Below are 40783 nucleotides of genomic sequence, written 5' to 3'. Positions count from 1 at the left end.
GTAAAGCCCGGCAGCGATGAGGGAATGAAAAGCAGACCGTTATTCGATTCATTGGAAACTTGAAAAGCAGCTGAAGAGTTAGTAGAGTACATACGGGATCTCCTGTATCTGGTAGTCTTGATCGACTCTTCCAGCTTACGGAAGATCCTTTTTATTTTCTATATGAAGACATTGGCTCGGAGGATCCCACAAATATTTTCATAGAGCCAAAATTTCTTTTGCAAAATACGGCTTTCTCGATTAATTTTTCCTGCGGGCGCTGCTGCCGGTTGTGGATGGAATTATCTGCATTAGATAGAAAAATGAATCTTGCTGACATATTAGACGACATCCTTTCCTTCTCTTTCTACAATAAAAGCAAAGATCAGAAGCAAAGATCAAAAGCAAAGATCCGACAGTCGCCTTTGCGCGAAGAGTAAGTGTTCTTCAAAGCGAAATGCGCTGACTGGATCTGTATAAAAAATCGGATCGTCTTTGGACGATCCGCCAGAATACAGGGAAAGGAAGCACGAAATGAAACGACAAACGATGACCATTCTTGCCTGTGCGCTTTTGCTTGCCGGATGCAGCGCACCAAAAGAGGACAGCGCTTCAAGCCGTTCGAACCCATCGACTTCGATTTCCTCCAGCGCCGAAAGCCGTACCGCTTCCAGCGCGTCTTCCATGCATGAGACAAGTCAGGGCGCCAGTCATGACTCGGAAAATGAGGATTCCTCAAAATCCAGCGGATCCGAAAATACCAGTACGCCGTCTCATGAAGAGAATCAGACTCCAGCGCCGGAGGCGGCTTCCAGCGAACCGACCGCTTTTCAGTCTGAAATCGAAGGCAAGCTGTATCAGGCACTCAGCGATAACGGCTTCACCAATATCGTCTCCAGGTGGCAGATGGCGGACACCGGCAATCGGGAATGCATTCTGACTTTTAACGGAATGAACGATCCAGGCGCGATCTGGCTGACGTTCTTTACGCCATCGACTTCGCCCAGACAGACGTTTGAAAGCAATACGACACTCGATCGGACCAGAAACATGGACGTTCAAAACGAATGGACGGACAACGGAAATACCGTGCGCGTAATTCATAACAACCGCGCGGAAGCCAATTTCATCGAAGTGCTCGATGAAAAACAGGAGCTCACGCTTCACTGCTCCAATACCGTTTCCGATCAGCTGCAGCCCATGCTCAAGGTGCTTCAGGCGCTGGGCTTTCCCGTACAGTACGACCAGTAGTTGCTGCAGGCAAGGGACAATACACCTTTTGAATACGAAACAGCCAGAACAGAAAAACTGGCAAAAAATAAAAGCCGGGAAGGTCAGTCCATGCGGTTGGACTGACCTTCCTGAATTTTTGAAAAGGCCTGGCCGTCCGAGGCTGTAAAATGTTCCTGAAATAGTCCCGTATACTAAAGAAGACGATGCATCGAAACCGGCGAAGAAAAGAAGGCGATCCGGGATGCAGCGACGAAAATTGCCTGGAATTTCTGGCAGATGGATCCAGAGACCGGAAGGGTTCCGTATGGTCATCCAGAATCTCGCATCGAGCAGCTTTCCCTGTTTGAAAATGCGATTTTGCCAGCAGGCGCGGCACCCAAATGCCGGATTCACTATGGAAAATCCAGAACGCCCATTTTGTTTGAAGAGATGGGAAAAGGCGATGAAAAGAAGTGGAGCAAGCGCAAGTGGGATGTCGTTCTCAATTCCAGAGATCTGCCAGAATGCAGAAAACCAGAATCGTCTGTAACCAGAACATTCTGGTTTTTCTTTGCGCTTTACCGCTCAGCCAAAGCGAAGAGAAGAGACCGGTGTAAACAAAAGGTGTTTTGCCTCAAACTAAACCAGATCCTCTCGAAATAGCCCCAACGTTGAGCAGGTATACAAAGGCCCAAAACCGGCAAGTTCAAAAATCTGTTTTAAAATACAGAAGAACCTGTAGAAAATAAAAAAATACGCAGCCAGATCCCGGCACAAATTTGGTGAAGGCGATCGTGGCTGCTGGATGACAGTTCAGAGCGGAGGCAGAAAATGAAAAGTATTTACGATATGAGCTATGCGCAGATGGAAGACTGGTGTCTGTCCAAGGGCTGGAAAAAGTTTCGTACCCAGCAGATTTTTGCATGGCTTTACAAAGAGCGCGTTACGGATTTTGATGCGATGAGCAACCTGTCCAAGGAAACGCGCGAAGAGCTGAAAAAAGATTTTTACTTTAATCCGCTGACGCTCGTTCGAAAGCAGGAATCCAAAGACGGAACGACCAAATTCCTGTTTAAAACCGAAGACGGCGCTCTGCTCGAAAGTGTCATGATGGTTTTTGATTACGGCAATTCGATCTGCGTCTCCAGCCAGGTCGGCTGCAATATGGGATGTGCCTTCTGCGCGTCGGGTCTGACGAAAAAGCAGCGCGATCTGACGAGTGCGGAAATGACCGCCCAGGTTATGCACGTCCAGAAAGAGCTCGATAAAAAAGGCGAACGCCTTTCGCACATTGTCGTCATGGGGACCGGTGAACCGTTTGATAACTACGACCGGGTCATGAACTTTATTAAGACCGTCAACCATGACCGGGGACTGGCGATCGGCAGCCGTCACATCACCATTTCGACATCCGGCATTGTCGATAAGATCCGCAAGTTCGCCGAAGGTCATTACCAGTACAATCTCGCGATTTCGCTGCATGCACCTGACGACACTCTGCGCTCGAAGCTGATGCCGGTCAACCGCGCATTTGGTCTTGACCAGCTGATGAGTGCGGTCGAATACTACACATCCCTGAACAATCGCCGCCTGACGTTTGAATACATTCTTCTTAAAGGCGTGAATGATTCTCCAGAACAGGCCAGAGAACTGGCGCGTCTTCTGCGTCCGTACTGCTGCTATGTCAATCTGATTCCTTATAATGCCGTCGACGAACACGGCTTTAAGACGACGACCCGCGAAGAAGCGATGAAATTTTACGATATTCTCAAAAAGGAAGGCATTGCCGTTACGATTCGTAAAGAACACGGTTCGGATATCGATGCTGCATGCGGCCAGCTTCGCATTAAGGAAATGAAGCGTGAAAAAGCTGCGAAGCAAAATCAGGAACTGAGCCGTAAACAGCAGCAGGAAGCCGACAGCGGTCTGGTGGAAAATGTCTACGACGAGATTGCTGAAAAAGACGAAGACGCGCTGGCTTAAAAAATACATTTAAAAAAAGGGAAATCCGCCGATCTGGTCTGGTCCAGACGACGGATTTTTGCCTGCTGGTATTTGGATTTATGCGAGTCGAGCATCCCGCCACAGACTATAGCGATGCGCTTCAGGCAGAAGGGGCGTCTCTTGCTAACCTTGCGCAGGCAGCGTCTTCATCCATTTGCGCGAAACAAGAACGGCCAGACTGATCAGAAGACGAACGACTTCCTCTGAAGAAAGAATCAGATAAATCCAGAGAATGGAAAAGCCCTGATGGAGCGCAAAGAAAGCCAGCGGTACGCCAAAGCCCCAGGTCCCGATCAGATCGATGGCCATGACAATACTCGTTTGCCCGCCGCTTCGTAAAATCCCGCCGGCAATAACCATGTTCTGCACTTTGACGATCGACATCAGCGCAAAGGCGGCAATGAGCTGCAGAGTCATCTGCCGTACATTCCCGTCGACCGAAAAAAGCGAAACATACAGCGGGGAAAGCAGAACGAGCAAAGTCGCAAAAAGCAGGGATGCAAAAAACGAATAGCGAATCAGCGACAGGGAATCGTTCCAGGCATTTTCGTACTGGCCTTTTCCCAGTCGCTGACCGATCAGAATGCCGGCAGCCTGCGAAAAGCCGCCAAGAATTCCCATCAGCAGGCTTTGTAAAGGAATCGTCATCGTCATGGCCGCCGACTGGACGGTAGAGGTATGACCATATACCATCGCGTAGACGTTTTCGCCAAGCGACCACAACCCTTCGCAGATCAGCAGAGGCAGAAGGATGCGGATGATCATGCCCAGATGCGATTTTGAAAAATGAAGATGTACCCAGGGAAGATGCTTTCGAACCATCTTCCAGGCGAGTCCCGCCATCAGCGCCTGCGAGAACAGCGAAGCCCAGGCTGCGCCGACTTCCTGTCCGCCCAGACCAAAAATGAACAGCGCATTGAGTGCGGTGTTGGCGACGATACCTGCCAGGGACGCATGTAACGGGTGCGATGGATAGCCGCAGCAGCGAAGCAGAACCGCATACAGCGTGGTGACGCTCGAAAAAGGGAGCGTCCACACATAAATCGTCAAATAGCGCGAAGCGGCTGCCACTGCATCTGGATCTGGACTGTACAAGCCCATGACGGGGACGGAAGCCGTCAGCGAAAGCAAAATGAAAAGCGCGCTGATCGCCATGGAAAACAGAAAAATCTGTGAGAAGCTTTCTATCATGGCCTGTCGGTTATTCTGCCCTTCGTACTGCGCGCAGAGAATACCGGCTCCAGCGGCAGCTCCGGACAGGATCGCAAGGGCCAGCGACACGAATTTGGCGCCGAATCCGACACCTGCAATGACGGTCTCTCCGGACTGGCCGATCATGATCTGATCGGCGATGGAAAAGCAGCTGACCGCCATCGACTGCAAAGCCGCGGGAACCGCGATTTTCAAAACGGTTCTGAAAAAGTCCTTACGCATACGCCACACTTTTTCGTTCGCAAAGAAAGACGTCGCTCACTTTACGGGAAGGATTTTCGTCCAGAGCTGCAACGGCCAGATGCGCTTTCTGTTCCAGATCCTGCGCAACGGTCGTCAGCGGCGGACACGCATACGCACCCGCATCGATTCCGTCAAACCCAAGAATCGACACGTCCTGCGGGACACGGAGGTTTCGCTGATACAAAAGGGAAGAGAGTTCTAAAGCCTGCCGGTCGCTGACGCAAAAGACTGCTCTGGTGCGGGAAAAGTCATAGTTTCGCAAAAGTTCGTTTCGCGCGTTGTGCGTTGGGGGAATCATCAGAATTTCTGTGTCGATTCCGGTGCTTCGCAGACCGTCGATTCGGTTTTTGTCGTTGCATTCCAGATTGGTTGTCAAAACGAGCACGTGCGAATGACCCATCGCTTTTAAATACTCGCCCGCCAGAACGCCCCCTTTAAAATCATCGGCGCAGACCGAAGAAATTCCCGGCGCAGGAGAAGAGACGTCCATGGCGGTCATCGGAATGTGAAGCATATCCTGCAAAGAGCGGTAATCGCCATCGCAGAAGCCGGCGACAATCAGGCCTTGCATATTCCACATCGAGGCGAATTCCGCCGCTTCCTTCCAGCCTTTGGCGGTTTTGATCAGAAGATCGCAGCCGGCTTTGACGACTTCTTTTTGAAGAAAGGAAATAAACCGGGCATAATACGGGTTCTCAAGGGGAGCCCCTTCGTATTCGGGATGATCGTGAACGATCAGTCCGATCATTTTTGAAGGATTGCGTCCGAGCAGAACTTCCGCACGTTCCGGAAGGTAACCGCTTTTTTTGACCATCTCCAGAACGCGCGCACGGGTTCTGGCCGAGACTTTTCCTTCTTTTCCATTGAGTACATAGGAGACGGCCGCTACAGAAAGCCCGAGAGATTCTGCAATATCCGCCAGTCGAATTTTTTCCATAGCTTCAGTTTAGAAAGTCAAAAAATCAAACTCAAATGTTAAATTGTTAACCTTGCTAATCGAAAAAATTATCGATGTTTTCCTGGCGGTCTGCAGGATCCGTCTGCATTTCCTGCTGGAAATCCGGACCGGCTCAGACGCCGGCGCCAGGGAATGATACACTGAACCTGCAGGCCGTTTTGAAATCCTGAAAAAACGGCTGAACAAATCGTGTTCAAATCGGCTTTCAGCCGATCAGAGAAGAATTCAAGGAGGGGCGTATGATTCGTCACGAAACCTGCGATTATGTATCGAATCTTGGCGGCGGAAAAGGCGTCGCAAAAGTTTTCCATATTCAGACAAAAGAAGATCTCAAAAAAGCCGGACGGCTGTATGCCCGCGTCGTTCTGGATCCGGGCTGCTCCATCGGCTGGCACCAGCACGCTGGGGAAACCGAGCCCTACTATATTTTGAGCGGAGAAGGCACGTTCATCGATAATGATCAGTCCAGAACGCTCGTTCATGCCGGCGACATCTGCTCGATTAAAGACAACCATTTTCATTCGATTGAAAACAACAGCGACAAACCGCTCGAGTTCATGGCGCTGATTTACAATCTTTAAATTATTCAGGTTTTCCCTTTACCTTGCAAAGGTGTGAATTTGTGCGCTGCTGCAATATTGGATTGCGAAGACGATCCTCTCCAGAAACCGGCACCAGGTCAGGACAGCTGCAAGCCAAACAGACAGGCCGGCGGATTTGCAAATTGAGCCTGTCTGCAAAAAAGAAAATCAAAAACCAGGAAAGTATTCACAGTACGTTTTAAGAAAGGAATGAGGCCATGACTGAAGTATATGGACTGACCGATATTGGCAAATCCAGAGATCTGAACGAAGACAGTTTTCTCATCGCCCGCAACCGGCACGGGGCTTTGCTGCTGATGGTCTGCGACGGCATCGGCGGCGCGGTCAGCGGCGAAGTGGCCAGCGCCATGGCCTGCCAGATCGCAAAAGAGCAGTTTAAAAGCGCCCCGCTTTTTGAAAAGGACTATCAGGTCAATGACTGGATTCATAAGACGATGACCAAAGCCAATGACTCGATTTATTCCAAGTCCATGTGGAGCCGCAAAAACCGGGGCATGGGAACCACGGCGTGCGGCGCCATTCTCTGCTCTCAGGGCACGTATATTTTTAACGCGGGCGATTCGCGCATCTATGCGCTGTATGACGACGGCCTGATTCAGATGAGTGAAGACCATTCCTATGTGCAGCGTCTGATCAACGAGCATAAGATCACGCAGCAGGAAGCGATGGAGCACGAAAAGCGAAGCGCGCTGACAAATGCTCTTGGCGTATGGCGCACGTTCCGTCTGGACGTAAACAAAATCGCTTCCGATTACGCGGCCCTTCTTCTTTGTACCGACGGACTGCACGGATACGTTCCGGAAGCCAAAATTTTGCGCACGATGGAATCGCCGCTTTCTCTGGAGCAGAAGGCGAAGCTTCTGATCGGTTTTGCGGATGAAGCCGGCGGATCGGACAACTGTACGGTGATTGTGACCGGACCGGGGGGGCGCTATGCAGGATAAAATCGCAAACCGCTACCGGATCATTCGTCTGATCGGCGAAGGCGGCATGGCGCTGGTTTACCTGGCGTACGACGAAGTGCTCGGCCGGGAAGTGGCAGTGAAAGTTCTTCGTCCGGAACTGGCTGAAGATTCGCAGACGCTGCTGCGCTTTATTCGCGAAGCCTATGCCGCCAGACGTCTCGATCATCTCAATGTGGTGGAAATTTATGACGTTGGCGAAAGCGGCGATCTTCATTATATTGTCATGGAGTACATTCAGGGTTCCACGTTAAAGGAAGTCATCGCTTCGTCCGGAGCCATGCCGGCCAGACGGGCGATTTCCATTATGAAAAAGCTGCTGAGCGCGATTGCGCAGGCGCATCAGCGCAATATCATTCACCGGGATATCAAACCGCAGAACATTCTGGTCAGCCGGGACGGCGAACTGAAAATTTCCGACTTTGGCATTGCCATTTCGGCGGATTCCAAGGATACGCTCTCTTCGCAAAACGCGGTTATGGGTTCGGCGCATTATATTGCTCCCGAAAGCGCGGCCGGCAAAGATGCCGACAAGCGTGTCGATCTGTATTCGTTAGGCATCGTCTTTTTTGAACTGCTCTGCGGAAGCGTCCCCTTTACCGGAACATCCTCCCCAGAAATTGCCCTCAAGCATCTGCAGGATCCGCTTCCGCCGATTCAGCCGTACAATCCAACCGTTACGCAGGCTATTGAAAACATCGTGATCAAGGCGACGGCCAAATCCCCGGACGAACGGTTTCAGAGTGCAGAAGAGTTTCTTTACGCCCTCGATCACTGTTATGATCCGAAAATGCGAAACGTCGCGCCGCTCGTATTAAAGACGAAGTCGCTCGAACTGCCCAAAGCACTGCTTCCAGGCGGTTCATCCAAAGCGGCGCCGGCAAAAGGCGAGCGTGTCGAAATGACACCGAAAACCGGCCGTTCCTCTTTGGCATCGTCAGTCTCTTCTAAATCGGTGCGCAAACCGGTCCGTAAGAAGAAACGAAAACAGATGCTCCGAAAAGCCGGACTGGGCGTTCTAGGCCTGGTCGGGACGATTGCGCTCATTGTGGTCATCTTGATGGCCGTTGGCGTTATGCCGGTGGACGGATGGTTTGGCTGGCACCAGATTCCCAATATTTCGGGTCTGTCCTACGAGGAAGCCATCGCCCTTCTGCATGAGAAAGGGATCAGCGACTCGATGATTACGATCGAAGAAGTCGTCAGCGACAGCTACGAAAAAGGAACAGCGCAGTCGACAAGCCTTCCGGCTGGCTGCTACATTCGCGAACGCGATCATTTAACACTCAGCGTAGTCAAGGGACCGACGTATCTGATTTCGGATTACACGGGTCTGTATCTGGACGACGTCAAGGCGATGTTCGCGCAGGATGGCGTGACGATTCCGATCGAAGTCGAAGAAGTTCCTGCAGCCCAGACCAATCCGGGCATCATTCTTTCACAGTCCGGCTTTGGCGCGGGCGAGCGTATCGATCCGCAGGGAACGGATCCCATTCGCTTTACCGTATCGACGTATCCATCGGTTGTCATCCGCTCCGACTGGATCGGCCGGGATGTCAACGAAATCAAGGATGAGCTCAACGAACTGGGCATTGCGGTCATTCTGAAAAATGTCTACGGATCCTCTGTCGTCAAAAATGTGGATCCGCCGATCGGTTCTACCTATACCCAGGAAGGAAGCAACAGCGTCATTACGCTGTATCACTAACGAGGCCTATGAAACAGGGAAGAATTATTAAAGTCATTTCCAATCAGTACACGATTTACTCGCCCGAGGAAGCGGTTGTCGCCACACCGCGCGGCCGCATGCGCAAAGGCGAAAAGCCGCTGGCCGGCGATATCGTAAATTACGAAACGATCGAAGGATCCGAGCGTATTGACTCCATTTTGCCTAGACGCAACCGTCTGCTTCGCCCGGCGGTTTGCAACGTCGATCAGGCGCTGATTGTCACGAGTCTGAAAGATCCCGATTTTTCGTCCAGACTGCTCAACCGCCTCATTTTTCTCGTTGTCCTCTGCGATATCGAACCGGTCATCTGCATTACCAAGTCCGATCTTTTAACTCCGCAGGAAAAGGAAAAAATCGATCAGGAACTCGAATGGTATCGAAAAGCCGGCTATCGCGTGTTCGTCTCCAATCCGGGCAGCGATGATGAAGAACTCAAGGAACTGCTCAAAGGCCGGATCAGTGTGCTGTGCGGCCAGTCGGGTGCGGGAAAAAGCTCGCTGTTAAACCGTCTGGATCCCACGTTCCATCTGCAGACGCAGGAAATTTCCAAGGCGCTCGGACGCGGCAAGCATACGACCCGCCATTGCGAACTGCATCCGGTTGCCGGCGGCCTCGTCGCGGATACGCCGGGCTTTTCTTCGCTCGACTTCACGCGCATGGATGTTTCCTCGCTGGCCAGCCGTCTGATCGACTTTGCGCCGTATCTGGAAGAAGGCTGCCGCTTTGCGGACTGCATTCATGTGGATGAACCGGACTGCATCATTAAGGAAAATGTCAAAAACGGAAACATCAATCCGACGCTGTATGAAGATTACGCGCTGATCATGAAAGAATTCAAAAACCGAAAGCAGTACTGATTCTCTGGCCAAAACGCATGGAACAGCTGCCTCCGGCTGCACCAGAGAAAACAAAAGCTGGCAGACTTCCTGAAAAGGGAAAATGCCAGCTTTATTTCTGTCTATGCGGTATCCGATCCTTTTCATCGAAACACTTCTACAGGTTCGAGTCTGCCCCTGCAAAACTCCACGCATATGGACAGATCCGCCGCGTATGCAGGAAGAATTGCACATGGACAGAACGATCAGTCTGGCTAGAAAACGAGCAGGCCGTGCTCACTTTTGGATGGGAAAAATCGCTCCATGTGGCGATTGAATCGTTTTTTGTTAATCTAATGGTGCCGGATTCTGTGCTTTGTCTTACAAAAGCCGGAAAAGGGAATCTGGCCAGCTGTTCACAGGGGACAGAGTAAAGGACAAAATTAATGATAAAAGGCTGTATGAACAGCCCGGCATCGGTTTTGTCGGACAGATTAGATAAGGAAGTAAGAAAAATGGCTGAGTTAATTATCGCTCCATCGGTTCTTTCGATGGACTACACAAAAATGCTGGAGCAGGTTCGCGCGCTCGAACGCTCCAGGGCAAAATGGATTCATTACGATGTCATGGACGGACATTTCGTACCGAATCTCTCCTTTGGTCCGGATATTCTCAAGCAGTTTCGCAAATCGACGGATCTCTTTCTTGATGTCCATCTGATGGTCAGCGATCCCGCGTATTTTGCCCGCGTCTTTAAGGACGCCGGGGCGGATCTGATCGTTTTCCATGTCGAAGCACTCGATAACGATCCGAAAAAAGTGTCGGCTCTGCTCAAAGAAATCCACGATATGGGCATCCAGGCCGGCTTTTCGCTCAAGCCGGATACCGATCCCGCCCCTTTCCTGAACCTGGTCAAAGAGGCGGATCTCGTTCTGATCATGTCCGTTTATCCAGGTTATGGAGGCCAGAGCTTTATTCCGGATGTGCTGGAAAAAGTCCGCGCCTTTGACAAAGCGAGAAAAGAACTCAACCCGGCCTGCCGTATTGAAATTGACGGCGGAATCAATGCCGAAACTGCTAAAGAAGCCAAAGCGGCCGGCGTAGATACGCTCGTTGCCGGAAGCTACGTTTTCAAAAACGATATCGAAAGCGCGGTTGAATCCCTGTGTTAAGAAAACACGACACAGCCATTCTGGTGACGCCGCTTGTGCGCATACTTCCGGATTTTCAGAACTGCGACTGGATCGGCATCGATTCCGGCTATCACATCCTCGTCGAAAAAGGCATCACGCCGCTGTTTGCGATCGGGGATTTTGACAGTGAAGAAGATCTGACGGATGCCAGGACCCAAAAAGCCGCAAATACAGAAGGCTATACGTTTCCTTTCCTGCGCTATCCGGTCGCAAAAAACGAAACCGATTCGGAAATCGCGTTATTAAAAGCCGCAGAAATGGGCTATACGACAATCATTTTGTACGGCGGACTGGAAGGAAGGCTCGATCATACGATCGCCAATCTGCGCTGCATGTGCTGGAAAGTTCCGCAGGCGATCTCTATGGATGCCTGGCATAAAGTCTCTGTACTTTTGCCTGGGGAATATACGATCGATGCAGCCTATCCGCACATTTCCTTTTTTGCGATGGAACCTTCGGTAATCACACTCGACGGTTTTGACTATCCGCTTTCGCACAGGGCGATTGACCAGACCGAATTTTATACGTGCTCCAACTCCATCAGCCATCAGGATTCGGCGCTTGCGATCGTCGAGAAAGGACGGGTTCTCTGTGTCCAGTCAAGAAAACCGTAAGCATCTGCGCCGTCCCAATCCGTCGGAAATCGAAAAAGGATCGCAGGTCGGCGGGTGGCTGCTCGCTCTTGGCCTTTTGGTCATCGGTATTCTCTGCCTGTTCATGCCGGCTTTTCTGTATGAAGCGGTGCTGAACATTTCGATCGTTACGCTGATCGTGTACGGTCTGTTCAATATCGTTCTTTTTCTGATCAGCGGTCGAGCGGGACGAGCCAAAATTGTGTACGGACTGCTGGCTCTGGTCTTTGGCGTACTGATGATGTTTGGTGATCTTCGCCCGGAAAAAATCATGCAGCTCGTCTTTGGCTTTTACTGCGTCGGCATCAGCGTCTGCCTGCTCATTCAGACGTTCATCAATCGGGCCAACGGTTCCCGCGTGCGCTTTTCCATGATTCTGTTTACGATCGCGTATGCGATTCTGGGCTTCTCGCTGATCTTTACCCGCCTGTTTTCCACGCAGGATCTCATTCGAGTTTTCGGCGTCTATTTCTGCCTGCTTTCTGTACGCTTCGCGATCGACCTGTATGACCGCACCAGCGCCACATACCAGTGGAAGCGACGGCTTCACCTTTCATTGCCGACCGTTTTAGCCGCCATTATGCCGGATTTCGCCTTGCGTCAGATCAACACCCGTCTTCAGAGCGGAAAATCCGATCCCGTGCAGCCGGCCAAAAAAGAGGGCCCAGTCAAACTGAAAGCCATGGTCCACATCGGACCGGAAGGCCTGCAGAAAGTCGGCCATTTCAGCTTTTCCTGGAAAGGCATCGTGTATTCCTACGGCAACTACGACAAGGAAAGCGAACGCTTCTTTTCCATGCTGGGAGATGGCGTTTATTTTACCGTTCCGTTTGAACTGTATCTCCCCAACATCATCACGCATGAAAACAATACGATTTTCGAATATTCGATTGAGACAACGCCTGAAGAAGACGAACTGATCGAGCGGGAACTCGAAGATCTCAAAAAGCGCTCCTATCGCTGGTATTCGCCGATCGAACGGCGAGGAAGCCGTCAGCTGGAAGGTCTGGAAGATAACTATCCGTCCCGGCTTCATTTCCACACCGGCGCCAAGTTTTTCAAGATCAAGAACGGCTGCTTCAAAACGTACTGGGTCGCCGGCGAAAACTGTGTTCAGTTTGCGGATGTCATTCTAGGACGGATCGGTTCCGATGTTCTTTCAATGCGCGGAATCGTTACGCCGGGAACGTATTACGACTATCTGGAAAGCGAATATTCCAAGGAACATTCGCCGATCGTCGAGCGAAAAGTCTATTCGCCAAAAGTCGGCGAGCCCGGAATCTGAGTACGTCTTGCGTCGCACGAAGATTCAGATCCGTATCGCCGCTTTATACGTCCGAATGAATCGGCTGTTCTGGCTCAAATCCGCCAGAGCTTTCTTCTTTTCTGAAACAAAAACCGCCCGTTCTGCGCAGCGTTTATGCAGGACGGGCGGTTTTGTATTGTCTGGCTGGAATGAACTGTTTTTTAGCGATAGTCAGCAGCTCAGGTATTCATCGCGCCGTCAACAGGAAGGATGGCGCCGGTGATGTAGCTGGCCTGATCACTGGCAAGGAAGACGAACGCTTTGGCAATGTCTTCGGGTTCGCCGATCCGGCGAATCGGAATGGAGCTGATCAATGGATTGATCATGTTTTCCGGCAGGGCCTTGACCATGTCGGTCATGGTGATGCCAGGAGCGACGGCATTGACGCGAATGTTGTATTTGCCGAGTTCACGCGCCAGAGAAATGGTCATGCCGTTTACCGCAAACTTGGAAACCGGATACGCCACACCGGAAGGCTGGCCGTATTTGGAGACCATGGATGAGGTCGTCAGAATGACGCCGTGACCCTGCTCTTTCATGATCAGAGCAGCAGCATGGGAGCATACGTAAGGAGCGACGACATTCAGATCAATAATTTTCTTAAATTTTTCTTCCGTATAGGAAAGGAAAGGCGTGGAGTCGGAAACGCCGGCATTGTTGACGAGAACATCCAGCGAGCCGAATTCCTCCTTGATTTCCTGGAAATCTTTCGCGATGGCGTCTTCATCTACGAGAGATGACCAGCGGCCGGAAACGTTTGGATTATGGTTTAGCTCTTCGAGAGCTTTGTCGACCGTTTCCTTACGGGATCCGTACAGGACGACGGTATAGCCTTCCGCAAGGAAAGCTTCCACGGTCGCAAAACCGATCCCGCGGGTTCCGCCCGTGATAACAGCGACTTTTTGGGACATAAGAGACCTCCTGAATTTGTTTCTATTTTAACCGCTGGGATTCATTTGACAAACTAAAATGGATAAGATAATAAATTCACGATTTATGAAGGGAAAAGTACTCAAAAAGTGACTTTTATCAGGTGAAATCGATCTGCTTCACAGCTTTTGAAAGAGGAGAAAGCGCTGTACGCGAAACGGTTTCCAGAAGAAGCATCCAAAATCCGGAATTTGCGCAAGAGAGAAGCGACAGAACAGAACAATCGGGAAACCGATCAAAATATAACAGTTATCGTTAAAAATAATTATTGTTTATTAATAAGATATGATTTGTATATTTCAATAAAAATGAACGAATTGAATCATAAAACGCAAAGAGAGCAAAAAGATATTGTGCGTTGGGATTGCGCAGCTTGGCATACTGATTCTGACTGATCGTTTGAAATAGAGAACGATCCAGGAGAGAACATAATGAATAAACGTGATCGTCTTGCCCGATTTTTAACCTGCCTTCTTCCGTGCTCGCTGATTCTGACCGCTCTGCCTGTACAGGCACAGGATCCTGTCGAATCCAGCACGGAACCGGCTCCCGCTCATTCCGATTTTGCAACCCCGGAAGCGGCCCCATCCCAGCCGGCGGTAAAGTCTGTTGCTTTTCAGGAAGCAGACGCTTCGGTTCCTGCAGAAAAACCTAGTACGCCAGCCCCAACCCCATCCGGTGAAGCGGAGAGCGGCGCTGATACTGTCGATTCGGGATTGCACTTGCCAACACAGACCTATCCTGCTGTTTCGGACGAAGCCGTCCGGATCGATCTGAATACGCTGCTTTCTTCTCTTACGGATCCGGAGCCCGGCGCCTTGTTTAGCCGTTCGCTTACAGCCGTAGAGGGTGTGACCAGTGCCGTGATTCGCTGGTCGGATTTTTCCGGAACACAGCTTGCGGAAACTGCCCGGGCCGGATACAGCAGCATCTATACAGCCCAGGTCATCCTTGAAATTCAGGATGGCAGCTTATGGAAGAAAGTGAAAACACCGTAACCCTGACAAAAGTCTTTTCGCCTACGCGAAAAGAAAAGCTGACCATTGTTCCGGTTCCGGAAGATATTCATCTTGCCAGCGACTGCCGAACATTCAGCGCTCTGATGAAGTCCACCTACGCGCCGAATCCTGTCGGCAAAGGCCGACGCGAAAGCAACGGTCAGGAAGTAACCATTTACTATACATATTCGTGTCCGGACTACAGTCCGACGCGCGGCGTCGTCAATACGCTGACCTGGACGGCGGAAATTGCGGATCCAGAAGGACTGAATCTGGACGATTTTGAGTGCAATGTCCGCTCATCCGGAACGATCCTCGCCTATAATCCCGAGCTGAAAAATCCAAATCTGGATGCCTATGACAGCTGGCGCGACTACACGATTATTCCTGTCGACATTCGCTCAAGTTTCGTCAATCCTTATAAACTGCCGGTTCAATATTACTGGATCCAGGACGATCAGAACGAAGTCGAACTGAAACGCGGTCTGTTAAGCCTGCAGGGCATCGGCGACTATACGATCGAAATGCGCTTTGCGGGCAACGATACGTACCGTGCCCAGTCTATAAGAAAGACACTGAAAATCTCGCCGCGGGATGTGTCCCAGCTGGTTACGCCTTCCCGACAGAGCTGGTCGTATGGACAGGAGCCGCAGGCGCTGAATCTGGATATCGCTTACGACCATGACGTCGCCTTTTTAAGCGCCGATGATTTTGCGGAAGGCGCAATTCGCAATAAGAAAACCGGCGAGATTGTCACGCTTTCTTCTTCGCTTCCAGCCGGTGACTACGAACAGGAAATCGTCCTCAAAGACGGAATCGACTGCTATACGCTCGATACCCCGATTACGTATTCTTTTACCGTGACCAAAGCCAGCCCCGTCTGGAGTCAGCCTTCGAGTCATCACATCGCCCTGAACAACCGGTATCCGATCGATGTCAGGTGTAATGGCGACGGAGAATATACCTATTCGAGTTCCAATCCCGAAGTGATCCGACTCGAAAGCGATGCCGGAAAGACGTACATGGTCGGGCAGAAATACGGATCCTCCGCCATTACCGTATCGGTCAGTGAAACGGAAAACTATCTGGCCGGATCCGTTTCTTTCGACATGAAGGCAGGCTATATCGAACCGGCATGGCCGTATTTGCCGGATTCGATTTCCGTTACGTATGGAGACGGCAGTTATCTGCTCAATCCGTACTGTACCTCCTCAGGAAAAACGAGCTGGCGGGTTCTTCCCAGTGACAGCAGCGCGGTTTCCATTGATGAAACGGGCCGCGTGTCGATTCATCATGCCGGAAAGGCGGTCCTGGAATTTACAAGCGAAGCGAGCGGCGATTATTCGGCATCCAGAGTTCTTGTCGAAATCGAAGTGAAGCCGAAATCTATTGCGGTAGCCGCTGAGGATAAAACGAAAACGTATGGAGATCCCAATCCGGAACTGACCTGGACTGCTTCGGATCTGGTGGAAGGCGATACGCTGAGCGGCATAACCGTCTCCGCAAACACCGATCCGGATGCCGGCATGACGGACATTCTGGTGAAAGTCGATCGAGCGGCCAACCCCGACTATTCCATCACGACAATGAATGGCAAGATGCATGTCGAGCGGTGCGTTCTGGACTTTAAATGGTCGAATGCGGAGCGGATTTACAACGGGCAGGAACAGCTGCCCGACTATGAAGTCCTCAATGTTATTGAGAAAGATCGAGATACCCTGGGACTTCATTTAAACGGTGCAGAGAAGAATGCGGGAAAGGACTATCTGGCCTATTTTGATACGCTCGAAAATCCGAACTATAGACTGGATTCCGGTCAGAGTTTCTGTTTTTATTCCATTGCCAGACGACCTGTGAAAATCCAGGTGAAGAATCGTTCAAAAACGTATGGCGATCTGGAACCCGATCTGAACCAGGCTCTGGTCATCGCGGATCCGCTTTTTAGCCAGGAATTCGAGTATGTGATTCTTGTTGAACGCGAACCCGGTGAAAATGCGGGAACGTATGCGATGCATGTCGATTTGCCCGAAGGCCTGGAAAACTATGAGCTGTCCGCAGAAGAAAACGCCGTTTTCACCATTGAACCCAAAGACGTTCGTTGCCAATGGTCTGCAGATCCTCTCGTTTATTCCGGAAAGGCGCAGGCTCCCAAAGTGCGTCTTGACGGTGTCCTGGAGACGGACACGTGTGAAGCCATTGTGGACGGTCAGCACATTCATGCCGGAGCGGGATATACAGTCCGCATTACTGGACTGACGAACGCCAACTACAGACTGGCGGATGAAGGAAGGATGGAGTATTCCATTTCACCAAAGCCGGCGATCCTGAAAGCGAAGGATGCATCCAAAGTATATGGGGAAGCGGATCCGCAGTTTGATTTCCAGGCAGAAGGACTGATCGAAGGCGATACGCCAGGGGCTATTGTCTGGACGCGAACGCCCGGCGAAACGGTCGGAGACTATGTGCTGTCTCCTTCAGCCAGCGATCAGACGAACCGCGATTACGCGTTTGTCCTGCAGCCCGGTACGCTAACCATCACGCCAAGAACGGTGCAGGTCACCTGGCCGAACACCGATTTGATTTATAATGGCAAACCGCAATATCCGCAGGCTGTTCTTAGCAATCTGGTCGAAAACGATGACTGCAAAGCCGCCGTTCTGGGCGCACAGACCGATGCCGGCAGCTATGAAGCGCAGATTTCCGCTCTGAGCAATCCCAACTATGTTCTGGAAGAAACGCAAAAATCCACAGCCTTTGAAATCCAGCCCGCCGCTGTACATCTGAGCGTTAACGATACCAGCAAGATATTTGGCGAGAAGGATCCGCAGTTTGAAGCGGAAATGAGCGGCTGGTTTGAAGAGGAAAAGCCGAAGATCGTATTCACGCGAGAAGAAGGCGAAAACGCGGGAGAATACGCGGTGTCCGCAAATGTGGAGGCTCTTTCGGACAACTATCGTCTGGAAGCAGAACAGGGAACGCTGACCATCGAGCCGCGATCCATTGAAGAATTTTCTGCAACTCTCAAGGATCTGCTGTGAGAAAACGGAACGGAACTCGAACAGACGCTTGAAGATCTGATCTATACAGCGCAGGACGGCAAAGAATATCTCGTTACGCTGGAGTTAAAGGACCATATCCAAAGCGCCGGCGGCGCCTATGTCCTGACCATTCAGGGTACGCAGAACTTTACCGGCGAACTGAAGCAGAGCTTTGTCGTTCTTCCCGCTAACGGTCCGACTTTCGATCGAACGGAGGATGCAGCCGCCCAGATCGGACAGGGAAAGCTCCTTCTGGAGACGAAAACCGATCCCGCGCTTCCTGCCTTCACCCTGTCTGCCCTGCATGAGGATATTTTGAATGTTCTTGCTGATCGCGGAGAACTCAGCGCGATGGAAATGGCGGCTATTGCGGACGGACAGGATCAGACGATTACGCTGCATATTCAGGATCGAAGCGCAGATCTCGCTGAGAAAGTTCCGGATTTGTCGAATCCAGATGCAGAGGAGCATGCACTTGCTTTCTCTCTTGCGCTCGAACATCCCTTTGGATCGAATGGCCAGAACGCTAAATCGACAGGCTGTTCTGTGCCTGCACAAATGCGTCTTCCTGAAGAGATGCGAAAAGAAGGCACGGAGCTTCGTCTTTTCGCTCTTTCAAACGGCACATGGACACCGATCGACTTTACACGCTCTGCGGACGGATCTTCTATTTCCTTTGGGCTTGAAGAGAGAAGAGACTGCCTGCTCACAAGCCGCCTGGAAGAAGAAAATGCTCCAGACCCCGAACAGCCAGAACAGCCGGAAGATCCGAAAAACGACAAAACGAACGATCCCAAAACGGATCCGAAAGACGATTCCAAGGCGGCAAACACACCAGATACGGCCGCATCGCTTCTTCCAACATTTGGCGCATCCGTGATCAGCGCCGCTGCTGCGCTGCTCGCCCTTTTCGGACTGCATCGCAAAAACAGAAAAGATCGTAAAGATCAAAAAGGTAAATAACGCCGTTTTGATCCAGACTGGACAGAATGTCGGACCAAGCGATCTGGCTTTCTCCGTGCAGTTTGGAAGGATGAAACAGGCATTCCATGAAAAGAGGCATCCCAACGAGGATTTTTCCTCTCTGGAATGCCTTTTCTGCTTTTTATTGCTTCATCGGAAACCGTCAGCAAAGCACAAAAAAAGACCGCTTGGCGGCCTCTCTTGCATGTAATCAGTATTCGATTAGGATGTTACAGTCCACAGGAAGAGCAGGAATTAGATGGTACCCTGTTTCTTCATGGTTCTGAGTGTTCTGGCAGCAACCCGAATTGTTTTTGGTTCACCGTCCACCATGACAGTTGCTTTCTGCAGGTTTACGTTCCATTTGCGGCGGGAAGCTCTCATGGAGTGAGAACGTTTGTTTCCGGACATAGGTCCTTTACCAGAGATTGCACACTTTCTAGACATCTTGATCCCTCCTTCTCCAGTCTTGACTGTCCAAACAGTCGTTAAAGATAGTAACATTCAACCCATACAAATTCAAGTCTTCAAAAATAAAGTACAAAGACGAATCTGGCGGGGCCTTTTCCATTCGGCAAGCCGAGCAATGAGAAGGCCTGAATCAGGGGAATTTCTACCAAACGCTGTACATTGTACAGGGAATTGAAAACAAGTTCAAAAGGGAAGAATGAAAGATCGCAAATTTCCTTTAAAGTACGCCAGATTTCGACGATCCGCTCCATACGCACTCATAGCTGCCTTCTTCCGAAAATCCGATCTCATCTGCGCGCTTTGCGGCTAAGATAAAGGTATGAAAACCAATACACAAAACTCATGCGAACTCGATGAAAACGCCATGGATTCCACGGACAGAATCAGAGAAAAATCCGGCAATACAATATGCATTCAGGCCGGCGTTGCCCATAGGGAACTTTCGCTTCCGATCGACACGCCGCTGGCCGGCTATGGAAAGACGCGAAGTGCGAAAGGCAGTCATGATCCGCTCATGGCTTCAATCATGGTTTTAAACCAGATGGAGGAAGTGATCGTGATTGCCAGTCTGGACGTCCTGGCTGTGGATCATCTGCTGATCGAAGCCATCCAGGCAGCGCTCGATGCCCAGAACTTTCCGGCGCGTACGCTGATCGTACATGCGATCCATACACATTCCGCCATGGGCGGCCTTTTAGAAACCCGATCCGGAATATTGAAGCAGGCGCAGTATTTTGCCTGCAAGACCGACGAAAAGACGATTGAAGCCGTCGCACAAAGCGTAGGCGCAGCCATCCTGGATGCCTGGAATACGATGAAAGATGGACGCATTTTGCACGTGCAGTCCGGGTATTCGCTCTGTAAAGGCCTTGGCAGCAATCGTACCGATCCGAGTTTGCCTGGTAACGATGCGCTTTACGCCCTTCAGATCGAGACGGATGCGCAAAAGGCTCTGCTTGTTTTCTTTGCCTGTCATCCGACGGTTCTGAACGCTTCCAATGTATATGGATCGGCTGATTTTTATGGAGCCGCGCGCAAGCATCTGAAAGAAGCCGGGTATGATCAGGTTCTTTTCTTTAACGGGGCCTGCGGCGATATTTCCACGCGCTATACCCGCAAAGCATCCAGTTTTGACGAAGCCGATCGTCTGGGATCCATTCTGGCAAGCGCTGTTTTGGGCTTGAGCTGGAACGAACAGCCTGTAAAACCCATTGAGGTCTTTGAAAAAACATATGTTCTTCAAAGCGCCCGCCCAAAACCAGTACAGGAAGCGCAAAGACGGCTGGAAGCCAGTCAGAACCATCTGAACGAACTGGAACAGGCCAGCGTTGCAGGAAACCCGCTGGATCCGCTGACTTTACGGCTTGCCGCCGTCAAACGGGATGCTGATCAGGCACGCTGTATTTACGCCATAAGCTATGACGGCGTACCCAAGCGAGAAATGAATGTAACGTTTGTGCGCTGGGATGCGCAGACGTTTGTCGGGCTGCCCTGCGAAATCTTCTCGTCGCTCATTTCGCCTTTTGATTCAAAGCGTGTTCACTTTGTTTCCTGTACGAACGGCTATCAGCTGTATTTAACGGATGAAAAAGCCTGGGATGATGAAGACTATGAAGCCTGCTGCTCCTTGTTTGCCCGCTCGCAGGGCGAACAGCTGATGGATCAGATCCAGAAAACGATGGCTTCAAAGAAGCGGGAATAGTCGTACGCAGAATAGGGAAATCCCGTTTTTCCTGCGTTTTCCCAATCATGGTATAATTCATGCGATCTGCCCGCCTGCGTCCTTTTTTGGTACGCAAATCCGGCAGAAGCAGGCTGCTCATCTATTTTTCCCGGCTGCTTTTCTGGTGTTTTTTGCGATCAGAATCCGGCAGTCCGGCGTATGTGAACAGCCTCGATCGGTATTGAAAATGGAATTGAAACGGGATTTCGACCCGCTGTATCCTCTATCTTTTTTCTTTCGCATAGAAAAACGGCTTTTTGTGCCGTAATTCTGAACGGGTGTCCTAAACGATCAACGCATCCCTTTGGAAATGGATTTGCGCTGCCGGAAGAAGAAACACAGATCGAGGTCGATACCCTTATACAAATAAGAGAGGCGAAATTTCATGTTATCTATGTTTAACGGGTTGCCCAGTACTCCGGGGCTTCTGACGATGGTCATCCTGTCTGGAATTGCGGTGCTTTGTCTGATGCTGGCGTGCATGCCGGCGCTGATTCGCTATTTACGCAAGCTCAAATACGGCCAGACGGAGCGAGAGGAAGGACTGGAAAGTCATAAAGCCAAATCGGGAACCCCGACGATGGGCGGAATCGCCTTTGTTCTCATTCCTGTTCTCGTCTACCTTGTGTATTACGCTTTCTTCCGGCCGTTTGGCTGGACGATCAACACAGCCATTGTTCTGCTGGCGTATGTCGGCTATGGTCTGATCGGTTTTGCGGATGATTATCTGATCGTCGTTCAGCACTCCAACATCGGTTTAAAACCAAAACTGAAGTTTGGTCTGCAGTCGATTCTCGCGCTCGTTCTGATCGCGCTCTATCTTATGTACAATGAGCCGGCCTTCTATTTGCACAACCTGTCCTTTGCGGTTCTTCCCACCTGGCTGTTTGTGATCATCGCTTTTTTCATGTTTACCGGCACGACCAACGCAGTCAACCTGTCGGATGGCGTAGACGGCCTTTGCGCAGGCCTTTGCATTGCTGCTTTCATTCCGTTTCTCTGCTTTGCGGTGTGGATGAACGATCTGAATACCGCTCTGATTCTGTTTCTGGTCATCTGCGCCCTGATCGGCTATCTGTTTTTCAATATTCATCCGGCCAAAGTGTTCATGGGCGACACGGGCTCCCTGGCTCTTGGCGGTCTGCTTGCCGCAGCGGCTATGGTTACCCAGACGGAATTGTATTTGCTGATTGCAGGTATCGTCTTCATTGCGGAAGCGCTCTCGGATATCATTCAGGTCACCTATTATAAAAAGACCAGAAAGCGCATCTTCCTGATGGCGCCGCTTCACCATCATTTTGAAAAGAAGGGCTGGAGTGAGATGAAAGTCTGCTACGTGTTCTGGGGCTGCGGCATGGTCGCCGGCGCGCTTTCCATCCTGCTGGCTATTCTTCATTAATTCCCGTTGATTCATTTGCCTGGTTCGAAAAGGAATCAGGCCTTTTTCATGCCATTCAAATCTCTAACCAGCGAAACAGCGAAACGCCTCTATATATCGCCGAATCTGGTCGGATTGATTCTTTTGAAACTCGGCGAAAAGCTTTAGAGTTTCGCGTATGGCGCACAAAAGCGATACAATCAAAACCGAATTAAACGAATTTAGATATTGAAGTTTTAGATTTTTGCCTGAATACCGTAAAGGCCAGCTTGCCTTCACCTCGTAAAGCGAGAGCTAGATGCAGCATGAGCAATACGGTCTGGAGCAAAACGAATACAAAGAGAGACCAGTCTCTTTGGAAAAGCAGAAGAAAATCGGCCGAAACGAAAGCCTGGCCGATGCGTAAAGGAGAAAAGCATGGCAGCACCTGTCCTTGTCATTGGCGCCGCCCGTTCGGGCATAGCCGGCGCTCGGTTACTGAACCAAAACGGATACGATGTGATCCTCACGGATATGAAGGAAGTTCCTGAAAAGAACGAACTCGAACAGGAGGGGATCCGCGTCTACGACGGCGGTCATCCTGAATTTCTGAAAAATACAGACTATCTTTTCGTCGTGAAAAATCCGGGTATCCCGTATCGAGCACCGCTGGTGAAGTATTTTGTCGAAGCTGGCGTACCGGTCTATACCGAAATCGAAACTGCGTATCGCATCGCAAAAAACCTTGAATACGCGGCGGTAACGGGAACGGACGGCAAGACGACGATTACGACCATTCTTTACGAAATGCTGAAAAAGGCCGATCCGAACGCGCGTGCGGCTGGAAACATCGGTATTCCACTTTCTGAATGTGCTCTCGAACTGAAGGACAAACCCGCAAAAATCGCACTGGAACTGAGCAACTTCCAGCTGCTGGGCATCGATACGTTCCGTCCGCACGTATCGGTCGTTTCCAATCTGGCGCCGGACCATCTCGATTACATGGACAGTCTGGACGCGTACTACGCTTCCAAATTCCGCATTTACGAAAACTGCACGATGGACGATTATTTCATCCGTAACATCGATGATGAAACGATCATGCAGTATGCCAGAAACATTCCCTGTCAGGTGATTGATTTTTCGCTTACGAATCCCAATGCGGATCTCTGTGTAAAAGACGGGGAAGTCTGTCTTCAGGGCACCCGGCTGTTTACCGCGGCCGATCTCAAACTGGTCGGCGATTTCAACCTGGGCAACGCGATGATGGCCGCTGCCATGGCTTATTTGATGGGCGTGAAGCAGGAAGATATTGAAGACGTCATCCAGACATTCAAAGGCGTTGAACACCGTATTGAATATGTAGATACACTCAATGGCGTTCGCATTTATAACGACTCCAAGGCGACCAATACCCATTCCGCTATCGCGGCGCTCTCCAGTTTTAAAGGCGGCGTTCATCTGCTTGCAGGCGGCAAGGACAAGGGAATCGACTACTCCGTTTTAAAGGAATACGATCCGGTGATCGCGAAGTGCTACGCCTTTGGACAGATCGGACCGAAGTTCCCGGATATTTTCTCAAACACCGTAGTACTGGAAACGATGGAAGAAGCACTCGATGCGGCACTGGCGAATGCCAGAGAAGGTGAAGTCATTCTGCTCTGTCCGGCGACTTCCTCATTTGATCAGTTCAAAAGCTACGAGCAGCGCGGAGATATTTTCAAGGAACTCGTTGCGCAGCGCGTAAATTCGCAGAAGTAGAGGGATCCCGCAACGGTAAGGGAAATACGCATCCATATTGTCTTTCTATTTTGAAAAACCGATTTCGCATGAAAAGAGGGAAAGAAATTTTCCAAAAATAACACGAATGGATTTATTCACCTTTACCTAAAGGATTGAAAGAGTTTTCATAATCCTTTAAGATGTATGAAACAGGATCACACCTCTTGATCTGAAGGAGAAAATCTATGACGAGTGTTGTTTTGAAGACGGAAGCGCAGAAGACGCTGGTCTGCGACAGCATGGAAATTTCGCTCACGATTAAGTGCGAAGGGCTTTCCATGCAGGCCAGTCTGCACCGTCTGCAGGAGTGCAGCGATCAGCTGATGGCTTCTATGGAGAACGCAGGCATTGATCCGAATTCATTCAGCCTATGCGATATCGATTCAGCCGCCCAGGATAATCCGCCGAAACAACGGGCGATGGCGAAGCTGAAAGTACGCGGGCGATTTGATCATGAACAGCTCTGCCGCCTGTGGCAAATCATCACAGCCGCTTCCTTCCCGGTCGAAATCTCTCTGTCCTTTTCCTGCGATAAAACCGAAGAGACGTTTGCGGCGCTCGAAGACGAAGCACTGCGTATGGCGTCAAAACGGGCATCCGCGATGGGGGCACAGCTTGGGGAAGCGAACGTATCCTGTCGTGAGATTGAATTTGAACGCGTCGAAGACGGTGCCGGTAACGGCGGCCTGATCGCGTGCGAGGCCAAACCGGCTGAAGAAATTGTCAGCGGGTATCTGGCTTTTGCGGCCAGACCGTACAAGACGCTCTGCGTCAAAGCGCAAAGCCGCTGGGAACTCAACAACGAATAAACTATGCAAAAGCCTCCCCAGGGATCGCTTTTGCCAGAATAGAACAGAAATTCAGGGACTCTAGCCAGATCAGGCTGGAGTCCTTTTTTCATTGGCGCTTAGAAGCCGTTCCGCTCAAGAAAGGATTGGCTGGTGATCAGCTTTTCTTCCTTAACCCCTGAGTTTTTGTACGACATAGGGTACTTTTAACGCGTTTTGGAACGAGCCGAACAGCAGAGACAGGAAATAAATCCGCCAAAAAAGGCGAAAACCAATCAGGAAATCGCCGTTTTGAATGTATATTTAACAAATTTAGATTGATACGATGAACTTGTTCAAGGATGCACGAACGAAAACTCGTTCGTTTTTCATTGGATCACTCATAAAGGCATCTCGCAAAATTTGCGGCCCCTTTAATGGAAGCCATGGGCGATGTGCCTTTTCAAAAAAGAATCAGCTGAATACGGGTCCATTGCGGATGCGCTTCCTGGAAGGGAGTGCGTCCCAAAGGGACGCCAGTCAGCTCATGGGAAGAAAATCTTTGCGTAGTCAGAAAAGCATTTACCAGAAATCGCGCGAAAAGGCCGGGCTTACCCGGAAGCAAGCGTCAGAAAAAATCGTCTATCTCTCCGAAAATCAGCTTGAAAAAATGGAACGAAACAAATCGGCGATCGATCCGCACGATGTTCTGGCCATGGAGGAAGCGTACGGCGATTACACGCTCTCCAGCTGCCATTGCGCCATGCATTGCGCTATTGGCCAGAAATATGACAAAGCGGTGGAACTTTATTCACTGGCTCAGATCATCGTTCATGCCGAACTTGCGTATACCCAGCTCGAAGGCGACCGTCAGCGCCTGCTGCAGCTCGGAGCCGCCAAGTCGATCACCGCGGAAGAAGCGGAGTTTCTAAAGGAAAGCAGTCAGCGTATGAAAGATCTCGGTCAGGCAGGCCGGGAGCTCGAACTCTGGCTGAAGATGAAGCCGATCCAGAGCGCGGAGGAGTAAGCGCAGTACAGAAAAACTTACGGAATACAGATCCAGTCCAGAGTACGAACCGGCGATTTCGAACGATTCGCCGGTTCGTTTTTCTTACAGGCAAATTTTGGATCCAGTTCCCGGCCGATTAGGCCGTTTACTCCATACGCCCGGGTGATGCCAGTCTGCGCTGGAGCATTCATCCGAGCAGAAAAGGAAAAAACGAGATACGGAAGCAGAAAAAGTCGGAATGAAAATGCAGAGATTTTGAAAATGGATCCAGTGAAGAAGCCGAACAGTTTTGAAAATCGTTGGCCCATCCATTCATAGAAAAAAAGATCAGAAACGAAAAAGATCGAAAAAGAAAGGGAACACATATGAAAAAACGAAATGCGCTGCTGATGGCAGCACTCGCCACCAGTATGGTCCTTGGAGCGTGCGGATCTTCCAGTAAAAAAGCAGCAAAAACAAGCATTACAGAATCTTCTGCGATTTCATCGATCGCAAGCGAAAGCAAAAAGGAAGCTGCGCCATCGGAAAAGCCGGTTGAAGAAACGCCGGTCGCTGAAAAAAAACCGGAACCGGCTCCTCAGCCCGCTCCCGCTAAAGAGGAACCTGCCCAACAGCCGGCTTCCGACGGCATTCGTCCGGAGTTTAAGGAAGCGGTCGACGCTTATGTGAAGTTTTATGACGAGTATGTCGACTTCATGAAACGCTACATGCAAAATCCGGGCGATATGGGACTGCTTCTGGAAATGGCGAACTGGACGACGAAAGTCGCCGACATGGATGACAAGCTCGACGGATTTGAATCGGGAAGCGATGGATGGAGCGCCGCAGAAACCAAATACTGGACCGAAGCCTATCTGCACATTACCCAGAGCCTGCTGGCGATCGCCCAGTAATCCAGATCGGGTTTGCGAAGAACAGCCTGGCGTAGACTAAAGAGCCGGTTTGAAAATGATGCCGACCGTCTGAACAAAGGATGCAGATGGGATTTATCTGGGTGTCAAAAACTTGGTCTGCACCCTACCTATCGCAAATAGAGCACAAAAGGCCTCACGTCTCTTTCAAAAGGAGACGTGAGGCCTTTATTTTGGATTAGAAATCAGGTCTTAAGAAGTTTTTTCTAAAGTCGAATTAAAGACTCAGACCGACTTTGCGGTACACTTTGGAAATTTTCTTGTTGGCGATTCTGCTGGCGCGTTCTGCCCCTTCCTTGAGAATGGCATCCACTTTGCCTTCGGCAAGAATTTCCTTGTATTTGGCCTGCAGAGCGGTCAGAAAGTCATGAACGGCCTGGCCGGTTTCTTCTTTCAGATCGCCGTAGCCCTTGCCTTCGTAGCGGGCGACAATGGAATCGATAGATTCGCCGCTGAGCGCGGAAAGAATGGTCAGCAGGTTGGAGACGCCGGGCTGGTTTTCCGGATCAAAGGCGACATGGCCTAAGGAATCGGTAACGGCGCCCTTGATTTTGTTGCGGGCGGATTTCGGATCGTCGAGCAGGTCGATTACGCCTTTTGGCGAAGATTCGGACTTGGACATTTTCTTCGTCGGGTTTTGCAGGTCGTAAATTTTGGCACCGACTTTCGTTACGAGCGGTTCTGGAATGGTGAATGTATCCGAATAGCGCTTGTTGAAGCGTTCCGCCAGGTCGCGGGTCAGTTCCACATGCTGCTGCTGATCCTGACCTACCGGTACGTATTCCGGATCGTAAAGCAGAATATCGGCTGCCATTAAAGACGGGTACGTAAACAGACCTGCGGTAATGCCAGTTTCCTGCTTGGCCATTTTATCCTTGAACTGTGTCATCCGCTGCAGTTCGCCATAACCGGACAGGCACGTCATGATCCAGCCAAGCTGGGCGTGGGCGGGAACATCACTCTGCAAAAAGAGGGTAACCTTTTTGGGATCGAGACCGGCCGCCAGGTAAATGGCGATCAGATCCTTCGTGTTGCGGCGCAGTTCCGCCGCCTTAATCGGGATGGTCAGTGCGTGCTGGTTAGCGATGAAAATGAACATTTCGTATTCATCCTGATACTTAACAAATTCGCGGATGGCGCCGATGTAGTTGCCTAAAGTCAGACGTCCGGTCGGCTTGATTCCGCTGAGCATTCTCTTCATGAAATTCTCCTTATTGCGAAAATTGTGTCATTCGGTTCTTCGAGTTTATGACATTTTTTGCATCATTTATTACACTTTAGACGTTTCCCCGCAGAAAGGAAACCCTAAAGAGTCTGAAGCAATTCGGGCTTTTTTGACCCGATCCCCGTTCTGCAGGATCGACTCTAGATCTCGAAAGGAAGATGAACTGTGCCTGTACTGCTTACCGTTCCTGGATGCGCCCGAACGCGTGCGGCCCGCCTGCTGCTCAAGGAAAAGGACATTCCGTTTACGCAGAAGCCTCTCTATTCGCTGCTTCTTGATGAAAAAGAAAATCTGCCCTATATAAAGATGATCGCTGACGTATGCGATAAAAATCCCGAAAAGATTATTTCTTCTCCGTCTCTGATTCCAAGACCGTTTCTTCTTTTTTCACCGGACGAAAAAGAGCTAGCTGAGGAGCTTTACACCTTGGATTCGTTCGCCAGATGCAACAGGAAATGCAAGCTGAAGGACGTCTGTCCGGCCGTTTTAAAACCTGCCGCGTTTGTGGTCATTTCGCTTGAAGATTGTGTAAGCGATTGCAATGAGGATGTTTCCATTCCCGAAAAACCTTGTAAAATAATGAAGTATGAGATTTTAACAAGGAGGAAACGCATGGATACCAAATATGTGTATCGCTTTATTGAAGGCGATGCCGGTATGCGTGAACTGCTTGGCGGAAAAGGTGCCAACCTTGCAGAAATGAGCAAGCTTGGCATGCCCGTCCCCAACGGTTTCACCATCACGACAGAAGCCTGCAACAAGTATTATGACGATGGGGAAAAGATTAACGACGAAATCAAGGCGCAGATCTTTGCTACTCTGGAAAACCTGGAAAAAGAAACCGGTAAAAGATTCGGCGATTCCGAAAACCCGCTGCTTGTTTCGGTACGCTCCGGTGCACGGGCTTCCATGCCGGGCATGATGGACACCATCCTGAACCTGGGCATCAACGATACCGTTGCTGAAGTTATTGCTGCAAAAACTGGAAATCCCCGCTTTGCCTACGACTCTTACCGCCGCTTTATTCAGATGTTCGCAGACGTAGTTAAAGGACTTTCCAAAAAACGTTTCGAAGAAATCATCGACGAAGTCAAGAAAGAAAAGGGCGTTAAAAACGATCTTGATCTCGACGCTGAAGATATGAAGGAACTCGTAAAACGCTTTAAGGCGTTCTACCGTGAAGAACTCGGTACCGACTTCCCGACCGATCCAAAAGATCAGATGATGGAAGCCATTGAAGCCGTATTCCGTTCCTGGAACAATGAACGTGCGATTTACTACCGCAAACAGAACGACATCCCGTCGAGCTGGGGAACTGCGGTTAACGTACAGATGATGGTATTCGGCAACATGGGCAACGACTGCGGCACTGGCGTAGCCTTTACCCGCAACCCGGCTACCGGCGAAAGAAAGCTGTACGGCGAATTCCTGATGAACGCACAGGGCGAAGACGTTGTTGCCGGCGTTCGTACTCCAAATAAAATTGACCAGCTGAAGGAGATTGCTCCGGAAGCTTACGAACAGTTCGTTAAGATCTGTGACACTCTTGAACATCATTACAAAAACATGCAGGACATGGAGTTCACCATTGAAAACGGAAAACTCTTCATGCTCCAGACCCGTAATGGTAAACGTACCGCTCAGGCCGCTCTGAAAATTGCCTGCGACATGGTTGACGAAGGCATGATCAACACCGATGAAGCCCTGCTGATGGTAGAACCGCAGCAGCTTGATTCTCTGCTTCACCCGATGTTTGACGCCGACGCTCTGAAAGAAGCTGAAGCCGTAACGACAGCGCTGCCTGCTTCTCCTGGTGCTGCCTGCGGTCAGATCGTCTTCACTGCAGAAGAAGCGATCGTAGAAGCTGCCAACGGCAAGAAAGTTGTTCTTGTCCGTCTCGAAACTTCTCCAGAAGACATTCAGGGTATGGCAGCTGCGGAAGGTATCCTTACCGTTCGTGGCGGCATGACTTCCCACGCAGCCGTTGTTGCCCGCGGAATGGGTGCCTGCTGCGTATCCGGCGCCGGCGAAATTGAAATGGATGAGCCAAACGGTCAGTTCACCGTTAACGGCCAGACTTTCAAGCGCGGCGACTTCATTTCCCTCGACGGTTCGACCGGTAAAGTATACGGCGGAGCCATCCCGACCGTACCAGCTGAAATTTCCGGCGACTTCGACCGCTTCATGAAGTGGGCCGATGAAAGACGCCGTCTGAAAATCCGCACCAATGCCGACACTCCGCGTGACGCTGCACAGGCTGTAAGCTTCGGCGCAGAAGGCATCGGTCTCGTTCGTACCGAACATATGTTCTTTGACGGCGACAAGATCAAATCCATCCGTGAAATGATCGTTGCCAAGACTCCGGAACAGATGGAAGCGGCCCTCGCGAAAATCGAACCGCTCCAGCAGGAAGACTTCGAAGGCATTTACGAAGCGATGGAAGGCCGTCCAGTCACCATCCGTTACCTCGATCCGCCTCTGCATGAATTCCTCCCGCACAAAGCCGAAGAAGTGGCTGAACTGGCTGCTGAAATGGGCATGGAAGCCGATGAACTTCAGGCGGTTGTTGACGGACTGCACGAAGTGAACCCGATGATGGGTCATCGCGGAAGCCGTCTGGCTGTCTCCAACCCTGGCATTGCCAGAATGCAGACCGAAGCCGTTATCCGTGCTGCAATCAATGTAAACAAGAAACATCCGGAATGGAACATCGTTCCTGAAATTATGCTCCCGCTGATCGGCGATCTGAAAGAACTGAAATACGTGAAGAAGATCGTTGATGATACCGCAAAAGAAATCCTGGCTGAAGAAGGCGTGGATATGGAATACCATGTTGGTACGATGATCGAAGTACCCCGTGCGGCTCTCCAGGCTGGAGAACTCGCTAAAGAAGCGGAATTCTTCTCCTTCGGTACAAACGACCTGACCCAGCTGACCTTCGGTTTCTCCCGCGATGACGCTGGAAACTTCCTGCCAAAATATGCAGAAGCCAAGATTTACGAAAACGATCCGTTTGCCAAACTCGACCAGACTGGTGTCGGCGAACTGATCAAGATTGCTGCAGAACGCGGCCGCGCTACCCGTCCGGACATCAAGCTTGGTGTCTGCGGTGAACACGGCGGCGATCCAGCCTCCATCGAATTTGTAGACGGACTCGGCCTGAACTACGTTTCCTGCTCGCCGTTCCGCGTACCAATTGCCCGTCTGGCTGCTGCTCAGGCTGCAATCAAGCATTCCAAATAAGATCCTTTCGATGATTCCAGATGCTGGATTTCCTGACCAGCGTGTCTGAAGACCCATACGTCTGACTATTGAATCTCGTTGATCCACAGCGGACCGCCCGCAAAAACGGTCCGCTGTTTTCTTTTGGCCGGATGAAACTTCACGGCAATTTAAAAACGAAGAGGAATGTGTGATGCTCGATGATGACCGCACTAAATCTCTGTCCCTTGCCATGGCTTGGCGATATCCTATCGATTTTCTTCAAAATGCATCTTGCCATGGACGGTTTCATCCTCTAGTCTTGGAAAAGTCCTGCCGGATCGGTTTTATTTGCCGCTTTGGTGAAAAACGAGGCTTGCTTACACGATATGCCAACGGGTTTCATGGATTTTCATTCAAAATCGACAAGTTGGGGAAGGGAACAGGCCGTTGATTAGTCAGGTGCCTGTTTTTTTGATTAAAATTGAATCTGTTGACTGGAAAGGATGATTTTATGGGATATCGCGCGTTTATCAAGGAAGAGCAGGAATGCTTCATGGCTCTTGACCCTTCCTTAAATTCCAAACTCGAAATCCTGAGGATGCCCGGTTATCGGGCGATCAAAACCTGGTACAGAACCCATCGGCTGTATCAGAAAAAACATTATGTTCTGGCGCGCTGGATGTCCCTGCGTGCGCAGCAGAAAACGGGAATCGATATCCATCCCGGGGCCCAGATCGGCAAGCGCTTCTTTATTGATCATGGCAGCGGCGTAGTCATCGGCGAAACCTGCATTATCGGCGACGATGTGAAAATTTATCAGGGCGTCACCCTGGGCGGTACGGGAAAAGATAAAGGAAAGCGTCATCCCACCGTCGAAGACGGCGTTCTGATTGGCGCCGGTGCCAAAATTCTCGGAAATATTACGATCGGAAAGGACGCCAAAGTTGGTGCCGGCGCGATTGTCATCCGGAATGTGGAACCGGGCTCTACTGTTGTCTGCCCGCCAGCCTATCCGGTACGCTATAAACAGGGAAAACATTCCAATCTCTGCGTTCAGGGTAAGGAACGCTGGAGCCGGGAAGACATTCGATGCCTTCAGGAAGGCAAAATAGCCGTCTGTCCAGCCAAATCGGCGATCGATAATGAACGGGAGGTTGCCAAAGACAGGCGAAAGTCTAAAATAGACAAAGAATAAGAAAACAAGTCCATGACTTTAAAATGAAAAGGATGATTAATGATGAAATTCAAGTTTTCAGACAGCTATGGAAATGACGTCACCTATGAAATCCATGACAGCGAGCTTGGTCATGCCCTCGAACGCATGCTTCCGCTGACGGTAATTCTCAATCAAATCGGTTCTTCGGAGATGTCCTTTGTTCCGCCTAAAAAACTCTCCACATTCGGCGCTCCTATTGCGCCGGGCGGCATTGAAGGCCTCTGCTACCATGAACCGTGGAACGAAGTAATTCTCTACTACGGCGGCTATTCCCAGTATGAAAACCTGTATGAAATCGGCATGCCAGTTGCCGGGCAGGGAGCGGTCCGCAATCTGCATGGTCCTGTTAAAATTGAAGAAATCTACTAAAGAGGAAGAGGGAAGCAACTTCTTCCTTTTTCTGTTTCATACGGAAATCGAGAGTTTGACCCGTAGATCTGTTTTCGATCTTTTAACACCGCCCAGTTCAGGGCGGTAGAGTGTGATATTCTTCGATTTAAAGGGGGAGTTTTATGAAGATTCATCTGCAGGATGCAGAGGTCCGATCCCATCTGTTTGAGGGCGGGTTCGGTCTGGAAAAGGAAAGTCTTCGAATCGAGTCGAAAACTGGAAAAATGGCACAGAGCCTGCATCCGTTTTCCCACTCGAAAATTGTGCAGGACTTTGCGGAAAACCAGACAGAGATCAATACCGCGGTCTATCCGGACTGGCAGAGCGCACGCAGGGAATGTGAAGAACTGACCGTTCTCATGCAAAACATTCTGGCCAAACAGGGCGAGACGCTCTGGCCGTTTTCCAACCCGCCGATGATTTCCTCGATGGAAGACATACCGATGCTGCAAAGCGGCCTGTCTTCTTCGACGGAATATCGTCATTATCTGGCGGACCGCTATGGAAAAATGAAAATGCTGTTTTCCGGCATTCATTACAATTTTTCGTTTTCCGACGCGCTGCTCAAACGGGAATACACGCTCTACTCTGAGCACAATTCCGGTACAAGACATGAAATTGACTCCTACAAGTCTTTTCGCAACGCGTTTTATCTCGATCTGGCGCAGAAAGCGGTCTGGTACGGATGGATCATTGATGCCCTGCTCAATGCGTCGCCGGTTTTTGATGGTTCGCTGATGAACGAATCTGCGTGCGGCCAGCCGCTTTATTTTGGATTCAGTTCCATGCGCAATTCCATCCACGGCTTTTGGAATTTCTTTACGCCGTGGTTTGACTACACCGATATGCAAAGCTATACGTCTTCCATCGAGCATTACGTAGAAGAAGGTCTGCTCAAGGCGCCGCGGGAACTGTATTATCCCGTCCGCATTAAGCCGGCTTCAGCGTATTCGCTCGACGCGCTCAATAGTCTTGGCGCCAGCCATATTGAACTGCGCATGATCGATCTTAATCCGTACGAACTTTCTGGCATCAGTGCCGACGATGCGTATTTCTGTCATCTGTTTCTGGTTTTTCTTGCCTGTCTCGACGATTTCTCGCTGTCGATGAAAGATCAGATTTACGCTATTCAGAATTTTAAGAACTCCTGCGTTCTGCCGCTCGATCAGGCCAGAATTCTGTATGACGTGGATACAGGCAGTTCGGCTTTGGAAGAGCTCGATACGTTCCTGTCGGATATGGAAGTGTTCTTTGAACGGCTGAATCAGGAACAGGCGGTCGCGTGTCTGCGCCATCAGAAATTAAAAATCCAAAATCCGAAAAGCGAACTGCTCGCCAGCCGAGTTCGGAAAGACTTTTCCAGCTTTATGAAAGACGGGCTTAAACAGGCGCAGCATCTGCAGCAGCTTTCTCTCGATCAGCCGGCTCGAAAAAATGCCTGGACAGACGTGTATGCCGGGTTTGAAGAAAACCGCAGGTAAATTCATCGGTTCCAAAAGTTTAAAAGACGAGCATTTGATAGCTGCCGCCTGCTGCGGCAGGAAAGGAAAACATGCAAAAGAAAATCGTACTCATCAATGATCTTTCCGGCTTTGGACGCAGTTCTCTGGCGGTCTGGCTGCCGATCTTAAGCGTTCTGCGCATGGAATGCCTGCTCATGCCGACTTCCATCCTTTCCTGTCATACGGCTTATCCGGCGTATACGCTGCGCGATCTGAGCGAAGATCTTGATCCCTGGATGGAAACCTGGAAAGCCGCAAACGTCTCTTTTGACGCCGTTTTAAGCGGGTATATCGCCAATGAAAAACAGGCCGATAAGATTCAGACGTTTCTGGATCGGTTTAAGGAGCAGAAACCGTTTCTTGTTGTCGATCCGGCCATGGCCGATGACGGGCAGCTGTATTCCGGTCTGAACGAACACGTAGTAGAAGCGATGCGAAATCTGGTCCGACGGGCGGATCTGATTCTTCCCAATCTCAGTGAAGCCTTTCTGCTTTGCGGCAAATCGTATCATTCGCATCCCGATCGCAAACAGATTCATGCGCTGGCCGAAGCGCTCCATCGTCTTGGACCGGATCAGGTCGTGATTTCCGGCATTGAACGCGATGGAAAAATTGAAGACTATGTCTGCGATTTTAAAACGGGACAGTTTGATCCAATCATCTCAGCCAGGGAAGGAGCTGGACGTCCCGGAACCGGCGATGTCTTCTCGGCGGTAACAGCCGGTCTGCTTATGCAGGGCAGCTCTCTCGGGGAGAGTGTCCGACAGGCTGGCGATTTTGTTCGAATCTGTCTGCGACAGGCGCAAAAGGAAAATACACCGCCTTTTGAAGGGGTTCCTTTTGAGCTGGTCCTCGATCGGCTGCTTAAGCTTTAAAAGCATTGGACAAAACGAACAGACTGGTTCCATTTGCTCATGAAAACAGGATACCGTTCAGACAAACAATACAAATGAAAGGACGGGAACGGCATAAACCGAATCCCGTCCTTTTTCAACGGAATGAAAAATGATTTGAGGCAGTAAGCGAATACGTTAACCAGAGGATCAGCTTTTGACAAAGTAATCGTACAGATCCTCGCGCAAGGGGGTCAGCAGACGATAGCCGATTTTAACGACAGATGCATCGTTGGCCATCGTAGTCTGCTCAAACAGGCCATCCGGTTTCATTTCCCCGAGGAAATAAAACGCCTTGGTCGTGTCGTCATTGCTTTTTCGCAAAAAGAGAAGAACCATTGGCGGATGTTCGCTTTGAAGCGATCGAATTTCCGGTGAAGCGAGCGTTCTTCGGTTTTTGGAGAACGCGATCAGACGGGAAGGCGATTCAAAATGGTCTTCGTACTGAAGGCTTTGAGCCAGATCTTCCGCTTTCTGGTAGTTGATAAAGACGGGGAGAAGATTCTGTTCTTTAAAGAGCTTGTATCCGCCGACGTTCTGCGCATTTTCAAAGACGGGAAGATCGAGCAAGCGGAAAACATCCGCATATGTATAGGACTGATACAGATCGAACCATGTGCCGTCCGTCGTCTTACTATATTTGTTTTTCCAGCGAAGCAGACTAAATTCCATGAGATCCGTCAGCTGATCGTAAAAGTCGGGATGAGTAAGCGCCTGAAGAAAAGAGGGTGCAATTTCAAAGTCGTGTTCGATTTGTCTGGAGAGAGCCTGGCGTGCTTCCAGAGGAAGACTAGCAGCTTTGACGAGTCGGATAAGAATTTCTTCTTCGGAAATCGACGGCTTTCGTTCAAGAAAGACAATGCCTTTAGAACGAAGATCGTTTCGGGTCTGCGGCAGCAGCCACTTCATCTCAAACTGACGGTTCAGATTTTTCCAGGTTTCTTTTTTAAGCCGAATGCCATACTCATCGAGAACCGCAAGAAAATGTTCAAGCCAGTCCTTTTGGTGATGAACCAGACTTTCCAGCAGCCAGAGTTCGAGCGCTCGCTTTCCATTGGCCCAGTACCGGGAGACAAACTGCAAAAAGCCAAGTTCAAGATCGGAATACTGCGTTAAAAGAGTGCGGTCCTTTTCCATACGGCTTGTAAATTCAGGATAGCAGCGATATGTGGGATTGGTGAAGATCAGCATAGGATCCATGCCCTGCGCCTGTTCAAAATCCACAAGGCGCGGGATCCGGCCGAGCTGCTGACGCAGATCGAAGTAGCCTTCCGCCAGTTTAGCGGCGGAATTCATGTGGGCCAAGTCGATCGACTGCAAAATCCGCGAGCGCGCGATCGGTGAAAAATGAACCGAACTGATCCCGGGAATTTCTCGATTTCCTTCATAGACAAAACGGCGAAGCATATCTTTATTGCCCGTCTTGTCTCCGGAAAGTGCAGCAGGAATCAGATAGTTTTCCTTGTATTGGCCGACAAAATCGAGGACGGTCACAAATTCCTTGCCTTTGTATTTACGTAAGCCGCGGCCAAGCTGCTGCGTGAAAACAATCGCCGACTGCGTCGGGCGCAAAAGCAGGACCTGATTCACTTCCGGAATGTCGACGCCTTCATTGAAAATACCGACCGTAATCAGATAATCGAGCGCATGTTCATCGTAGCGATCCTGACAAAGCCGTTCGATCGCTTCGTCGCGTTCCGCTTCCGAATAGTCACGGCTGGAAAGAGCCAGCGTCTGAAGGCCCTGGGCATTCAGGGCATGACTGAGCTTTTCAGCTTCTTCGATCGTACTGACAAAGATCAGTCCTTTGACACGATCGCCGCTCCAGCCGTAATAGCGAGCCTGGGCGAGAATATGCTTCACCCGCTCTTCTTCCTTCAGCTTCTGAAAGTCTCTAGGATCGATGGAATCGATCGAATAGTCTGCAGAGACGGAAAGATCGTCCAGCGCATAATAATGGAACGGGCAGAGCAGGTTTTGTTCTAACGCATCGCTCAGGGTAATGCGGCAGGCGACATTGTAGTCGAACAGCTCATAAATGCTATTGCGGTCGGTTCGCTCCGGTGTGGCCGACATGCCCAACCAGAATTTTGGACGGAAATACTCAAACAGCGTCTGGTAGGTATTGGACGCCGCATGATGAACTTCATCGACAATGATCCAGTCAAAGGCGTGCTTTCCAAACTGCATATACGTTCCCGGCTTCGACATCGTCTGTACGGTAGAAAACAGGCAGGAAGCATTTACATCATGGGAATTGCCGCTCAGCAAACCATACGTATACGCCTCATCGCCCAGAACCCGTCGAAACGACTCCATGGCCTGACGAGCGATCTTTTCCCGATGGACGAGAAACAGGACACGGCCGGGCTGGTGCTGGCGGACCGCAAAGGCGCTCGCATACGTTTTTCCCGTTCCGGTAGCGGAAACAAGCAAGGCTATCGTCTTGCCCTCTTCAATCATCTCGGAAAGCCGTTCGACAAAATCTTCCTGCATGGCGTTGGGCTCAGGAAGCAGATCAAAAGGATGACTCAACCCTTGACGGACCGGCTGGAAAGGATGGCTGGCGCAAGCAATCCGCACGATTTCTTCGTACTCTCTGGCGTAGTCGCGGTAAAGCACGGTCTGCGGACTGGTATACAGGCTTTCAAAGGCATTCATGCACTCCGTATAAAAGCTGCCTTTTCTGGAGGTGATCAGGCGCGTGTTCCACTCCTCATTCGTGCAGAGCGCTGCATCGGTCAGGTTGGATGAGCCGATAATCATGCAGCACTGATCGTCTTCTTCAAAAAAGTAGCCTTTGGTATGAAAGCCAACGGAATCGGAAGGATTTTCCTGTTTCTGGCAGCAGTACATGCGAAGCTCTATGTTTTTCAGATCCAGAAGCGTGTTCAGGGCTTTGGGATCGCTGAAGGCAAGGTAGTCTGTCGTTAGAATCCGTCCAGGAATTCCTTTCTGTTCCAGATACTGCAAAACGGGCTTGAACAGCTGCAGGCCGCTTTCGGTAATAAAGGCTACGGAGAAACAGAATTCCTGACAGCGTTGAAGTTCCGCTTCCAGCGCCAGGAATACCTTCTGTCCTTTTTTGGGATTATTGGTAAGCAGGGAAGGGACAAGATCTGGATTCGCCTTGCATTTGGCATCCAGAAAAGCATTCTCCATCCCGGCTTTAAGCAAGTTGAATTGATTCATGATTCCAGGTTAGCAGCTGTGCATCCAAATTCAACGGATACGTCATTAATTGTGCAGGAAAAGCAGCTAGCAAGGATTTACTACCAGGCAATTCTGTGGAGTCCGAAAAATCATGATAGGATGAGCCTGTCTGATCCCTGCAATCGACAATGCTACAGGGATGTCTTTGAAAGTGGCCAGAGAGACAGGAGAGATGAAATATGATTGAAGTAACGGCGGCTATCCTGCATAGAGATGGAAAAATTCTGATCTGCCAGAGACCAGACGATAAAAGCTGCGGCGGCTTATGGGAGTTTCCCGGCGGCAAACAGGAACCGGGCGAGAGTCTGGAAGACTGCCTGAAGCGGGAGTGCCAGGAAGAACTGGGCATTCAGATCGGCGATCTCAGGCCATTTTCAGACGTCTGTCTGGAAGATCGAAATCTTCATCTTCACTTTTTTCAGTGCAGACAGACTGGCGGTCAGCTCGAACGCAAGGAACATCCGGCCTTCGCCTGGATCACTCCGGACGAAATTGATCAGTACACCTTCTGTCCCTCGGATACAAAGATGTTAGAAGAGGCCGATCGCCGAGCGCTTTTTGCGGATCCTTTAAAAAATAATCGATAAACGAAAAAACAGATTCAGATCGTCCTGCAGGTGCATGGACATATCTGAATCTGTTTTTATTGTTTTTATCAATGTTCCGCTTCTATTTTGATTATCGAAAACCAGCTGTCAGGCTCGATCAGTCGTCGACTGCGTTGAGTGGACAGCCAACTTCACTCTGTTCGGACTGGCGCTCGGAAGACTGACGGCTGAGGCTGTCCTCTCGTTCCTGAATACGGTCGTCGCATTCTTCGATCAGATCCTGAGCTTCTTCTGCTTCCGCTGTCGACGGATTTTGTTCGATCAGATCTTCCAGCGTGTTTTTGGCTTCTTCGTAGTTTTCTTCTCCCATCAGAGCTTTGGCATCGAGAAGAAGACGTGCTGGGCCAAATTCGAGTTCTTCGTTACGGCTGTTCGCGTCCGAGAGATCGCTCTGTACGGAAGCAAGTTCACCTTGCAGGCTGGCCTTTTCTTCCTGAAGCGTATACAGATTCACACCCAGGACAGGAATTGCGATCAGGGAAGCGATGAGAAGGACGCAGAGAACGCCAAGAATGATGAAGGAAGCGATCATCTTTTTACGATGGGAAGAATTTTCGTCTTTTGTCATTGCGTAGTGACGTTTGAACACGTCGGCGAAGCTTTCTTCATCCGAGCCGTTCTTTTTTGGCTTGTCGCCCGCTTTCTTTGGCTTGTCTTTCTTTTTCTCTGGTCGGATTTTCGGCGCACTGGTTTCCTCGGCTTTTTTCGGATACTTTTTTTCTTTTCTTTCGTCTTTAGCAGGCAGATCCTTTTCCTGACTTTTTACAGGTTCATCCGAATGCTTTTTCGTTTTCCAGAAACCAGCCTTCTTTTCGCCGGATGCGGGAGTCATTGTCTGATCCGAATCCTCCGCCTGGCCCGTACCCGCTGCCTGTGCCGTGTCTGTCGTTTGAGCTGTAAGCGGCTGTTCTGGATCGGAAGCTGATTTTTCGGTTTCCGCCAGACTGGATTTTGAAGGAGCGGAAGCTTCCTCCAGATTCTGATGGTTCAAAGCCGGATCCGAATCTGGTGTTTTTGGAAGTTCAGGCATGTCAGATGGAGTATGGGCTCCGAAATTTTTCTCATCAGTAGTCATACGAATGGCGCAAGGATACCGATGTCAAAACAGGACATCAAAGGAATTGCGCCCCTCCTTTTTATATAGGTATCCAGATGACGTTACAAAAAGCGGATCATCTTTCCTGGATGAATAGCTGGAAGAATTCAGAGAGAAAAAGTCAGTGAACCATAACCTGAGAAGGGTAAGATATTTTTCTGACCGAATGGATGGTTCGATTTGAATCTCTCTGATCTTTTTTGAATCGCAAATTCCGTATCATTATTGCATTTTCCTTAGAAAGCAACAACTCAGTCGAAAGGTATATCTTTTTGAGATAAACGGCAGTTAAAATACGAAATGACAACCGCGGCATAATTCGAATACTATGAAAGAATATTCATATTGGATAAAAAATGTAAAATTGTCATTAATTAGAACTTTCCCAATCAGCTAAACTATACGGTCGGATTTTTGCGTGGACGACCACGTTTCCTTTTGGGTTTATCTACCGAATCTGGTCGTGGAATCAGATCAAGTTTTTGAAGAATTGCAATCTGGCTTGGATTCATTTTGATCAGTTCCCACTCATTATCATTTTTTATTCTTTTGCCTCTTTGCAGGATGTGCATGATTTTTTTATAGCTCATGTCCTCAAGGAGGCCTTTTTCGTCGAACAGGTTCAGAAGTCTGAACGTAA

35 protein-coding genes are annotated in these 40783 nt (G+C 50.1%); 26 read left to right on the top strand and 9 right to left on the bottom strand.

The genetic code is table 11. The features are described 5' to 3' along the window. Positions 1–513: 513 nt before the first annotated feature. From Afil_RS06260 to rlmN, 3 genes are all read left to right on the top strand, one after another. Complete coding sequence (locus tag Afil_RS06260) at positions 514–1230, top strand: hypothetical protein (protein WP_230267713.1); 717 nt, start codon at positions 514–516, stop codon at positions 1228–1230. A gap of 258 nt (positions 1231–1488) precedes the next feature. Next, positions 1489–1854, top strand: a complete 366-nt coding sequence (locus tag Afil_RS06255; protein ID WP_230267712.1) for a hypothetical protein — start codon at positions 1489–1491, stop codon at positions 1852–1854. 168 nt (positions 1855–2022) lie between these two features. Then, positions 2023–3174, top strand: coding sequence for a dual-specificity RNA methyltransferase RlmN (gene rlmN / locus Afil_RS06250; RefSeq protein ID WP_230267711.1), 1152 nt, complete (start codon positions 2023–2025; stop codon positions 3172–3174). A gap of 144 nt (positions 3175–3318) precedes the next feature. On the opposite strand, the gene Afil_RS06245 is transcribed toward rlmN, so the two are convergent. Then, positions 3319–4629 (bottom strand): MATE family efflux transporter, encoded by a 1311-nt coding sequence (locus Afil_RS06245; RefSeq protein ID WP_230267710.1) that lies wholly within the window; start codon positions 4627–4629, stop codon positions 3319–3321. Beyond that, positions 4622–5587 carry a LacI family DNA-binding transcriptional regulator gene (locus Afil_RS06240; protein WP_230267709.1) on the bottom strand — a complete coding sequence of 322 codons (966 nt, stop codon included), beginning with the start codon at positions 5585–5587 and terminating at the stop codon, positions 4622–4624. Before Afil_RS06240 ends, Afil_RS06245 begins: the two co-directional genes overlap by 8 nt. 260 nt (positions 5588–5847) lie before the next feature. Between Afil_RS06240 and Afil_RS06235 the strand changes: the two genes are divergently transcribed. The 7 genes from Afil_RS06235 to Afil_RS06205 all read left to right on the top strand — a co-directional run bounded on the left by Afil_RS06235 (position 5848) and on the right by Afil_RS06205 (position 12826). After that, a complete protein-coding gene (locus Afil_RS06235) occupies positions 5848–6189 on the top strand; it encodes a cupin domain-containing protein (RefSeq protein WP_230267708.1) in 342 nt (113 codons plus the stop codon). Between the two features lie 218 nt (positions 6190–6407). Then, entirely contained in the window at positions 6408–7154 is a 747-nt protein-coding gene (locus tag Afil_RS06230) for a protein phosphatase 2C domain-containing protein (RefSeq protein WP_230267707.1), read from the top strand. Continuing rightward, positions 7144–8880, top strand: coding sequence for a Stk1 family PASTA domain-containing Ser/Thr kinase (pknB, locus tag Afil_RS06225; RefSeq protein ID WP_230267706.1), 1737 nt, complete (start codon positions 7144–7146; stop codon positions 8878–8880). The genes Afil_RS06230 and pknB overlap by 11 nt, the downstream gene beginning before the upstream one ends. Positions 8881–8888: 8 nt before the next feature. Further along, positions 8889–9758, top strand: a complete 870-nt coding sequence (rsgA, locus tag Afil_RS06220) for a ribosome small subunit-dependent GTPase A (protein WP_230267705.1) — start codon at positions 8889–8891, stop codon at positions 9756–9758. Between the two features lie 473 nt (positions 9759–10231). Then, positions 10232–10888, top strand: a complete 657-nt coding sequence (gene rpe, locus Afil_RS06215) for a ribulose-phosphate 3-epimerase (RefSeq protein ID WP_230267704.1) — start codon at positions 10232–10234, stop codon at positions 10886–10888. After that, positions 10882–11523 (top strand): thiamine diphosphokinase, encoded by a 642-nt coding sequence (locus Afil_RS06210; protein ID WP_230267703.1) that lies wholly within the window; start codon positions 10882–10884, stop codon positions 11521–11523. Before rpe ends, Afil_RS06210 begins: the two co-directional genes overlap by 7 nt. Next, the gene (locus Afil_RS06205; protein ID WP_230267702.1) at positions 11501–12826 is read left to right on the top strand and encodes a DUF308 domain-containing protein; all 1326 of its coding nucleotides are present in this window, start codon (positions 11501–11503) and stop codon (positions 12824–12826) included. The genes Afil_RS06210 and Afil_RS06205 overlap by 23 nt, the downstream gene beginning before the upstream one ends. A gap of 200 nt (positions 12827–13026) precedes the next feature. On the opposite strand, the gene Afil_RS06200 is transcribed toward Afil_RS06205, so the two are convergent. Beyond that, a complete protein-coding gene (locus Afil_RS06200) occupies positions 13027–13758 on the bottom strand; it encodes an SDR family NAD(P)-dependent oxidoreductase (protein ID WP_230267701.1) in 732 nt (243 codons plus the stop codon). 147 nt (positions 13759–13905) lie between these two features. On the opposite strand from Afil_RS06200, the gene Afil_RS06195 reads away from it, so the two are divergent. The 3 genes from Afil_RS06195 to Afil_RS06185 are packed head-to-tail and all read left to right on the top strand — an operon-like array spanning position 13906 to position 17813. Then, entirely contained in the window at positions 13906–14172 is a 267-nt protein-coding gene (locus Afil_RS06195) for a hypothetical protein (protein WP_230267700.1), read from the top strand. Between the two features lie 36 nt (positions 14173–14208). Further along, a complete protein-coding gene (locus Afil_RS06190; RefSeq protein ID WP_230267699.1) occupies positions 14209–14775 on the top strand; it encodes a hypothetical protein in 567 nt (188 codons plus the stop codon). Beyond that, positions 14751–17813 (top strand): MBG domain-containing protein, encoded by a 3063-nt coding sequence (locus Afil_RS06185; RefSeq protein WP_230267698.1) that lies wholly within the window; start codon positions 14751–14753, stop codon positions 17811–17813. Before Afil_RS06190 ends, Afil_RS06185 begins: the two co-directional genes overlap by 25 nt. An 84-nt stretch (positions 17814–17897) precedes the next feature. Here the strand turns inward: Afil_RS06185 and Afil_RS06180 are convergent, their stop codons facing one another. Continuing rightward, positions 17898–18119 (bottom strand): hypothetical protein, encoded by a 222-nt coding sequence (locus Afil_RS06180; protein ID WP_230267697.1) that lies wholly within the window; start codon positions 18117–18119, stop codon positions 17898–17900. Positions 18120–18128: 9 nt separating this feature from the next. On the opposite strand from Afil_RS06180, the gene Afil_RS06175 reads away from it, so the two are divergent. Beyond that, complete coding sequence (locus Afil_RS06175; RefSeq protein WP_230267696.1) at positions 18129–18776, top strand: hypothetical protein; 648 nt, start codon at positions 18129–18131, stop codon at positions 18774–18776. Positions 18777–19031: 255 nt separating this feature from the next. Here Afil_RS06175 and rpmB read toward each other — a convergent pair whose 3' ends face one another. Then, positions 19032–19223, bottom strand: a complete 192-nt coding sequence (rpmB, locus tag Afil_RS06170) for a 50S ribosomal protein L28 (protein ID WP_230267695.1) — start codon at positions 19221–19223, stop codon at positions 19032–19034. Positions 19224–19566: 343 nt separating this feature from the next. On the opposite strand from rpmB, the gene Afil_RS06165 reads away from it, so the two are divergent. The 6 genes from Afil_RS06165 (at position 19567) to Afil_RS06140 (ending at position 26778) form a co-directional block, all read left to right on the top strand. Further along, positions 19567–20949: a neutral/alkaline non-lysosomal ceramidase N-terminal domain-containing protein gene (locus tag Afil_RS06165; protein WP_230267694.1), complete on the top strand. Its 1383-nt coding sequence runs from the start codon at positions 19567–19569 to the stop codon at positions 20947–20949. 406 nt (positions 20950–21355) lie between these two features. Beyond that, positions 21356–22369 carry a phospho-N-acetylmuramoyl-pentapeptide-transferase gene (gene mraY / locus Afil_RS06160; protein ID WP_230267693.1) on the top strand — a complete coding sequence of 338 codons (1014 nt, stop codon included), beginning with the start codon at positions 21356–21358 and terminating at the stop codon, positions 22367–22369. Positions 22370–22765: 396 nt separating this feature from the next. Then, positions 22766–24088 (top strand): UDP-N-acetylmuramoyl-L-alanine--D-glutamate ligase, encoded by a 1323-nt coding sequence (gene murD, locus Afil_RS06155; RefSeq protein ID WP_230267692.1) that lies wholly within the window; start codon positions 22766–22768, stop codon positions 24086–24088. Between the two features lie 206 nt (positions 24089–24294). Beyond that, positions 24295–24918 (top strand): SIMPL domain-containing protein, encoded by a 624-nt coding sequence (locus tag Afil_RS06150; RefSeq protein ID WP_230267691.1) that lies wholly within the window; start codon positions 24295–24297, stop codon positions 24916–24918. Positions 24919–25222: 304 nt separating this feature from the next. Then, a complete protein-coding gene (locus Afil_RS06145; RefSeq protein ID WP_369413422.1) occupies positions 25223–25903 on the top strand; it encodes a helix-turn-helix domain-containing protein in 681 nt (226 codons plus the stop codon). A gap of 347 nt (positions 25904–26250) precedes the next feature. Beyond that, positions 26251–26778: a DUF6591 domain-containing protein gene (locus Afil_RS06140; RefSeq protein WP_230267689.1), complete on the top strand. Its 528-nt coding sequence runs from the start codon at positions 26251–26253 to the stop codon at positions 26776–26778. Positions 26779–27013: 235 nt separating this feature from the next. On the opposite strand, the gene trpS is transcribed toward Afil_RS06140, so the two are convergent. Further along, a complete protein-coding gene (gene trpS / locus Afil_RS06135) occupies positions 27014–27997 on the bottom strand; it encodes a tryptophan--tRNA ligase (protein WP_230267688.1) in 984 nt (327 codons plus the stop codon). 636 nt (positions 27998–28633) lie between these two features. Between trpS and ppdK the strand changes: the two genes are divergently transcribed. The 5 genes from ppdK (at position 28634) to Afil_RS06110 (ending at position 35208) form a co-directional block, all read left to right on the top strand. Further along, positions 28634–31264: a pyruvate, phosphate dikinase gene (ppdK, locus tag Afil_RS06130; protein WP_230267714.1), complete on the top strand. Its 2631-nt coding sequence runs from the start codon at positions 28634–28636 to the stop codon at positions 31262–31264. A 472-nt stretch (positions 31265–31736) separates the two neighbouring features. Then, positions 31737–32420: a serine O-acetyltransferase EpsC gene (epsC, locus tag Afil_RS06125; protein WP_230267687.1), complete on the top strand. Its 684-nt coding sequence runs from the start codon at positions 31737–31739 to the stop codon at positions 32418–32420. Between the two features lie 39 nt (positions 32421–32459). Next, complete coding sequence (locus Afil_RS06120; RefSeq protein ID WP_230267686.1) at positions 32460–32810, top strand: cyclophilin-like fold protein; 351 nt, start codon at positions 32460–32462, stop codon at positions 32808–32810. A 143-nt stretch (positions 32811–32953) separates the two neighbouring features. Next, on the top strand, positions 32954–34312 hold the full coding sequence (locus tag Afil_RS06115) for a hypothetical protein (protein WP_230267685.1): 1359 nt from the start codon (positions 32954–32956) through the stop codon (positions 34310–34312). 71 nt (positions 34313–34383) lie between these two features. Next, the gene (locus tag Afil_RS06110) at positions 34384–35208 is read left to right on the top strand and encodes a pyridoxamine kinase (protein WP_230267684.1); all 825 of its coding nucleotides are present in this window, start codon (positions 34384–34386) and stop codon (positions 35206–35208) included. Positions 35209–35376: 168 nt separating this feature from the next. Here the strand turns inward: Afil_RS06110 and Afil_RS06105 are convergent, their stop codons facing one another. Beyond that, a complete protein-coding gene (locus tag Afil_RS06105) occupies positions 35377–38418 on the bottom strand; it encodes a DEAD/DEAH box helicase (protein WP_230267683.1) in 3042 nt (1013 codons plus the stop codon). Between the two features lie 200 nt (positions 38419–38618). Between Afil_RS06105 and Afil_RS06100 the strand changes: the two genes are divergently transcribed. Next, positions 38619–39026 carry a (deoxy)nucleoside triphosphate pyrophosphohydrolase gene (locus tag Afil_RS06100; protein ID WP_230267682.1) on the top strand — a complete coding sequence of 136 codons (408 nt, stop codon included), beginning with the start codon at positions 38619–38621 and terminating at the stop codon, positions 39024–39026. A gap of 118 nt (positions 39027–39144) precedes the next feature. On the opposite strand, the gene Afil_RS06095 is transcribed toward Afil_RS06100, so the two are convergent. Both Afil_RS06095 and Afil_RS06090 read right to left on the bottom strand, forming a co-directional pair. Then, entirely contained in the window at positions 39145–40077 is a 933-nt protein-coding gene (locus Afil_RS06095; RefSeq protein ID WP_230267681.1) for a hypothetical protein, read from the bottom strand. Between the two features lie 464 nt (positions 40078–40541). Beyond that, on the bottom strand, positions 40542–40783 hold a 242-nt coding region (locus Afil_RS06090), incomplete at its 5' end, for a hypothetical protein (protein ID WP_230267680.1).

It is taken from the genome of Allobaculum fili (assembly GCF_020969955.1).
GTDB lineage: Bacteria > Bacillota_I > Bacilli_A > Erysipelotrichales > Erysipelotrichaceae > Allobaculum > Allobaculum fili.
Note: the sequence above shows the minus strand (reverse complement) of the source record. Positions and strands in the feature narration are given on the sequence as shown.

What these genes read in the sequence shown, in the direction of transcription:
- Afil_RS06260 (WP_230267713.1), top strand. Translation starts at nt 514, where the DNA reads ATGAAACGACAAACGATGACCATTCTTGCCTGTGCGCTTTTGCTTGCC.
- Afil_RS06255 (WP_230267712.1), top strand. Translation starts at nt 1,489, where the DNA reads ATGGATCCAGAGACCGGAAGGGTTCCGTATGGTCATCCAGAATCTCGC.
- rlmN (WP_230267711.1), top strand. Translation starts at nt 2,023, where the DNA reads ATGAAAAGTATTTACGATATGAGCTATGCGCAGATGGAAGACTGGTGT.
- Afil_RS06245 (WP_230267710.1), bottom strand. Translation starts at nt 4,629, where the DNA reads ATGCGTAAGGACTTTTTCAGAACCGTTTTGAAAATCGCGGTTCCCGCG.
- Afil_RS06240 (WP_230267709.1), bottom strand. Translation starts at nt 5,587, where the DNA reads ATGGAAAAAATTCGACTGGCGGATATTGCAGAATCTCTCGGGCTTTCT.
- Afil_RS06235 (WP_230267708.1), top strand. Translation starts at nt 5,848, where the DNA reads ATGATTCGTCACGAAACCTGCGATTATGTATCGAATCTTGGCGGCGGA.
- Afil_RS06230 (WP_230267707.1), top strand. Translation starts at nt 6,408, where the DNA reads ATGACTGAAGTATATGGACTGACCGATATTGGCAAATCCAGAGATCTG.
- pknB (WP_230267706.1), top strand. Translation starts at nt 7,144, where the DNA reads ATGCAGGATAAAATCGCAAACCGCTACCGGATCATTCGTCTGATCGGC.
- rsgA (WP_230267705.1), top strand. Translation starts at nt 8,889, where the DNA reads ATGAAACAGGGAAGAATTATTAAAGTCATTTCCAATCAGTACACGATT.
- rpe (WP_230267704.1), top strand. Translation starts at nt 10,232, where the DNA reads ATGGCTGAGTTAATTATCGCTCCATCGGTTCTTTCGATGGACTACACA.
- Afil_RS06200 (WP_230267701.1), bottom strand. Translation starts at nt 13,758, where the DNA reads ATGTCCCAAAAAGTCGCTGTTATCACGGGCGGAACCCGCGGGATCGGT.
- Afil_RS06190 (WP_230267699.1), top strand. Translation starts at nt 14,209, where the DNA reads ATGAATAAACGTGATCGTCTTGCCCGATTTTTAACCTGCCTTCTTCCG.
- Afil_RS06185 (WP_230267698.1), top strand. Translation starts at nt 14,751, where the DNA reads ATGGAAGAAAGTGAAAACACCGTAACCCTGACAAAAGTCTTTTCGCCT.
- Afil_RS06180 (WP_230267697.1), bottom strand. Translation starts at nt 18,119, where the DNA reads ATGCAGGGCAGACAGGGTGAAGGCAGGAAGCGCGGGATCGGTTTTCGT.
- rpmB (WP_230267695.1), bottom strand. Translation starts at nt 19,223, where the DNA reads ATGTCTAGAAAGTGTGCAATCTCTGGTAAAGGACCTATGTCCGGAAAC.
- Afil_RS06165 (WP_230267694.1), top strand. Translation starts at nt 19,567, where the DNA reads ATGAAAACCAATACACAAAACTCATGCGAACTCGATGAAAACGCCATG.
- mraY (WP_230267693.1), top strand. Translation starts at nt 21,356, where the DNA reads ATGTTATCTATGTTTAACGGGTTGCCCAGTACTCCGGGGCTTCTGACG.
- murD (WP_230267692.1), top strand. Translation starts at nt 22,766, where the DNA reads ATGGCAGCACCTGTCCTTGTCATTGGCGCCGCCCGTTCGGGCATAGCC.
- Afil_RS06150 (WP_230267691.1), top strand. Translation starts at nt 24,295, where the DNA reads ATGACGAGTGTTGTTTTGAAGACGGAAGCGCAGAAGACGCTGGTCTGC.
- Afil_RS06145 (WP_369413422.1), top strand. Translation starts at nt 25,223, where the DNA reads ATGAACTTGTTCAAGGATGCACGAACGAAAACTCGTTCGTTTTTCATT.
- Afil_RS06140 (WP_230267689.1), top strand. Translation starts at nt 26,251, where the DNA reads ATGAAAAAACGAAATGCGCTGCTGATGGCAGCACTCGCCACCAGTATG.
- trpS (WP_230267688.1), bottom strand. Translation starts at nt 27,997, where the DNA reads ATGAAGAGAATGCTCAGCGGAATCAAGCCGACCGGACGTCTGACTTTA.
- ppdK (WP_230267714.1), top strand. Translation starts at nt 28,634, where the DNA reads ATGGATACCAAATATGTGTATCGCTTTATTGAAGGCGATGCCGGTATG.
- epsC (WP_230267687.1), top strand. Translation starts at nt 31,737, where the DNA reads ATGGGATATCGCGCGTTTATCAAGGAAGAGCAGGAATGCTTCATGGCT.
- Afil_RS06120 (WP_230267686.1), top strand. Translation starts at nt 32,460, where the DNA reads ATGATGAAATTCAAGTTTTCAGACAGCTATGGAAATGACGTCACCTAT.
- Afil_RS06115 (WP_230267685.1), top strand. Translation starts at nt 32,954, where the DNA reads ATGAAGATTCATCTGCAGGATGCAGAGGTCCGATCCCATCTGTTTGAG.
- Afil_RS06110 (WP_230267684.1), top strand. Translation starts at nt 34,384, where the DNA reads ATGCAAAAGAAAATCGTACTCATCAATGATCTTTCCGGCTTTGGACGC.
- Afil_RS06105 (WP_230267683.1), bottom strand. Translation starts at nt 38,418, where the DNA reads ATGAATCAATTCAACTTGCTTAAAGCCGGGATGGAGAATGCTTTTCTG.
- Afil_RS06100 (WP_230267682.1), top strand. Translation starts at nt 38,619, where the DNA reads ATGATTGAAGTAACGGCGGCTATCCTGCATAGAGATGGAAAAATTCTG.
- Afil_RS06095 (WP_230267681.1), bottom strand. Translation starts at nt 40,077, where the DNA reads ATGCCTGAACTTCCAAAAACACCAGATTCGGATCCGGCTTTGAACCAT.